This window comes from Mesorhizobium sp. C432A, from assembly GCF_030323145.1.
GTDB lineage: Bacteria > Pseudomonadota > Alphaproteobacteria > Rhizobiales > Rhizobiaceae > Mesorhizobium.
The window spans coordinates 1-57,671 of sequence record NZ_CP100470.1; the positions used below are offsets into that span (position 1 = coordinate 1).

Annotated in this window: 47 protein-coding genes and 6 pseudogenes (1 of these 53 running past the window's edge); 21 read left to right on the plus strand and 32 right to left on the minus strand. The window is 60.3% G+C overall.

Annotated features, from left to right (window positions below; translation table 11 throughout):
* Nucleotides 1-106: 106 nt before the first annotated feature.
* Together NLY33_RS00005 and NLY33_RS00010 are read left to right on the plus strand one after the other, a co-directional pair.
* Nucleotides 107-445 carry a hypothetical protein gene (locus tag NLY33_RS00005; protein ID WP_286439443.1) on the plus strand — a complete coding sequence of 113 codons (339 nt, stop codon included), beginning with the start codon at nt 107-109 and terminating at the stop codon, nt 443-445.
* 320 nt (nt 446-765) lie between these two features.
* The gene (locus NLY33_RS00010; protein WP_286439444.1) at nt 766-1,080 is read left to right on the plus strand and encodes a hypothetical protein; all 315 of its coding nucleotides are present in this window, start codon (nt 766-768) and stop codon (nt 1,078-1,080) included.
* 164 nt (nt 1,081-1,244) lie between these two features.
* Here the strand turns inward: NLY33_RS00010 and NLY33_RS00015 are convergent, their stop codons facing one another.
* Entirely contained in the window at nt 1,245-1,412 is a 168-nt protein-coding gene (locus NLY33_RS00015) for a hypothetical protein (protein WP_286439445.1), read from the minus strand.
* 2 nt (nt 1,413-1,414) lie between these two features.
* Here NLY33_RS00015 and NLY33_RS00020 point away from each other — a divergent pair, with 2 nt between their 5' ends.
* From NLY33_RS00020 to NLY33_RS00085, 14 genes are all read left to right on the plus strand, one after another.
* A complete protein-coding gene (locus NLY33_RS00020) occupies nt 1,415-1,621 on the plus strand; it encodes a VCBS domain-containing protein (protein WP_286439446.1) in 207 nt (68 codons plus the stop codon).
* Nucleotides 1,567-2,088 carry a VCBS domain-containing protein gene (locus NLY33_RS00025; RefSeq protein WP_286439447.1) on the plus strand — a complete coding sequence of 174 codons (522 nt, stop codon included), beginning with the start codon at nt 1,567-1,569 and terminating at the stop codon, nt 2,086-2,088. Before NLY33_RS00020 ends, NLY33_RS00025 begins: the two co-directional genes overlap by 55 nt.
* On the plus strand, nt 2,085-6,701 hold the full coding sequence (locus NLY33_RS00030; RefSeq protein ID WP_286439860.1) for a beta strand repeat-containing protein: 4,617 nt from the start codon (nt 2,085-2,087) through the stop codon (nt 6,699-6,701). The genes NLY33_RS00025 and NLY33_RS00030 overlap by 4 nt, the downstream gene beginning before the upstream one ends.
* 68 nt (nt 6,702-6,769) lie before the next feature.
* Entirely contained in the window at nt 6,770-7,141 is a 372-nt protein-coding gene (locus tag NLY33_RS00035) for a hypothetical protein (protein WP_023704351.1), read from the plus strand.
* A 282-nt stretch (nt 7,142-7,423) separates the two neighbouring features.
* Nucleotides 7,424-7,933, plus strand: a complete 510-nt coding sequence (locus NLY33_RS00040) for a transglycosylase SLT domain-containing protein (protein ID WP_502882074.1) — start codon at nt 7,424-7,426, stop codon at nt 7,931-7,933.
* 98 nt (nt 7,934-8,031) lie between these two features.
* A complete protein-coding gene (locus tag NLY33_RS00045) occupies nt 8,032-9,231 on the plus strand; it encodes an ABC transporter substrate-binding protein (RefSeq protein WP_023708369.1) in 1,200 nt (399 codons plus the stop codon).
* Between the two features lie 13 nt (nt 9,232-9,244).
* Entirely contained in the window at nt 9,245-9,958 is a 714-nt protein-coding gene (locus NLY33_RS00050) for a thermonuclease family protein (protein ID WP_245261124.1), read from the plus strand.
* 164 nt (nt 9,959-10,122) lie between these two features.
* Complete coding sequence (locus NLY33_RS00055) at nt 10,123-10,875, plus strand: GGDEF domain-containing protein (RefSeq protein WP_023704353.1); 753 nt, start codon at nt 10,123-10,125, stop codon at nt 10,873-10,875.
* Nucleotides 10,876-11,825: 950 nt separating this feature from the next.
* Nucleotides 11,826-12,905 (plus strand): substrate-binding domain-containing protein, encoded by a 1,080-nt coding sequence (locus NLY33_RS00060; RefSeq protein WP_023686867.1) that lies wholly within the window; start codon nt 11,826-11,828, stop codon nt 12,903-12,905.
* Nucleotides 12,906-13,268: 363 nt separating this feature from the next.
* Nucleotides 13,269-14,261, plus strand: coding sequence for a substrate-binding domain-containing protein (locus NLY33_RS00065; protein ID WP_023708370.1), 993 nt, complete (start codon nt 13,269-13,271; stop codon nt 14,259-14,261).
* An 80-nt stretch (nt 14,262-14,341) separates the two neighbouring features.
* Nucleotides 14,342-15,856 carry a sugar ABC transporter ATP-binding protein gene (locus NLY33_RS00070; RefSeq protein WP_023704356.1) on the plus strand — a complete coding sequence of 505 codons (1,515 nt, stop codon included), beginning with the start codon at nt 14,342-14,344 and terminating at the stop codon, nt 15,854-15,856.
* A complete protein-coding gene (locus NLY33_RS00075; RefSeq protein WP_023708371.1) occupies nt 15,849-16,856 on the plus strand; it encodes an ABC transporter permease in 1,008 nt (335 codons plus the stop codon). Before NLY33_RS00070 ends, NLY33_RS00075 begins: the two co-directional genes overlap by 8 nt.
* Entirely contained in the window at nt 16,853-17,878 is a 1,026-nt protein-coding gene (locus tag NLY33_RS00080; protein ID WP_023667740.1) for an ABC transporter permease, read from the plus strand. The genes NLY33_RS00075 and NLY33_RS00080 overlap by 4 nt, the downstream gene beginning before the upstream one ends.
* On the plus strand, nt 17,875-18,726 hold the full coding sequence (locus NLY33_RS00085; protein ID WP_023704358.1) for a sugar phosphate isomerase/epimerase family protein: 852 nt from the start codon (nt 17,875-17,877) through the stop codon (nt 18,724-18,726). The genes NLY33_RS00080 and NLY33_RS00085 overlap by 4 nt, the downstream gene beginning before the upstream one ends.
* Nucleotides 18,727-18,930: 204 nt before the next feature.
* Here the strand turns inward: NLY33_RS00085 and NLY33_RS00090 are convergent.
* Nucleotides 18,931-19,568: pseudogene (locus tag NLY33_RS00090) on the minus strand (ABC transporter permease); the annotation flags it as partial.
* A gap of 16 nt (nt 19,569-19,584) precedes the next feature.
* Between NLY33_RS00090 and NLY33_RS00095 the strand changes: the two are divergent.
* Nucleotides 19,585-19,914, plus strand: coding sequence for a GMC oxidoreductase (locus NLY33_RS00095; RefSeq protein ID WP_023692322.1), 330 nt, complete (start codon nt 19,585-19,587; stop codon nt 19,912-19,914).
* Between the two features lie 10 nt (nt 19,915-19,924).
* Here NLY33_RS00095 and NLY33_RS29580 read toward each other — a convergent pair.
* Nucleotides 19,925-20,049: pseudogene (locus NLY33_RS29580) on the minus strand (aldehyde dehydrogenase family protein); the annotation flags it as partial.
* 16 nt (nt 20,050-20,065) lie between these two features.
* The gene (locus NLY33_RS00100; RefSeq protein WP_023704359.1) at nt 20,066-20,230 is read right to left on the minus strand and encodes a hypothetical protein; all 165 of its coding nucleotides are present in this window, start codon (nt 20,228-20,230) and stop codon (nt 20,066-20,068) included.
* Here NLY33_RS00100 and NLY33_RS00105 point away from each other — a divergent pair.
* Nucleotides 20,190-20,443: pseudogene (locus NLY33_RS00105) on the plus strand (MBL fold metallo-hydrolase); the annotation flags it as partial. The gene NLY33_RS00100 and the pseudogene NLY33_RS00105 overlap by 41 nt on opposite strands.
* A gap of 23 nt (nt 20,444-20,466) precedes the next feature.
* Here the strand turns inward: NLY33_RS00105 and NLY33_RS00110 are convergent.
* The 7 genes from NLY33_RS00110 to NLY33_RS00140 form a co-directional block, all read right to left on the minus strand.
* The gene (locus NLY33_RS00110; protein WP_023708373.1) at nt 20,467-21,210 is read right to left on the minus strand and encodes an ATP-binding cassette domain-containing protein; all 744 of its coding nucleotides are present in this window, start codon (nt 21,208-21,210) and stop codon (nt 20,467-20,469) included.
* Between the two features lie 9 nt (nt 21,211-21,219).
* Nucleotides 21,220-22,419 carry an alanine racemase gene (locus NLY33_RS00115; protein ID WP_023708374.1) on the minus strand — a complete coding sequence of 400 codons (1,200 nt, stop codon included), beginning with the start codon at nt 22,417-22,419 and terminating at the stop codon, nt 21,220-21,222.
* 12 nt (nt 22,420-22,431) lie between these two features.
* Nucleotides 22,432-23,400 (minus strand): ABC transporter permease, encoded by a 969-nt coding sequence (locus NLY33_RS00120; RefSeq protein WP_023686847.1) that lies wholly within the window; start codon nt 23,398-23,400, stop codon nt 22,432-22,434.
* Between the two features lie 35 nt (nt 23,401-23,435).
* A complete protein-coding gene (locus tag NLY33_RS00125; RefSeq protein WP_023681811.1) occupies nt 23,436-24,497 on the minus strand; it encodes a substrate-binding domain-containing protein in 1,062 nt (353 codons plus the stop codon).
* Nucleotides 24,498-24,565: 68 nt separating this feature from the next.
* Complete coding sequence (locus tag NLY33_RS00130; RefSeq protein ID WP_023667731.1) at nt 24,566-25,627, minus strand: substrate-binding domain-containing protein; 1,062 nt, start codon at nt 25,625-25,627, stop codon at nt 24,566-24,568.
* 31 nt (nt 25,628-25,658) lie between these two features.
* The gene (locus NLY33_RS00135) at nt 25,659-26,912 is read right to left on the minus strand and encodes a M20 family metallopeptidase (RefSeq protein ID WP_023667730.1); all 1,254 of its coding nucleotides are present in this window, start codon (nt 26,910-26,912) and stop codon (nt 25,659-25,661) included.
* Nucleotides 26,909-28,123, minus strand: coding sequence for an ROK family transcriptional regulator (locus tag NLY33_RS00140; RefSeq protein ID WP_023681814.1), 1,215 nt, complete (start codon nt 28,121-28,123; stop codon nt 26,909-26,911). Before NLY33_RS00140 ends, NLY33_RS00135 begins: the two co-directional genes overlap by 4 nt.
* 919 nt (nt 28,124-29,042) lie before the next feature.
* Here NLY33_RS00140 and NLY33_RS00145 point away from each other — a divergent pair.
* Both NLY33_RS00145 and NLY33_RS00150 read left to right on the plus strand, forming a co-directional pair.
* On the plus strand, nt 29,043-30,389 hold the full coding sequence (locus NLY33_RS00145; protein ID WP_023667728.1) for a family 1 glycosylhydrolase: 1,347 nt from the start codon (nt 29,043-29,045) through the stop codon (nt 30,387-30,389).
* 424 nt (nt 30,390-30,813) lie between these two features.
* On the plus strand, nt 30,814-30,969 hold the full coding sequence (locus tag NLY33_RS00150) for a MucR family transcriptional regulator (protein ID WP_488362152.1): 156 nt from the start codon (nt 30,814-30,816) through the stop codon (nt 30,967-30,969).
* A gap of 172 nt (nt 30,970-31,141) precedes the next feature.
* On the opposite strand, the gene NLY33_RS00155 is transcribed toward NLY33_RS00150, so the two are convergent.
* The 16 genes and pseudogenes from NLY33_RS00155 to NLY33_RS29585 all read right to left on the minus strand — a co-directional run.
* Entirely contained in the window at nt 31,142-31,690 is a 549-nt protein-coding gene (locus NLY33_RS00155) for a hypothetical protein (protein ID WP_023667727.1), read from the minus strand.
* A gap of 234 nt (nt 31,691-31,924) precedes the next feature.
* Nucleotides 31,925-32,149, minus strand: a pseudogene (locus NLY33_RS00160) (Arm DNA-binding domain-containing protein); the annotation flags it as partial.
* A 1,848-nt stretch (nt 32,150-33,997) separates the two neighbouring features.
* Nucleotides 33,998-34,243: pseudogene (locus NLY33_RS00165) on the minus strand (cold-shock protein); the annotation flags it as partial.
* Nucleotides 34,244-36,288: 2,045 nt separating this feature from the next.
* Entirely contained in the window at nt 36,289-38,184 is a 1,896-nt protein-coding gene (locus NLY33_RS00170) for a serine protease (RefSeq protein ID WP_023708378.1), read from the minus strand.
* Nucleotides 38,181-40,610, minus strand: coding sequence for a S8 family serine peptidase (locus NLY33_RS00175; protein WP_353620304.1), 2,430 nt, complete (start codon nt 40,608-40,610; stop codon nt 38,181-38,183). Before NLY33_RS00175 ends, NLY33_RS00170 begins: the two co-directional genes overlap by 4 nt.
* Nucleotides 40,611-40,687: 77 nt before the next feature.
* The gene (locus tag NLY33_RS00180) at nt 40,688-41,005 is read right to left on the minus strand and encodes a hypothetical protein (protein ID WP_286439451.1); all 318 of its coding nucleotides are present in this window, start codon (nt 41,003-41,005) and stop codon (nt 40,688-40,690) included.
* Nucleotides 41,006-41,571: 566 nt separating this feature from the next.
* Nucleotides 41,572-41,877, minus strand: a complete 306-nt coding sequence (locus NLY33_RS00185) for a hypothetical protein (protein ID WP_286439452.1) — start codon at nt 41,875-41,877, stop codon at nt 41,572-41,574.
* Between the two features lie 14 nt (nt 41,878-41,891).
* Nucleotides 41,892-45,638, minus strand: coding sequence for a CHAT domain-containing protein (locus NLY33_RS00190; RefSeq protein WP_084565903.1), 3,747 nt, complete (start codon nt 45,636-45,638; stop codon nt 41,892-41,894).
* A gap of 22 nt (nt 45,639-45,660) precedes the next feature.
* The gene (locus tag NLY33_RS00195) at nt 45,661-45,876 is read right to left on the minus strand and encodes a hypothetical protein (RefSeq protein ID WP_023708382.1); all 216 of its coding nucleotides are present in this window, start codon (nt 45,874-45,876) and stop codon (nt 45,661-45,663) included.
* The gene (locus NLY33_RS00200) at nt 45,873-46,499 is read right to left on the minus strand and encodes a copper chaperone (protein WP_023709468.1); all 627 of its coding nucleotides are present in this window, start codon (nt 46,497-46,499) and stop codon (nt 45,873-45,875) included. Before NLY33_RS00200 ends, NLY33_RS00195 begins: the two co-directional genes overlap by 4 nt.
* A gap of 142 nt (nt 46,500-46,641) precedes the next feature.
* Nucleotides 46,642-48,237, minus strand: coding sequence for a DUF7868 domain-containing protein (locus NLY33_RS00205; RefSeq protein ID WP_023708384.1), 1,596 nt, complete (start codon nt 48,235-48,237; stop codon nt 46,642-46,644).
* A gap of 119 nt (nt 48,238-48,356) precedes the next feature.
* Nucleotides 48,357-48,725, minus strand: a complete 369-nt coding sequence (locus NLY33_RS00210) for a hypothetical protein (RefSeq protein ID WP_023708385.1) — start codon at nt 48,723-48,725, stop codon at nt 48,357-48,359.
* Nucleotides 48,726-48,761: 36 nt separating this feature from the next.
* Nucleotides 48,762-50,177, minus strand: coding sequence for a hypothetical protein (locus tag NLY33_RS00215; protein ID WP_023709469.1), 1,416 nt, complete (start codon nt 50,175-50,177; stop codon nt 48,762-48,764).
* A gap of 107 nt (nt 50,178-50,284) precedes the next feature.
* Nucleotides 50,285-50,701 carry a hypothetical protein gene (locus tag NLY33_RS00220; RefSeq protein ID WP_023708387.1) on the minus strand — a complete coding sequence of 139 codons (417 nt, stop codon included), beginning with the start codon at nt 50,699-50,701 and terminating at the stop codon, nt 50,285-50,287.
* Nucleotides 50,702-50,745: 44 nt separating this feature from the next.
* Entirely contained in the window at nt 50,746-51,402 is a 657-nt protein-coding gene (locus NLY33_RS00225; protein ID WP_286439453.1) for an acyl-homoserine-lactone synthase, read from the minus strand.
* Nucleotides 51,403-51,486: 84 nt separating this feature from the next.
* Nucleotides 51,487-51,579: pseudogene (locus NLY33_RS29585) on the minus strand (autoinducer-binding protein); the annotation flags it as partial.
* A gap of 30 nt (nt 51,580-51,609) precedes the next feature.
* Between NLY33_RS29585 and NLY33_RS29590 the strand changes: the two are divergent.
* Entirely contained in the window at nt 51,610-51,930 is a 321-nt protein-coding gene (locus NLY33_RS29590; RefSeq protein WP_198020378.1) for a hypothetical protein, read from the plus strand.
* Here the strand turns inward: NLY33_RS29590 and NLY33_RS00235 are convergent.
* The 5 genes from NLY33_RS00235 to NLY33_RS00255 all read right to left on the minus strand — a co-directional run.
* Nucleotides 51,919-53,412, minus strand: coding sequence for a S8 family serine peptidase (locus NLY33_RS00235; RefSeq protein ID WP_023709036.1), 1,494 nt, complete (start codon nt 53,410-53,412; stop codon nt 51,919-51,921). The two genes, NLY33_RS29590 and NLY33_RS00235, sit on opposite strands and share 12 nt — an antisense overlap.
* 17 nt (nt 53,413-53,429) lie before the next feature.
* Complete coding sequence (locus NLY33_RS00240; protein WP_023709472.1) at nt 53,430-53,696, minus strand: hypothetical protein; 267 nt, start codon at nt 53,694-53,696, stop codon at nt 53,430-53,432.
* A 186-nt stretch (nt 53,697-53,882) separates the two neighbouring features.
* Nucleotides 53,883-54,974 (minus strand): NAD(P)/FAD-dependent oxidoreductase, encoded by a 1,092-nt coding sequence (locus NLY33_RS00245; RefSeq protein WP_156932636.1) that lies wholly within the window; start codon nt 54,972-54,974, stop codon nt 53,883-53,885.
* Nucleotides 54,971-56,449 (minus strand): LodA/GoxA family CTQ-dependent oxidase, encoded by a 1,479-nt coding sequence (locus NLY33_RS00250; RefSeq protein ID WP_023709039.1) that lies wholly within the window; start codon nt 56,447-56,449, stop codon nt 54,971-54,973. Before NLY33_RS00250 ends, NLY33_RS00245 begins: the two co-directional genes overlap by 4 nt.
* 26 nt (nt 56,450-56,475) lie before the next feature.
* On the minus strand, nt 56,476-57,671 hold the 3' portion of the coding sequence (locus tag NLY33_RS00255) for a ferritin-like domain-containing protein (protein WP_023709040.1). The gene runs 259 nt beyond the window's last position; 1,196 of the gene's 1,455 nt are visible here — the last part of the coding sequence; its start codon lies off the right edge, out of view; the stop codon is at nt 56,476-56,478.

Below are 57,671 nucleotides of genomic sequence, written 5' to 3' on the forward strand. Positions count from 1 at the left end.
TCGGCACCGACATTGCCGGCCTGCACGGCACTTTGCATCTCAACGCCGACGGCTCCTACACCTACCAGTCGACGGCCAACAACATCGCCGCCGCGACACCACGGACGTGTTCGTCTACACGCTCAAGGACGGTGACGGCGACCTGTCGACGACGACGTTGACCATCAACCTGGCCGATGCCGGGCTTGTTGCACCGGCCGACAACGACGTGACGGTCAACGAAGCCGCACTCGACACCACCACGAGCGGCGCCGACCTTGCGCACGGCTCGGTGACCGGCTCGCTGCCGGCCCTGGCCACCGAGACCGATGCCTCCAACCAGCTCAACGCCACTGGCGGCTTCGCACCGCTGACCTATCAGCTGCTGAGCGGCGGCAATGCCGCCACGCAGGCACCTACGGCACCATCCAGGTCAATACCGACGGCACCTATGTCTACACGCTGACCTCACCGTGCATGGACCGGCGACCGCCGTACCGACACCGTCAACGCCGCAGAGAGCTTCACCTACAAGGTCACCGACGCCAACGGCAACACCACCACCGGCACCATCAACGTCGCCATCGTCGACGACGTGCCGACGGCCACCGCCGACAGCGGCAATGTCAATGAAGGCGCCCTGCTGACGGTCGCCGCGACCGGCGTGCTGGCAACGACGTGGCCGCGCCGACGGCGCCACCATCGATGGCGTGCGCGCCGCCGGCGGCAACACCACGACGGCCGTATCGGGCGGTGTCGCACCGACATTGCCGGCCTGCACGCACTTTGCATCTCAACGCCGACGGCTCCTACACCTACCAGTCGACGGCCAACAACATCGCCGCCGACACCACGGACGTTCGTCTACACGCTCAAGGACGTGACGGCGACCTGTCGACGACGACGTTGACCATCAACCTGGCCGATGCCGGGCTTGTTGCACCGGCCGACAACGACGTGAACGGTCAACGAAGCCGCACTCGACACCACACGAGCGGCGCCGACCTTGCGCACGGCTCGGTGACCGGCTCGCTGCCGGCCCTGGCCACCGAGACCGATGCCTCCAACCAGCTCAACGCCACTGGCGCTTCGCACCGCTGACTATCAGCTGCTGAGCGGCGGCAATGCCGCCACCGCAGGCACCTACGGCACCATCCAGGTCAATACCGACGGCACCTATGTCTACACGCTGACCTCACCGGTGCATGGACCGGCGACGCCGGTACCGGACACCGTCAACGCCGCAGAGAGCTTCACCTACAAGGTCACGACGCCAACGGCAACACCACCACCGGCACCATCAACGTCGCCATCGTCGACGACGTGCCGACGGCCACCGCCGACAGCGCAATGTCAATGAAGGCGCCCTGCTGACGGTCGCCGCGACCGGCGTGCTGGGCAACGACGTGGCCGGCGCCGACCGGCGCCACCATCGATGGCGTGCGCGCCGCCGGCGCAACACCACGACGGCCGTATCGGGCGTGTCGGCACCGACATTGCCGGCCTGCACGGCACTTTGCATCTCAACGCCGACGGCTCCTACACCTACCAGTCGACGGCCAACAACATCGCCGCCACACCACGGACGTGTTCGTCTACACGCTCAAGGACGGTGACGGCGACCTGTCGACGACGACGCTGACCATCAACCTGGCCGATGCCGGGCTTGTTGCACCGGCCGACAACGACGTGACGGTCAACGAAGCCGCACTCGACACCACCACGAGCGGCGCCGACCTTGCGCACGGCTCGGTGACCGGCTCGCTGCCGGCCCTGGCCACCGAGACCGATGCCTCCAACCAGCTCAACGCCACTGGCGGCTTCGCACCGCTGACCTATCAGCTGCTGAGCGGCGGCAATGCCGCCACCGCAGGCACCTACGGCACCATCCAGGTCAATACCGACGGCACCTATGTCTACACGCTGACCTCACCGGTGCATGGACCGGCGACCGCCGGTACCGACACCGTCAACGCCGCAGAGAGCTTCACCTACAAGGTCACCGACGCCAACGGCAACACCACCACCGGCACCATCAACGTCGCCATCGTCGACGACGTGCGACGGCCACCGCCGACAGCGGCAATGTCAATGAAGGCGCCCTGCTGACGGTCGCCGCGACCGGCGTGCTGGGCAACGACGTGGCCGGCGCCGACGGCGCCACCATCGATGGCGTGCGCGCCGCCGGCGGCAACACCACGACGGCCGTATCGGGCGGTGTCGGCACCGACATTGCCGGCCTGCACGGCACTTTGCATCTCAACGCCGACGGCTCCTACACCTACCAGTCGACGGCCAACAACATCGCCGCCGACACCACGGACGTGTTCGTCTACACGCTCAAGGACGGTGACGGCGACCTGTCGACGACGACGTTGACCATCAACCTGGCCGATGCCGGGCTTGTTGCACCGGCCGACAACGACGTGACGGTCAACGAAGCCGCACTCGACACCACCACGAGCGGCGCCGACCTTGCGCACGGCTCGGTGACCGGCTCGCTGCCGGCCCTGGCCACCGAGACCGATGCCTCCAACCAGCTCAACGCCACTGGCGGCTTCGCACCGCTGACCTATCAGCTGCTGAGCGGCGGCAATGCCGCCACCGCAGGCACCTACGGCACCATCCAGGTCAATACCGACGGCACCTATGTCTACACGCTGACCTCACCGGTGCATGGACCGGCGACCGCCGGTACCGACACCGTCAACGCCGCAGAGAGCTTCACCTACAAGGTCACCGACGCCAACGGCAACACCACCACCGGCACCATCAACGTCGCCATCGTCGACGACGTGCCGACGGCCACCGCCGACAGCGGCAATGTCAATGAAGGCGCCCTGCTGACGGTCGCCGCGACCGGCGTGCTGGGCAACGACGTGGCCGGCGCCGACGGCGCCACCATCGATGGCGTGCGCGCCGCCGGCGGCAACACCACGACGGCCGTATCGGGCGGTGTCGGCACCGACATTGCCGGCCTGCACGGCACTTTGCATCTCAACGCCGACGGCTCCTACACCTACCAGTCGACGGCCAACAACATCGCCGCCGACACCACGGACGTGTTCGTCTACACGCTCAAGGACGGTGACGGCGACCTGTCGACGACGACGTTGACCATCAACCTGGCCGATGCCGGGCTTGTTGCACCGGCCGACAACGACGTGACGGTCAACGAAGCCGCACTCGACACCACCACGAGCGGCGCCGACCTTGCGCACGGCTCGGTGACCGGCTCGCTGCCGGCCCTGGCCACCGAGACCGATGCCTCCAACCAGCTCAACGCCACTGGCGGCTTCGCACCGCTGACCTATCAGCTGCTGAGCGGCGGCAATGCCGCCACCGCAGGCACCTACGGCACCATCCAGGTCAATACCGACGGCACCTATGTCTACACGCTGACCTCACCGGTGCATGGACCGGCGACCGCCGGTACCGACACCGTCAACGCCGCAGAGAGCTTCACCTACAAGGTCACCGACGCCAACGGCAACACCACCACCGGCACCATCAACGTCGCCATCGTCGACGACGTGCCGACGGCCACCGCCGACAGCGGCAATGTCAATGAAGGCGCCCTGCTGACGGTCGCCGCGACCGGCGTGCTGGGCAACGACGTGGCCGGCGCCGACGGCGCCACCATCGATGGCGTGCGCGCCGCCGGCGGCAACACCACGACGGCCGTATCGGGCGGTGTCGGCACCGACATTGCCGGCCTGCACGGCACTTTGCATCTCAACGCCGACGGCTCCTACACCTACCAGTCGACGGCCAACAACATCGCCGCCAACACCACGGACGTGTTCGTCTACACGCTCAAGGACGGTGACGGCGACCTGTCGACGACGACGCTGACCATCAACCTGGCCGATGCCGGGCTTGTTGCACCGGCCGACAACGACGTGACGGTCAACGAAGCCGCACTCGACACCACCACGAGCGGCGCCGACCTTGCGCACGGCTCGGTGACCGGCTCGCTGCCGGCCCTGGCCACCGAGACCGATGCCTCCAACCAGCTCAACGCCACTGGCGGCTTCGCACCGCTGACCTATCAGCTGCTGAGCGGCGGCAATGCCGCCACCGCAGGCACCTACGGCACCATCCAGGTCAATACCGACGGCACCTATGTCTACACGCTGACCTCACCGGTGCATGGACCGGCGACCGCCGGTACCGACACCGTCAACGCCGCAGAGAGCTTCACCTACAAGGTCACCGACGCCAACGGCAACACCACCACCGGCACCATCAACGTCGCCATCGTCGACGACGTGCCGACGGCCACGAACGACACCTGGGCTCCGACCATCACAGGTGCAACGGTTCTCACTGGTCTCTTGGACAACGACAAATTCGGCGCCGATGGCGTCGACACCGACAACAATCCGGTCAGCGGCCAGGTGACCGCCACCAACGGTGCTCACGGCACCGTCACCTACAACAACGATGGAACGTTCACCTACACGCCGACGGGCATCTATATCGGCTCGGACTCTTTCACATACACGATCAAGGACGGTGACGGCGACACTTCGACGGCCACGGTGACCCTGAATGTGCAGACCAACACCGTTCCATCGGGTGGCGGGACAGCGTCGTTGACATTGAACGAAGCCGCGCTCGACACTACGCTCGATGCCTCGGCGCCCGCGGATCTCCAAGCTGGGGCCGTGACCGGCACCAATCCGAGCAGTCGCGGCGAGACGGCGCAAGCAATCAGCGGCATCACCTTCACCACGACCGGCGAAGCCATTAATGTTGCATTCGCCAACCCGACCGGCGATCCAAACTGGGTGGCGCCGACTGTTTCTGGCCTAGCCTCTGGATACACAATCAGCTGGGCGCTCGTCGGCAACCAACTCGTCGGCAGTCTGATACAAACGGCCGGCAGCGTGAACCTCGGCGCATTCGTCTATCTGGCGCTGTCAAACACAAGCGCCGGCGCCAACAGTTCGTTGACACCCGTCGTTACCGCGACACTGACCGACCAGCTCCAGCATCTTGCCGGCTCGGGCAACGTCACCATCAACGGGCTTCAGGTGGTGGCAACCGACACCAGCGGTGATCATGTTTCCGGATCGGTCAATCTGACGGTCCTGGACGACGTTCCGCTGCCATTCAAGCCGGATGGCATCTTCGTGGAAAACACCACGCATACGGTGCTGACGGAGAGCATCAATTTTGCCGCGAGCGCCGGTGCTGACGGCGTTGGCAATGTCGTGTTCAACGTGACCGAAGGCGCGGCCGTCACATCAGGCAGCACAAACATATTCCTGAATGGCGAGCAGGTCTTCTTCCACGTCGTCGATACGCATACTGTGGAGGGACGGACCTCGGCCGCGAACGGCAGCGACCTCGCTTTCACGGCGACCCTGAACCCGGCGACAGATACTTGGACATACACCCAGGCCGCGACGATGTTTGCCGGCAACCAGTTCAATACGGCGAACTTCTCGCCAAGCGGTGGCAACAACCAAGCGATTGTCCTGGACTCCATCGGCTCAACCAGCGACCTGCTCGCAACCGCCAACAGCCCCAATTCCGTGAACACCAGCACGGGCAGTTGGGGCGTCGATGGCGGAAACAGCATCAGCCCTGGTGAGAAGATCCGCTTCGATTTCGTCAGCAATGCAACCACCGACGGCACCATCGCCGGAACCCCCGCGGGCATCGGGGCGGGAACCCACTATACGGATCACTACGAGGTGGCTAGCTATACACAGGGGATTGGCAATGTCTCGGGACCTGGCCTGGTTTCTATAACGATCCGCCCGGTCAACGCCGACTATGATAACACCTACATAGGTGATGTTACCGGCGAAAGCACGGCCCTCGGCGCCTTGGTCACTGTCGTCAACGGCTCCGGCGGAGCTACTCCGACCGCAACGAACAATGGGGACGGAACGTGGACGATCACCGGTCTTGCGCAAGGCGACACCTTTACCGTGGTTGCAAATTCAGACCCGTTCAGCGCAATCGAAATTTCGGCCAATGTTGGCTCGAATGACTTCAAACTGGGCCCGGTCACCTACACGACCGCCAACGCCGTCACACCGTTCGACATCTCGATCCCGGTCACGGCAACCGACGGTGACGGCGACCCAATTGCCGGGTCAGTGACGGCACACCTTTCGCCCGACCTCAGCACCTGGCAAGGAACTTCGGGCGTGGACACTCACACCACGACCGCGACAGAAACCACGCTGCTCGGCGAGGACGGCAACGACACCCTCAATGGACTCAATCTCCAGGCTGATATCCTCTCCGGCGGACGCGGCGATGATACCTTGTCGGGCAACTCCGGTAACGACACGCTTTACGGCGGCTCGGGAGCGGACATACTGTTCGGCGGCGACGGCAACGACCTGCTGATCGGCGGTTCCGGTCAGGACACGCTCACCGGTGGTATAGGCGTCGATACGTTCAAGCTCGAGCACCTCGACATCAAAGATCTTATCGCTGACTACAGCGGTGTCGGCGGCCATGGCGACATCATCGACCTTACCTCACTGTTCGATACAGCCGCCGGAGGGGCCAATGTCGGCGACTTCGTGAACTACAATGCGGGAACGAACACTGTCAGCGTCGACGCCGACGGTTTGGCCAACGGCGCCAATTTCGTGGACGTGGCCACCTTGACGAACGCACCCGTCGCCAACACGATCACCCTGCTCTACGATGACGGAGTGACGCAGCATACGACAACGGCAAACGTGGTCTAGGAGCATGGTGCGGGGCCACGCGACTATGCTATGTATTAGAGATTAGGAATACAGAGGGGGATCTCATCATGAAACGTTCCGTAAGACTGTTGGTTTCCGCTGCGACGCTGTTTCTGGCAGTCGGATCGACGGGCTATGCCGCCGACATCATCGACGGGCCGGTGGCCGACTATTGCCGGACCGTCGGCACATCGAACCTGGTGTTGAACGACAACATCGTCGATCTCAAGGTCCAGGTGGTCAAGCTGATGGACGAGTCGGTGGCCGTCGCCAACAGCTCGGAATGGATCAATTCGTCCCGCCCCGCCTTCGTCTGGGCGTCGGAAGCCAAGGTCGCCTGCGGCATGGCCTATGGCTACCTCAAGACGAACTACAAGGACGAGGACACGCTCAACAAGTGCGAGTGCTTCCACGACCGCATGGTCGAGTACATGAACTGACCGAAAGGGATCCGGCAGTGCCGGTTGGCTGACCCGATGGTCGGCGGACGATTGACGAGGGCGATCGCCGGAGCGATCGCATTGACCGGTTTTGGCCAGCTTGCCACTCAAGCCTGCGCCAACTGGCTGGAACGACCTAGCCTGGAGAGACCAGCACCGTTCGGCTTGAGGCGGCCGGTTCGCTGCGACACCGCCTCCGAATGGACGCGCGCGACATTCAAGGCGTTTGCGACATGCCAGGCATCGCTCTACGGCCTGGAGCCGGTGCTGGCGCACGCGGTGATGGAGATCGAAAGCGGATTCGATCCCGATGTGCACGGCGCCGATGGTGAGGTCGGGTTGATGCAGGTAATGCCCGCGACGGCCCGAATGCTGGGCTTTCGTGGCTCGCTCGACGAGCTTGGCGCGCCGGCGACCAACATCGCGCTCGGCGTCAGATATCTGGCGCAGGCAAACAGCCTTGCCGCAGGCGATCTCTGCACCACCGTCATGAAGTATCGTGCCGGGCACGGTGAAACCCGGTTCTCCGAACTTTCGGTCCGCTACTGCCGGCGTGCGCGTGCAATCCTGGCGAGAGAAGGTTTTGCGGTGGCCGGGCCATTGCCGGTGGCGACGTTCGGATTCTCCGCATTCCCGACAGCAGGAGACGATGGTGCCCCTGCCCCGGCGAGGCGGATTTGTGTGCGCCGCCTGTTCGTGCCGGGCCCACGATACATGAAATGCGCGGACTATCGAAGCGCCGGGCAAGCCAGAATGATCAAGGCGCTCCGGGCAAGACTTTTCGACGGCTGAGCCATAATCCAGCAATTGCAAAGACGGCGAGGCAAGTCTGCCGTAAGATGAACGGATGAGACCGGGACAAATACCCGGCGGGATATGAGGGAGGCATCATGGATTCTGGCCGGCAGCGACACGGTTCGTGGACGTGGGCGATCGTCTTTGCGTTAGCGGGCATAGTGTCGGGCTGCCAGTCGAAAGGCAGCGTCTCGGACGCGCTCGACCAGGCGGCGATCGCCGCACCCGGAGCGCCGGCCGCCGGCACCGCTGCCAGCCCGGCCCAAGCCACGCGATCGCTCGGCACCGGGTCGACGAAGGTCACGATGCTGCTGCCTTTGTCGGCCCCGGGAGTCGCCGGCGAAAACGGCCGGAAGATGCTCGATGCGACCAAGCTGGCAATGGCCGACCTTGGCAGCGCACTGCTCACGGTTACGGTCGAGGACACCAAGGGCGACAGCGCGCACGCCAGCGAATTGGCTGTGAAGGCGATCACCACTGGAACCAAGATCGTCATCGGCCCGGTCGAACTCGCGGCCGCGCAGCACATAGCCAAGCTGTCGGGATCGAAGCGGCCGCCGGTGCTGGCGTTGGCCGACAATTTCGCCGGCGGCCCAGGCGTCTATGCGGTGCGCCTCAACGAGGCCGACAGCGCGGCCGCGGGCGCAGCCGGCCTGGCGGCCAAAGGCAGCAAGAAGTTCGTGTTGCTCGTTGCGGCGGGCCCGAATGCCAGCGTGGTGGAAAAGCGGGTCGCCAACAGTCTCAGCATCTATGGCGCGACGCTCGCCGTCACCATTCCGTATCCGGCCGGCGACGGCGGCACCAAAGTGGTCGATGATGTGGGCTCGCTGGTCGAGGCTCCCGACGCCATCATCATCGCCAGCGGCGACGACAATCCGGCGCAGATCCTTGCGGCGCTCAAAACGAAAGGCATTCCTGGAAAAGCAATTGCCGTCGTTGGAACCAACCGCTGGCTGGAACATCCGATGGAGCCGCTGTTTGAGAGCTCCTACATCGCCACGCTCGACCCAACCGAAACCGGCCCGATCGCCGACCGCTTCAAGACGACCTACAATTATCCAGCCGACGCCAATGTCGCCTACGCCTATGATATGGTCGCCCTGACAGCAGGAATTGCAAGTTCGGCCGGGCCTGACGGCTTCAGCAAGCAGGTGCTCGAAAATCGGAGCGGATTTCGCGGATCGACCGGCCTGTTCCGGTTTCGGGCGGATGGCTCCAGTGAGCGATCCATGCCCTTCTACCAGGTTCGAAAAGGCGCACTCAAGCTGGTCGCCAAATCGACATCGGGGTATTGAGGGGCAAGGAACCTTGCTTGAGTTGATGGGCTGGCTGAGGCACAATCGCTTGATAGCGCTCGGAAGCCTGCTCCTCCTGGCCGGGGTCTTGTTGATCATGCGGGCCGCCGATCTGCTTCCCATCGATCGGCCGATACCAGCGTCGCGTCAATCCATCGACGATAGCCAGCCACTGCGACCAATTGCGACCGTCGCCAATACGCCATGGCGAGGACGGGCACGCAAGATTGCTCAGGACCTTATCGCGCCGCCACAGCTTGATTCGGCGCAAATCGAACGGGTCGAGCCGCGCCTGCCGCTCAGCGACCTTGGTCTGGCTTCGCCTGCAGGGATGCGGATGCCAAAGGATTGGAAAGAGGTCCTGCTGTACCAACCGGTTGCCACCTCGTCGGCAACCTTCGAATCGATGGGGCGCAAGGTAGCCATCAGCGGGATCCAAGGCATTGACCTGGATGAGACCTGTTCCTTTCGTGGCATCGCCTGGCCTTGCGGCCAGCGTGCGCGCGCGACGTTCAATTCCTGGCTGCGCGGCCGGGCGCTGAAATGCGTCGTGCCGCCGGAAGTCGATCGTTTTGCCATTGCGGCACCGTGCAGCTTGGGCAAGCAGGATGTCGGCGCGTGGCTTGTTTCCAATGGCTGGGCGACGGCCCTGGCGAGTGGCATCTATGGCAAGGCGGAGGCAGTGGCCAGAGACGCGCAGATGGGGATATTCGGCCCGCCGCAATAGCCGATAATTCGGTGTCGTTGCTTTTGCCGCGTAGCCTTGCTTTTGAAGGGCTGATTTCGGGCCGATGGTAGGTGATTGCGCCATTACTAAAATTGTATGTTTCCTCGAAACTGAAAGTGCAGCACCTTGGCCTTATGACAGCCGATCAGGCGGGAGATTGGCTAATGATGACACCAATGGCGAATAGCTCGCCCCGGCAATGGAAAGATATCGCATGGCTGACTGCCCTGGGATCGGCGGGAATTCTGCTCCTCTCGGTTGGCCTAAATTATCTGCTTCTGTTCTCGGAAGCCTTGACGCCCTTCGGCCGCAGCATGGTCACAGCGATCCTGTTGCCGGTCATCGTCGGTGGCCCGCTTTTCCTGTTCATTGGACTGCAGCGGACCGAGCTCGTCCGTTATCGAAGAGAACTCAACAAGTCGGCGACCTTTGACAGCCTGACAGGCTGCCTCAACCGGACAGTCTTCACGTCGATGGTCGAAAGGAGAGCAACCAGGCCGGAATCGTCTGGTCCAAGATCTGGCGCCTTCCTGGTCATTCATCCCGAACACATCAGGTCCATCAATCTGCGCTTCGGCCTTGGCTGGGGTGACGAAGCCTTGCGGCTCATAGCCTCGACCATCCAGTCATCGGTACGCAAGGAAGATCTGGTGGGCCGGATCGGAACCTCCATGTTCGGGGTCTTTCTGCCCGGTGCGACAGAAGACGACGCCAGGGAGATCGGCGAGCGTATCCGGGCGCGCGTGGCCCAAGCCTATTTCGCGCCAAAAGGAACCGCGGACACGCTGACCATCAGCGTCGGCGGCGTGGTGTTTGAAAACGAGTTGGAATTCGAGGACATGTTCCGATCGGCGGAATCGCTGTTATCCGGCGTCGAACGCCAGCCTGGATTTCAATTGTCGCACCTCCACAACTAGAGCGTTCACCGTTTCACGGAAGCGGCGAACCGCTATGTCTTTGTTTTTACGCAAATTCCGGACGGAAAACCGCACGCACTTTTCCTGGAGTTGCTCTTGGCAGTCAGAACATTGATCAGCACCTGACGGGTATTTGGAATGAGAAAATACAACGCTACGGCGGCCTTGCTCCCCGCAAGCGTAAGGCTGATCCGCAAAATCCGGGACTTTGCGGGCTTCAGCCGCGATCTAACCACCGCTGCAGCAGAGACAGTTGGTCCCGCGTTCACGGTAGCATTGTCTTGTAGAATCTAGTCGGCTCGGACGGCCGTATCAAGGCTTTCGCTGGAACATGCTAAAGTGCCGTTCACGCGCATACATCACTCGAAAAGCGAGTTCCGTATATATTCCAAAACGTTGCTCTTCAAAAAGTACCGCAGGCCGAGAAAGCTGTTGACGGTACTTTTCTCGAACGTTGCAGTCGAAGACTCCAGTTGCTGATCTGGGTCGATTTTGAATGAGATGAACCGCAAATCGTTGTTTTCCGCGCAACCTACGCTTGGGCACTCCAGACTGGCTAACCCCTACTCCCACTCGTCCAAACAGCATATTGAAATCGGAGGGACTCGATCGTGACGCGTGCGCCCGACCATCGCCAACGGTGGGCTCCAAACTGATCGAAACTTCTCGTCGACCTTTGCAAGGTGATTGATCATCGGGGAGACCAAAGCCGAAACACTGGGGTTGGTGTCTCCAGTGACGCTGAACGAAGCTTCAGGGAAAATCCCAAATCTGCCGATTTCCCTGGCGCTGTCATTGCAACGATCGAGACAATCAGGGAGACCGGACCGGAGGCACGAGACGCCGCGTCCTTCCGTGGGGTCGCTCCTCCAAACCGTTTGACGCAATTTAGAGATGTTGCCTTGACCCCGCACTAGCGTCTACTGCATCTCCCAGCGGGAGCGTCACCAATGGCGAGAAAGTCTGTCCGACGCAAGTCAACGATTTATGATATCGCGGTGGCGGCAAAGTCGTCCCCGACAGCGGTTAGTCTCGTCCTCAATGGCTCGTGGCAACAGCACCGGATCAAGGCGGAAACCGCAGCGACCATCCTCGATTGGGCTGAGCGGCTTGGCTATGCTGTCAACCTCAAGGCACGAGGATTGCGGCTTTCCCGATCCGGACTCGCTGGAATGATCTTGCCACATTACCGCAATCGCTTCTTCGCCGGATTGGCCGAAGCCTTTGAAGCGGAATCCCGCGTCCACCGCTTGTGCCCGATCGTCGTCAGCACCCATCGCAATCCTGATAACGAGTTGAGTGTGACGGAAACCCTGCTGGCTCAGCAGGTGGAATTTCTCTTCCTTGCGGGCGTTCGTGACCCCGATCCGCTGAATGATCTGTGCCGGGCAGCGGGCGTCCGGTGCATCAACATCGATCTGCCAGGCCGCCGGGCTCCCTCAGTTGTTTCTGACAACTACGGGGGCGCCAAGGCGCTCACAGAGATCATTGTTAAGAAATTGAAAGAACGAGGGGGCTCCACCGAAGATCTCTTCTTCTTTGGCGGGGTCAGCGATGATGACGCAACACGTAGCCGTTTGCTGGGTTTTCACGATGCGCTGGCAGCGCATGGGATTGTTACGGGCCCGGGCACGATTGACTGCTGCGGATACGCACCGACCAACGCTGCTCGGTCTCTCGCTGCACGATACGCTCAGCTTGGGCATCTGCCCTCAGGTATGTTCGTCAACGGCGTGACCGCTCTTGAAGGAACATTGCGGTTCACTTCGACACTAGCCTCAAGTGAGCTTGGACGGGTTGTTGTCGGAAGCTTCGACTGGGATCCATTCGCGGCGCATTTGCCCTTCGATGTGACCATGGTCCGACAGAATGTCGAGGTGATGATTGCTGAAGGATTTTCGCTTCTCGAGAATTATTCGATAGACCACTTTCCGCTGGTGACCGTACCGACCAGCTTTGGGCGAACCGGAGAGCATGACGGCGCCCAAGAAGATTGGGATTCGGCATCCAAATCGAGCATCGACCACTAGCAATTCTTTGTCACGAGACATCGTTGCAGAAGTTCAACTCCGTTCATCAGCACCTCGGATCTGGGTAGCACCGCCTCCACCCAAGGCTCGCGGGCGATCGCATGTCGTTCTACGGGTGCAGCCTGAGTGCGAAGGGCGGATCGTTTACATCAATCGAGAAATGTTTTTAGACGCTGGTGGCGTGACCGCCTTGCTAAATCTATTTAGCACCTTGACCGGCCGGCATTCAAAGTCTTTTATGGCGCGTTCTGGGAGGAATGCGGCGCCGAGTGCGTCAATGCCGTCGGGCACAAAGGGGTGGGCCAAACAAAGCCGACATGGGCAATAGGCAACTGAAAAACTCGTCAATCAGGGAGGAATTAAATGTTAGCAAAAACTATACTCGCGGCAGCGTTCGGCGCAGCCCTTTCGGTCGCCACAATGAATGCTGCGCTGGCAAAGGACGTCAAGGTTGGAGTCGTCGTGAAGATCGGCGGCATTCCCTGGTTCAATGCCATGGAAACGGGAATAAAGGAAAAGTCGAAAGAGCTTGGCGACGACGGCTTCATGGTCGGGCCGACCAGCGCCGACCCGGCACTTCAGGTCCGCGCGATCGAAGACCTGATAGCTCAGGGCGTCAGCGTAATTGGCGTCGTGCCGAATGATGCAAACGTTCTCGAGCCGGTTCTAAAAAAGGCGCGCGACACGGGCATCAAGGTCATAACCCATGAATCGCCAGACCAGGTGAACGCTGATTGGGACTTCGAAATGGTCTCGGCCGTTGGTTTCGGTGAGGCCCATGCCAAGCTATTTGCCGAGAAAATGGGCGGCAAAGGCAAGTACGTTGTGTACGTAGGTTCTCTTACTGTGCCCGCACACAATGCCTGGGCCGATGCTGCAATCGCCTACCTGAAGAAGAACTTTCCCGACATGCAGATGGTTGGCGACAGATATGGCGTCGCCGAGAGCGCCGATGACAGCCGAAAGACGGCTCTGGATGTGCTTGCCGCCAATCCTGACCTCGGCGGCTTCCTGACGTTCGGCAGTCAGGGACCGATCGGCGCCGGACGCGCGATCGAGGAGCAGAAGCTTGGTGACAAGGTGGTTCTTGTCGGTTCATTCTCGCCTAGCCAAGGCAGCGCAATGCTCAAATCCGGCATTATTGACGGCGGCTATATGTGGAATCCTCTGGAAGCGGGCAAAGTATTCGTAACGATGGCTGATTTTCTGGCGGGCGGCGGTGAAATTACCGACGGCATGACGATCGAAGGTCTGGGTGTCGTTCACCCTGACTTCAAAACCAGCACCATCATCGTGGACGCTGTGCAGCCTATCACGGTCGAAACGGTCGATGGTCTTGCAGCCCTAGGGCTTTAGATGGCGGACCATGGCTGGCGTGCCGGGGTGGCAAATCAATCCCGGCACGCCCCATCCTTGTCATTTCAGAAGGGCCCGCCGTGAACCTCGTCGCGTCTACGACGCAGGACCTCCCATCGGTTCTGTCGTTTAGCAACATAAGCGTCACATTTGGTGGCGTTAGAGCCCTCCAGGATGTCGCCTTCGAGGTTCTCCCGGGTGAAGTGCAATGCATCGCCGGTGAGAACGGCAGCGGCAAGAGCACCCTGATCAAGGTAATCACCGGCGTTTGTCAGCCGCTAGCCGGCGCAAACATGTCGATCGCCGGAAAGTCTGTCGACATCATGTCGCCGGCTGCGGCGCGCAGCGCCGGGGTGGAAGTCATCTGGCAGGACCTCGCACTGTTTCCTGAAATGACAGTCGCGGAAAATATCGGGATCAGAACTGTCCTCGGCAACATGCCTCGGCTCGTCGATCATTCGCGCATTCGCGAGGTGGCGCGAGGGCTGTTGGCGCGGCTTGGCGCCGACCTCGATGTCGACGCGCCTCTGCGTAGCTTTGCAATCGCCCAACGTCAGATCGTCGCCATCGCCCGGGCGCTCGCCGGCGATGCGAAGGTTATTTTCATGGACGAGCCCACATCGTCGCTTACTCAATCGGAAACAGACCGGTTGCTCGCGATCGTTCGAACACTCTCGAATGAAGGCATGGCCATCGTCTTCGTCAGCCATCGCCTTGCGGAAGTTCTGGAGATCTCAAGTCGCGTCACCGTTCTGCGCGACGGTAAGGTCGTTGGGGTGTTCCCGACCGCCGGAATGACCCAATCACGCCTCACCGAACTGATGACCGGCAAGACGTTCGACCAAACCGTGAGCACGAGAAACCTTAGTGGATCACCCGTCGTGTTGAAGATCGATCGATTGACCCGCGCAGGCGACTATGACGACGTTTCGCTGACAATACGGCGCGGTGAAACGCTTGGCCTGACCGGGCTACTCGGCGCCGGTCGCACAGAACTCGCGCTTTCTATTTTCGGCATGCTGCGCCCAGACCGCGGCAGCATCGCACTCAACGGGACGGTTCTTCATCTGAACTCCAACCGCGACGCAATCCGCGCGGGTATTGGATATCTCTCCGAAGACCGCTTGTCCCTTGGTCTCATACAAGCTCAGTCCATCGCCGACAACGCCGTTATCCCGGTGCTCGACAAGATCCTTGATCGAGGGCTGATCTCCTCGGAGAAGAAGGACGCGCTCGTCAATCATTGGATCGAGGAATTGGCGATAAAAGTCGGGCGGCAGACTGATGCGATTTCCACGCTCTCGGGCGGCAACCAGCAAAGGGTGGCCATCGCCAAATGGCTGGCGGTCGGCCTGAAACTGATCATTCTTGATTCGCCAACCGTGGGGGTGGACGTTGGCGCGCGGGCCGGCATCTTCGAGATTGTCGCCAAGCTCGCTGCCGAAGGCCTGGCGATTCTGCTGATATCCGATGAAGTGCCGGAGGTCTATTTCAACGCCGATCGTATCCTTCATATGGCTGCGGGCAAGATAGTCGCCGAATACGATCCGCACGCCATCCCGCTCGGCGACCTGGAAGCTGCCGTCTATGCGTAACCGCGGCAAGCTCTTCCGGGCTCATCCCACCGAGACATGGCTCGTTGTGGTTCTTCTCATCATGAGCGCAGGTCTCTCCGTTGCGAGCGACAAATTCTTCACCATTGCCAATCTCTTCAATCTGCTCAACACAAGCTCGACAAATCTGATCTTCGCGGTTGGGCTGCTGGTGGTGTTGATCGCTGGGGGCATCGACATCTCCTTCGCTGTGGCCGCGTCAGTGGTTCAATACGTTGTGGCGCTGGCTCTAGCCCAAATGGGAGGTGGTGATTGGTTCATCGGCCTCACCTTGGCGGCAATTGTCGGGCTCGCCCTGGGTGCGGTGAACGCCGGCCTCATCTACTATTTCCAGATCATTTCAATCGTTGTCACCATCGCCACCTTCAATATTTTTTTCGGCCTGCTGATGTTCTTCACGCACGGTGTATCGATCTACAATCTGCCTGCATGGTGGACGCATCGCACTGTGCTTTTCGAGGTCCAACAGGCGAATGGCAATTGGGCCGAGCTAACACTGCCGGTTGCGATCATGGCGGTCTGCGTCGCCGCCACCTGGGGGCTTATCCGGTATACCACCACGGGACGGCAGCTATACGCTTTTGGCGATAACCCGGAGGGCGCCCGTCGCCTCGGTATCAACATCGCGGCGATGCACTTCATTGCCTTCGGCTGGCTTGGTTTGATGGCCGGGATCGCGGGACTTGTGCAGGTGCACTATTCCCAGGAAGTCGTGCCCAACGCATTGGTGGGGCGCGAGCTGGACGTGCTGGCAGCTGTTGTCCTTGGCGGTGCCAGGCTGGGTGGCGGGCGCGGCACCGTGCTCGGTTGCATCCTTGGCGTGTTTCTTGTGTCGGTGACGCAAAACGGGCTGAACCTCCTCGGCATCTCTCCCTATGCTTTCAAGATGATCGTCGGGGCGATCATCTTGATTGCCATCACGCTGTCCAACGCGCCGCTCGGGCATATCCTCGCGGGCTTGCGGCAGAGGATGGGTACATGACGCAGCGCGTGCTCGAAACTGGAGCGCTACGGCACGGATTCTTGCGCCGTCTTGCCGGCACGTTGGGCGCCGAGAATATCGGACTTTTGCTGGCATTGATTTTGGTGATTGCATTCTTCGGATCTCTCTCGCCGCGATTCCTGTCCAAAGCTACCTTTGAATCGGTGGCCTTCCAGTTGCCTGAACTTGGACTGCTTACGCTCGCGATGTTGATGCCGATCATCTCGGGCGGCATCAATCTCGCCGTAACGTTCACGGCCAATCTCTGTGGCCTCACGCTCGCCTGGGTTCTTCAGGCCAACGGAGGACCGGACGCAAGCATCTATGCCTTTCTACTCGGTTCCGTTCTTGCGGTCGGCGTTGGCACGGCAAGCGGCTTGGTCATGGGCCCGGTGATAGCCTATACCGGCGCGCACCCCATCCTCGTTTCGCTCTCGGTGATGATTTTCCTGCGCGGCCTTGGCGAGTTTCTGACCCGCGGCGCCGATATTTCGGGCTTTCCCGAATTCATCCAGCCCCTGGGTCACGGCAGCATCGTCGGCATTCCTGTCCCGCTGCTGATACTGCTCGGCGCAGTCATCGTCTGGCATGTCTTGATGACCCGAACCAGGCTTGGCTTTTCAAACTATATGGTCGGCTCCAACATCGAGGCGACGCGCTATTCCGGCATCTCGACGCGACGCGTGATCATTCTGATCTACGCGCTGTCTGGCGCCATGTGTGCGTTGGCCGGCATTATCATGATGGCACGATTCAATTCCGTCCGTGTCGGCCATGGCGAGTCCTATGTGCTGATTACGGTGCTTGCCTGCTTCTTGGGCGGGGTGAATCCGTTTGGCGGCTTCGGCAAGGTCGTTTCGGTCTTCCTAGCCCTCATCGTTTTGCAGTTGCTTTCTTCGGGACTGAATCTCTTGGGCGCCAGCCAGCACCTGGCCACAGCCATTTGGGGCATCATGCTGATCGGCGTCATGATCTTGCGGTGGGCTGCCGGGCAGCTCAATTTCATGAGGATAACACGATGAAGGGTTTTGGCGTTCATACGAGCATGTGGACGAGTGGTTGGTCCGTAGAGGGCGCCGAGCACACTGTAGCGGCGGTAAAAAAATACGATCTCGATTTCATTGAAATTTCGCTGGCCGATCCATTTTCTTGCGATGCCGATCACACCCGCAAGCTGCTGGCGGCAAATGGCATGCAGGCGGTGTGCTCGCTAGGGTTGCCCGAATATGCGTGGGCATCGCGCCACCCACAGGAGGCGATTGACTTTCTCAAGGTGGCTATCGACAAGACGGCCGACATCGGAGCCCAGGCGCTATGCGGCGTAATCTATGGCGGCATCGGCGAGCGTACTGGCGTGCCACCTACGCAGGACGAACTTGATAACATTGCGAAAGTGATGACGTCCGCCGCCGCGCAAGCCAAGTCTCGCGGCATCGAACTCGGTGTTGAAGCCGTGAACCGCTACGAGAACCACATCATCAACACCGCGGCTCAGGCGGTGGCACTAATCGAGAGAGTCGGCGCCGACAATATGTTCGTGCACCTTGATACCTATCACATGAACATAGAGGAGAAAGGTATGGGCAACGGTATTATCGTCGCCCGCGATTACCTCAAATATATCCACCTCTCCGAGTCTGATCGCGGCACCCCAGGCGAGGGCAATTGCAATTGGGATGAGACGTTCGCAACGCTGGCCGCGATCGGCTTCAAGGGCGGGCTCGCGATGGAGAGCTTCATCAACATGGATCCGCGTCTGGCGTTTGGCCTCAGCGTGTGGCGTCCGGTGGCCGAGAGTGAAGCGGTTGTAATGGGCAACGGTCTGCCGTTCTTGCGCAACAAGGCACGGCAGTACGGGCTGATCGCATAAGTTACATCGCCATGCGAGATCGAAACTCGGCACATCATGAGCCGACTGCATCGACATTGCGGCGACTGCCTTCGAAGCAGGAGCCGCTCGAGAGGCAATATTGCGGCGTTTTAGATCCCGGCCTTCGGCTGTCCCCCGGGCGCAAGCAGCCAACCGGTCGGCGATCGCAACTGCCGTGAACAATCTATTTCACCGGCTCGGGCATCACAGCCTACCTTCGGCGGTTGCGAGCCGGCCCCGCATCAATTCGCGGCGCTTTCGAAACTCTGTGTATTCCTGGTCGGCCAGTACCCCGATCAGGATCACCGATCCACTCACGGCAAAGTTGAGTGAGGAGGGAATGCCTAAATTTAGAAGATTGACAAGATTCTGAAGCACCTGCAGCAAGATCGTTCCGAGCACCACACCAATGATTGAGCCTTCCCCGCCCCGCAACGAGAACCCTCCAAGGACGGCGGCAGCGATCGCGTAGAGCTCGTAGAAATTGCCGTGCGAGCTTGGCAGGATCGAGCGTGTGTACATTGCGAGAAAGATGGATGACAGCGCCGTCAGCCCGGCGCAGATCACATAGGCGCAGATGATAACCCGGCCGGTGCGGATTCCGGAAAACCGCGCGGCCTCTTCATTTTTGCCGACGGCGTAGAGATATCGTCCGAAGGCAGTACGGTGCAGAACGACCCACATCACCGCCGCCAGCATGAGCAGAAAGACAAAAGAATGAGGAATGGGAATGGAGGTGTAGGCATTGTTGGTAAGACCGAAACCAGATCGGTGCGACCGGTGGTGAGATATTCCAGATCCTCGAAGCGGGTTTCGTAGGGAAAGCCTGCCGGCGATCTTGCCCTGCTGCTCGCCGGCATGAAGATCGCCCGCACCATCCTGCGTCAGCCGGCCCTGCAGGCGGTGATCGCCGAGGAGCTGTCGCCGGGCGGGGCCGCCGACCTTTCCGATCAATCCATAACAGACCACATCCTCGAACATGCCAAGACGGTCTATCACCCCTGCGGCACCTGCCGGATGGGCACCGATGACCAGGCGGTGGTCGACCCGCAATTGCGCGTGCGCGGCGTGCCGCGCCTACGCATCTGCGACGCCTCGATCATGCCGCGTCTCATCAGCGGCAACACCAACGCGCCGGTGATCATGATCGCCGACCGCTGCGCCGATTTCATCCTCGGCAGCGCTTAGCGAGAAACGGTCAGCCGAGAGAAATCCAGGCTGTTTTGAGAGGGTGTATCTGTCCAGCGCATGCAGCGACTTGTCGCGACCGAAGCCGGACAGCTTGACGCCGCCGGGCGGCACGGTGATGTCGGCGCCGCCATACATTGCATAGGTCCTATCAAATCGAGACTGGGATAGCGGTGCCAACGCGCTGCTGTTGGCCGCCAGAAAGCTGGTGCGGATACGCCTGGAGAAATTCAGGCGATGCAGGCAACTTCACCAGACGCAGCAGCTCCAGCAGCATCCATGACGGCGCCGAAGTCGCGCCCGGCTTCCAGATCATCGCTGCGCCGGCCACACGCCCGGCCACTCGGTCTACCTCGCAAACTCCGGCAAGGAACAGCGCATGATTTCGGCCGACACGATGTATGTGCCAGCGCTGCTGGCGCCGCATCCGGAGTGGCAAGGCAGCTACGACCAGGACGGGCCGATGGCGATCACCACGCGGCACAAGCTGATCGATCGCGTGATCGCCGACAACATCCGGATCTCGGGCGGGGGCTCTCAGAGAGGTTCCTGCTATTGCTGCTGCAGGCCGGTGATCATGGCAATGATCTCGTTCTTATCGGTCTTCGCGGTCTCGCGAATTCCAATCTGCTTGCCACGCCTGAGAACACAGATGCGGTCGGAGAGCTTGAAGACCTGGTCGAGGCTGTGGCTGATGATCAGGATGCCGACATTGCGCTGCTTCAGCGACTGGACGATAGCCTCCACCCGGGCGGTTTCGGCAACGCCCAGCGCCGCCGTCGGCTCATCCAGCAGGATCAGCTTGCTTGCCCAATGCGTGGCGCGCGCGATCGCAACGCCCTGGCGCTGGCCGCCGGAGAGATCGCGGATAGTGGCGTGCGCGGAGGGGATGCGCACGTCCAGTTCCTTCACCAGTTTCTCGGTCTCGTCGATCATGCGGCGGCGGTCGAGCAAACCGAGGCGGTTCAGCGGCTCGCGGCCGATGAACATGTTCATGTAGACCGTCTGCTGGTCGGCCAGCGCCAGGTCCTGGTAGACGACCTCGATGCCGTGCGCGCGCCCCATGGTGGCATTCGACATCGTCACCGGTTTTCCTTCGATGACGATGGTGCCGGACGAGGGCGGGTGGACGCCCGAGACGATCTTGACCAGCGTCGACTTTCCGGCGCCGTTGTCGCCGACGAGTGCAACGATCTCGCCCGGGAAAACCTCGAGCGAAAAACTCTCGATCGCGGTGATGCCGCCGAAATTCTTGCGAATGTCGTGCAGCTGAAGGATGGGCGCGCTCACCGTCATGTGTTTCTCCTAGACTGGCCAGGCATAGGGTTCACCGAAGCCGTTCTCGATGGTTTCCACTTTCGGATTGTCCGTCGAAATGCCCGACACGCCGACAATATGGGCGCGGGTGACGAAGGCCTGGCCACGGAAGCCGAACACGGCGCTGTCGCCAGGCTTCGGCGCGTTCGCGCCGGCGGCATCGATCATGGCGTAATAGTCGATCGCAGAGGGCGGCGGCACCTCGACGCTGCGCAGTGCCGAGCCTGCCGTCGTCGGTTCAGCCGAGACGATCGCCTTGACGTCGTAGTCGGGGAAGATCGGATCGATGTAGAAGCCGCCGCCAAGGCAATAGGCCTTGCCGCCGGAGAGATGCGAGACCTCGGTGAGATAGAGCACCGCCGGCAGCTCCGGCAAATCTTCCATGACATGCAGCGCGGTGGTGCCATGCAGTCCATTGCCGGGCTCGCACTGCGTCGCGCCGGCCTCGGCGAGTGCCGCCAGCATAACGCTCGACGTGGTGCCCGGCGCGTTGATCTCAATGTCCTTGCGTCCTGCCTTAGCCAGCGCTTCCGCAGCTTTCGCGAGCGTCGCCAGATTGGGGGTCGGCAGCACTTTTCGCGAAGCATGGTCGAACAGCAGAGCAGGGAAAGTGGTGATGCCGGCGAAACGGCCGCCTTCGACGGCATCCAGCCGGTCGGCGACATCGATAATGTCGGCGGCATTGAAACCGCCTTCATGGCCGCGATAGAAGATATCGCCTTCGGCGGCGATGCGGGCCAGCAGGTCCTGCACATAGCCGGCCGCCTTGGCGCCTGTTGCCGCTTCCCCAGCCTTGGTATCGTTGAACACGGTCCAGTAGTCCGGCTTGAAGGTTTTCGCCGCAGCCGCCGCTTCGAATTTTGCGACCTGCTGGAGATGGCCGAGATGGCCAAGCTTCATGCCTGCCTTGTGGGTGGCGCGGGCGCAAGCCATGTCGACGGCGACCGCGCGGTCAATGCCGCCGCGCATCACGGCCCGGCAGAACGACGAGGAGCGGCCGACCTGCTTGGTCATGGCGAAGATCTTCAGGCCGTTGCGGCTGGCTTCGCTCTTGAGAACCCGCGCATTGGCCTCAACCGTGTCGAGATCGAGCACATAAGCATTGGCCGGCAACTTACCTTGCTGGTGCAACCGGATAGCTGATTCGATGAAGGCGGGGTTGCGGCGGCGCAGAATCTCGAGAAACATGGATGGCTTCCTTCAGCGGTTCTTTTCGCGCAGCGACACGGCGACTGCGGTCAGGATGATGAGGCCACGCACGATCATCTGGTCGGAGACCGACAGGCCCATCAGGATCAGGCCGTTGTTGAGCATGCCCATCATCAACGAGCCGACCAGCGCGCCGACCACGGAGCCCTTGCCGCCATTGAGCAGCGTGCCGCCGACGATGACGGCGGCGATGACCGTCATCAAGTCGGTTTCGCCGAGAGTATATTTCGCCGCCTGCAGGCGACCGGCATAGAGCAAGCCGGCAAGACCGGCGAGCCCGCCGCTGATGGTCAGCACGGCGAGCCTGATCCTGGGCACGCTGATGCCCGATACGCTTGCGGCGCGGGCATTGTCGCCGGTCGCCAGCACATGCGCGCCGAAACGGGTTTCGCGGAACACCAGGTGGCCGATGGCCACGGCAATCACCGACCACCAGACGAGTGAGGGGACACCGAGCAGCGAGCCGGAACCGAAGAAGCCGGTGAACGCTTCGTTGGTCACCGAGATCGAGCGAAGGTCTGTCATCGAACGCGAAACGCCGGCGAACAGGCCGAGCGTCGCCAGCGTCACCAGGAAGGAGGGCAGCCTGACATACGCCACCAGCACGCCGTTGATGACGCCGATCAGCAGGCCGGCGCCGAGGCCGGCGACTATCCCTGCCGGCATGCCGTACGCGTTGATGGTGACGGCGGCTGCAAGGGCCGCCACCGCCACGATCGAGCCGATCGACAAATCTATTTCGCCGGCCGACATGACGAAGACCAGGCCGATGGCCATGATCGTCACCGGCGTCGTCTGCAACACGATGTTCGATAAGTTCCGGACGGTGAGGAAGCCGCTGTCCCTCAGCACAATGGCGAAGAACAGAAAGATCGCCAGGAAACCGAGGTAGACGACATATTGCTGCAGATTGAAGCGGCTTGCGAAGCTGCTACCGGCGCTGGTGTTGGCACTGGACATTTTATCCCTCCGGTGGTGAGCGCTTCGCCTCGAGCCTATTTCACCGCGTCCGCGATGGCCGCCGGTACGTCCCTGTTGAGGGACTTCCTCCAACCGTCCTTCACCGTGTCCTTGGTGACGGCGATGGAATCTACGGCATAGAATGGTTCGGCCTTCTTGCCGACCAGCGAACCTGCCGAGGCGCGCGCCAGCGTCACGCCAATGCTGTAGGCCTCGTCGGCGACGAGGGCCGCGATGTTGCCGCCCTTGACCATGTCGAGCGCGGCAGGCTCGTTGAGGTCGAGCGTGACAATCTTGGTGTGTGTGTTGCCGGCACCGCGCAAGGCCGAAAGCACGCTCAGCGCCGGTTCGGCCCAGGTGACATAGATGCCGTCCAGGTCCGGATGCTGGGTGATCATCGCCTGGGCGATGTCTTCGCTGCGCGCCGGGTCGGCCATGCCGGCCTCGGCCTCGATCTTCATATCGGGATAGTCCTGCTCGATGGTCTTCTTGAAGGCCTGGTCGCGCTGGTTGGTGACGTAGAAGTCGGCATCGTGGAAGATGTAGCCGACCTTGCCTTTCTTGCCGAGCGCCTCGGCCATGGCGATGCCGGCCTTGTTGCCCATCTGAAAGAGATCGTCGGAGACGATGGTGACATAGTCCCTGCCCTGCTTGTAGCCGGCCGGGGAATTGTCGACGAAGCCGAGCTTGACGCCGGCCTGGCGTGCCGGATCGTAGACCGAAGCTGCGGTCGCCGGATCGACGGGAAGCGACAGGATGATCGACGGCTTTTTGGCCATCACCGTCTCGATATCGGCCTTCTGTCGCGCGGCGTCGAAACCGGCATCGGTCTGCGCCACCACCTCGATGCCGAGGCGCTTGAATTCGTCATGGGCGCCGGCGTTGACGGCGTTGGTGTATTCGCTCATCTCGTGCCAGACGAGGGCGGCGGTGAACTTGCCGTCCTTGATCTGCTGCTCTTCGGCTGGCGTCAGCGTAAGACTGCTCGCCGGCACCGGCTTTTCACCATTCGGTCCTGTGGTGACGCCTTCAGCGGCGAAGGCGTGCATGGCTAGCAGGCTCGCCACTGTCGTTATGATTACAGATGCTTTGCGCATATCCCGGTTCCCTTTTTGTTGTGTCGAAGAAAAGCTCCGGTGCGGCGGGCCGCGCCCGAGCGAGAGCCTTACTTGGCCGCGTCGAGCACCGGCTGCGGCGCGTCGCGGTTGAGCGAGTCCTTCCAGCCCTGCGCGACATTCTCCTTGGTGACGGTCAGGGCCGGGGCGACGACGAAGGCCGGTGTCGGCTGGCCAAGCAGCGACTTCATGCCGGAAGCAGCCATGGCGCGGCCGAGTTCATAGGCCTTGTCGGCGACGAGGGCTGCGACATTGCCGCCCTTGACCATGTCGAGCGCGACCGGCTCGGCGAGGTCGAGCGTGACGATCTTGGTCCTGGCGTTGCCGGCGCCGCGTAGCGCCGACAGCACGCCGTCGGCCGGCTCGGCCCAGGTCACGTAGATGCCGTCGAGATCGGGATGCTGCAAAAGCATCGCGTTGGCCAGTTCCTCGGCGCGGGCCGGGTCGGATATGCCCTGTTCGGCGACGATCTTGATGTCGGGATACACCTTCTCGATGGTGGTCTTGAAGGCTTGGTCGCGCTGGTTGGTGACGTAGTAGGCAGCGTCGTGGAAAATGTAGCCGACCTTGCCCTTGCCGCCAATCGCCTTGGCCATCGCGTCCGCAGCCTGCTTGCCCATCTGGAATAGATCGTCAGTCACGATCGAAGCGTAATCGGTGCCCTGCTTGTAGCCCTTGGGCAAGTTGGACAGGAACACCAACTTGGTGCCGTCCTTGACCGCCTGGCGGAAGGCTTCTGCCGAGGTGACCGGGTCGAGCGGCAGCGCCAAGATGACGTTGGGCTTGGCGGCCAACGCCGTCTCGATGTCGCTGCGCTGGCGGGCGGAGTCGAACTGGGCATCCGTTTTGACCGCAATGGTGATGCCGGCGCGGGCGAATTCGTCGGTGGCGCCGGCGGTTACCGCATTGGTGAAATCGGACGAGGTGTGCCAGAGCAACGCAGCCTTGTAGCCCTTGTCCTTGAGCGCGGCGATGTCGGCATCGCTTAGGATCACGTCGGCGCTCGGCGTGGCGCTCTCGCCCTGCGGGCCGACCGTCTGTGCGAAAGCTGGGTTGGCGGCAAGCATCAATCCGCCGGCAAAGGCGGCGGCGATCAGTGTCTTCATCGGCATGTCAGTTCTCCCATTTTGCTTCGTTGGTGGTTCAGTCGGCCACGCCGCAATAGCGGGCCATGAAGGCGGCGAAGCCGACTATGCCGGCGAAATATTCCTCGACATCCACGTGCTCCTCGAATGTGTGGCAATTCCTGATGTCGCCGGGCGCGCAATAGACGGCAGGAATACCGAGCTGATTGATGATGAAGGGGGACTCCGACCAGAACGGTGCGCCCTCGATGACGCCGCGTCCGCTCATTGCGCCAGCCATCGCGTCGGACAGCATGGCGACTTCTGCCCGCGTTTCGCCGATCTCGGCAGCGGTGCCGCCCAGCCTGTGGTCGCGGCCGGCGGGGTAGGCGAACTCTACCGAAATATCCGGATCGGTGATCGCGCCGCGCACGGCAGCCTCGATCTCGGCGGCGGCGGTGTCGAGGTCTTCGCCAGGCAACAGCTTACGGATCAGCGAGAGCGTGCAGCGCTCGGGAACGGCAATGTAGCCGCCGCCGGCAAGCCCGGTGATAAGCAGGAAGCCGCGCCCGACCAGTTTGTGCTCGGCGCGCGCGGCGACCTCATCCGAATGCTTCCAAAGCGCCGTCATCGCGGCATGGCTTGCACGGAGCGCATCCTTGCCGAGTTCTGGCACACCGAAATAGGCGGATTTGCCGGTAATCGAGATATCGGTGATGAAGAAGCCGATCTGCGCCGCATAAACGGCCAGGCGGGTCGGCTCGACATAGACGCTGAAATCGGGTGCTGTGACCTCGCCGGTCTCGATGCGTCCGACGAAGTGCTTGATCCCGGCGGAAATGCCGGTGCCGGGCTGGCCGCTCTCCTCGTCGCCGATGAAAGCGAAGGCGACGTCGCCCTTGAGGCGAACGCCTGCCTTGTCGAGTAGCGCGAGTGCCGCCAGCGAAGCAGTGATGCCGGCCTTGAGGTCGCCTGAGCCGCGGCCCCAGACAGCACCATCAATGATCGGGGCGGCGAACGGATCCTCACGCTCGGTGCCTGCCCAATGCTCGCGCCAGCCGTCGACATGGACGGTGTCGGTATGGCCCATGAACAGCAGGCGCTTTCCCTGGTCGGCCCCCTTGCGCTCGCCCCAGATGTTGGGCCGCCCGGGAAGAAATTCCGTCCTGGTCAGGCCGCTGAGGTCAAGGTCGCGCATCCTGGCTTCTAGGAAGTCGACGAAGTTGGCTTCGTTGCCGGTGATGCTCTCTCGGCCGATGGCGCGGCGAAACAGCGTTAGTGCGTCGTCGCGGTCGAGCGCTGCCTGCAGGCGGGCGGTAATATCGTGAGTCATATCGCGGCCTCCTTCAGGGCGGCGGCCTGGGCAGGCGGCAGCGAAATCCGGCCATCAGGCGCGTCGACGCCGAACAGCGTGTTGTGCAACTGGCCAAGGCCGATTGCCGCCGCGCCAATGAGGGCTGCGCGTGCGCCGAGTTCGCTCGCCTCGACCCTGACCGGATAGGGGAAGCATAGCGGCAGAAGCGCCTGCACCCTGGACAGGATTTCGGGCCGCAACCCAATCGAGCCGCCGAGGATAAACTTTTCTGGATTGGCGATTGCCGCGATTGCCGCAACGCCTTGCGCCAGATGGCGGGCAGTTTCGTCGAGCACGGTGAGCGCGTCCTTGTCGCCAAGCGCGGCATTCTCGAATATTGCCGGCACCGAGACCTGCCTGCCGGTGAGAGCGTGGTAGCGATCGGTCATGGCGTGGGTGGCCACCGCGCGTTCGAATGCGCCGGTGCGCAGTGATTCCTCGGTGAAGGGATCGGCCCCGATCGGCATGAAACCGATCTCGCCGGCGGCGTGCCCAGCACCCCGCACCAGATGGCCGCCCAGCATCAGCCCGCTGCCGATGCCGGTGCCGAGCGCGATGTAGGCGAGATTGTCGATGCCCTGGCCTTGGCCGAGCCAGTTCTCGCCAAGCACCGCGAGATTGACGTCGTTCTCGATCATCACCGCGACGCCGAGCGCTTCTTCGAAGGCATCCAGCACATTCATTGTGTCGAAGCCGGCAATGTTCGGCGCCATTAAAATGCGGCCGGTGGCCGGGTCAGGAGCGCCAGGCGCGCCGATGACGGCCAGGCGTATCTTCTTGCGCGCGACGTGCTGTCTGGCCGCGGCATCGAAGGCCAGCGCTGCAATCTGATCGACGACGAACTGGCCGCCGCGCGGGTCGGTCGGTGTGGCGGCTTCGGCAAAGATCTGGCAGGCAAGGTCCGTCAGCGCGACCCGCACCTTGGTGCCGCCAAGGTCGACGGCGATGATATAGGCTGCGTCGTGGACCAGTTCGTAGGTGACGGCGGTGCGCCCGACATGGCCGCTGGTGCGGCCGGTTTCCTGGACCCAGCCCTCCTGCTCGAGCCCGCGCATGATTTCGGAGATGGTCTGCTTCGACAGGCCCGTCAGCTTGGCGATCGAGGCGCGGGAGATCGGCCCGCCCTGGACGATCGCTTCCATCACGGAGCGCTGTGAGAACTGACGGGATATGCGCGGCAGGTCAGTCACATTGAACTCCCGTTAATTCGTTCTATGAGCGAACTTATTATTCGGAACTGGACCTGTCAATGTATGTTCGCGAGCGGCCGTTTTTGCGCACGCGAACATTGATCCGGAGGCAGGATTCAGGCGCGGTGCTGCCGTTCGGCAGAAGATAAATGCGGTCAGGGAGTGGCTGGATCAGCTTCTTGAATCAATTGGGCGAACAGCTTCGCAGCGCATTGACAAATAACGATCATGCTAGTCTCTGAGGGGCACTGTTTTCTACAGGAGATCAATACAGCGGATGGTTCGCCGGTCCATATCTCTCGTATTCTCTCGTATGGGTCTGTCGAACCATGGGACGATGAACGAGACCAACTATTGGCTTCGAGAATATCGGTGATGTACCGCGGGTCTGCGTCCCAGTGAATGGCTCAAATGGGGCCGGCAGCGGAACGTCCGTTTGCAGTTTGCAAACGTGGATAACTACCATACCGCCTTAACTCGCAAAGACCCGTTTGACGCCAACTGGGCTGGCCCGAAGCCGACCTCTCCGTCCAGCATAGTCCGATCATATTCGGCGCAAGCTGCTCGCTTGAACCGTGGGATAGAATTCCGCCAATCTCGACCCGCCTATGCCTGGGTGGCCCCTGCTCACAATCACGAGCGTAGCGCCATCTTTCCGAATGGCCGGGTGAGGCTGGAGAAATCGCCGCTGAACCTTCTCGACCAGCCATTCTCCGGCTTTGGCAAAAAGCCGGTTCGAAGGCTTTTCCGCCATGTGCCGTTGCCTTTCGCAACGAACGGTCAACCGACTGTGAATAGCACTTGCAGGCACGTGGTTGTCAGGCGCCCACCGAACTTGACAAGCAGTCTTGCAGGAACTGCGTCGAGCACTGAACGTTTGACCAAGCGCGGGCATCTCCGCCTTGGCTAAGGACCATCAATGTTCACGTTCATGTTTGCCACCGGCATCGAGAACAGCACCCCCACCATTCGACAAGGCCGGGAGCGCGTCGACGAAATGGAAAAATGCCGCTTCTACGAACGATGGCGCACCGACTTCGAACTGGTCCAGGATCTCGGGGTGCATTTCCTCCGCTACGGACCTCCCATCCACAAAACATGGCTGGGTGACGGACGTTATGATTGGGCATTCGCCGATGAGACCTTCGCGGACCTGAAGGCGAAAGACATTCTTCCGATCGTCGACCTTTGCCATTTTGGCGTGCCGGACTGGATTGGCAACTTCCAGAACCCGGACTTTCCGACACTATTCGAGCACTACGCCAGGGATTTCGCGATGCGCTATCCGTGGATCCAGCTCTTCACCCCAATAAATGAGATGTTCATCTGCGCCACCTTTTCGGCCCGCTGGGGATGGTGGAACGAACAACTGAGCAGCGACACTGCTTTCGTCACCGCCCTCAAGCACATCGTGAAGGCGAACGTGCTTGCCATGCGGGCGATTCTCGAGGTGCGGCCGGACGCCATCTTCATTCAGAGCGAATCCTCGGAATACTTCCACGCCGATTCTCCCGAGGCGGTCGGCAGAGCGGAACGGTTCAACAGCGAGCGTTTCCTGTCGCTTGACCTCAACTACGGTCATGACGTCGACGCGCACACCTATCGCTATCTTCTCGAAAACGGGATGACGGCCGAAGAATACAGTTTCTTCCTGGAAAGCCATCTGCGCAGGCATTGCGTGATGGGCACCGACTATTACCAGACCAACGAACATCGGGTTTGGGCAGACGGAACGACGTCCGGGTCCGGCGAGGTGTTTGGCTATGACGAGATCACGCGGCAGTACTTCAACCGCTACCGGCTTCCCGTAATGCATACGGAGACCAACATCAGCGAAGGCCCCAATGGAGACGAGGCCGTCTATTGGCTGTGGAAAGAGTGGGCCAACGTGCTGCGGATCCGCAACGATGGCATCCCCATCGTAGGCTTCACCTGGTACTCGCTGACGGATCAGGTGGACTGGGACAGTGCGCTTCGGGAGAACAACGGACGGATCAATCCGCTCGGCCTCTATGACCTCGACCGAAATCCGAGGGCGGTGGGGCGCGCTTTCAAGGCGCTGATCGCGAACTGGAACAAGCTGTTGGCCACACAAAGTGTCTGCCTTGCTTTGCCGGTCTTTCTTCCCTCACAGCAAGACGATGCCATTGTTCGCGCGCAACAGGATTATGCGCGCAGCCTGCTGAGCGTGGATCGGGTCGCTGAAGGCTGGACTGAACCACTTGCTGCTCCCCAGAAAGAGGTCGAACCCGATGCGCCTGGATAACAAGACTGCATTGTAACCGGTGCTGCAAGCGGCATTGGACTGGCCATCGCCATGCGGTTGGGCACCGAAGGTGCACGGGTGAGCCGACGTGGGTGGAGGCAAGGTCGAGAAGGCGCGCATCGGTTCGACAAGGGGCGCGCCGGGGAGGCCGCTATCACGGTGCTGTCGACTTGCGCTCACGCGTTCGGCAGGTTGGTAATAATCGTCAACAACGCGCCGGCCTGATAATCTTTAACCATTGAGGCATTCACTAGAGCGGGCTGGCTGAAGGTGCTGAGCGTCGACCTGCTGGGAGCAATTTATTTCGCCGGAAAGGCATTCGCTCATATGACATCTGGGGGGCGTCATCGTAAAACATATTGAGTGTGCGCGGTCGAGACGAGCTCCGCATGTCGAGCTATACGCCGCGGCAAAGGCCACCCTCCTGTCTCTAACCGAGACCCGACGCAGTTCGCACCTTGGCCGACTGGGCATGAATCCGGACGATTACCGAACCAAATGGAACCTGCCTCGCAATTACCCGATGGTGGCACCCAACTATTCGGGAAGCGTTCCGCATATCGCCTCTAACACCCAGTAGCGGACAGCTCTCGCCTGAGGCGTCAGTCGTCGTTGAAGCGCTCCGGCATCGCATTCGAGGCCAAGGCTGGTGCACAAGGATCATGACATCGAATTCCACTCTTTACAGGAACAAGTGCCTTTCCTCGGGATTAGGATTCGACGCCGCAACGGCGTCGAACCCCAAAGGAGACTCACATGAAACGTAAGATTTTGACAGCTACAGCGATCTCTCTCTGTCTCGCCACCGCGGCCTTGGCGCAGTCGTCGGGAACATCCAGCGGCACGAACGGAACGTCCGGCTCATCGGCCGGGTCCAGTATGAGCTCTACGTCCGGCTCCGGCCAAAGCGGTATCCCGAGCGGCTGGGACAGCAAGCTCTCCGGCTCATTCTTCAGCGACGCCAATTCGGGAAGACTTCTGTCGCAGGATGAGATCCGCAAGAACTGGTCGTCCCTGAGCTCTGAACAGCAGGCACAGGTTCGCTCCGACTGCTCGAGGATGACGGCCAGTAACGGCACTGGCTCTGGCACAATGACCGGCACGTCAGGTAGCTCGGCTTCGACCGGCAGTGATACAACGGCGAGTATCGGCACCGGCTCTGGCACAGCCACCGGCACTTCAGGCAGCTCTGGTTCGACCGGCAGTAACACCACGGCCAGCAACAGCACTGGTTCGGGTACAACCACCGGCACGTCGGGATCCTCGAATACAGCTGGCGATACGACCGCCAGCACCAGCACGGGTTCGGGCGCGAACTCGGCTGCTCAAATGGCTTCGATGCGGCAACTCTGCACTCAGGTTCAAGGGATGTGAGTGAATGCGGCGCTCCGGGCCGGCTTGGCCGGAATAAGAAGAGGCCTTGGAGGCCCGGGCATCGCTTTGGTTTGGTAGCCATTTCGGCGCTGAAGTCGGCCGGAGACCGGGGTGACAACTCGGCGCTTGTCGCGCTGCTTTTCTATCGCCGGCGACCGTCACTCGCCAATAGCGCGCTTCGCGTCGAGACACTTCTCCCGGCTGAGGCAAGCGAGATTCCGTCCCGTCCATACCTGCCAAGATAGACCGTCTCGCGGCCTCCGTTGAGCCTGTAATCCAGCCGAAAGGAGATCGCGCCACTGGGCATGACGCGAACATACATGCCGTCGCAATCTTGTAGATGTTCTCTTTTGGTTCAGGGCTTTAAGGGCGACGTCCGTCAGCATTCCCCGCTACCTCCTGAAAAGTACCGTCAGTACAATTTCGAGGCTCTTCGGCAGAAATTTTGTTTTATCTTCAATTCCTTAAGGCATAAAAAAATACCGTCAGAGCCTCATTGGATCTGACGGTACTTCGAAAAATCTGAGCTACCAATATGCGGAAGGTCCCTCAGCCGGTCCGTCAATCCAATCTCTGCGCACCGATTGTCGCCGAATGGGTTTATATGTGTTGTCAAATAGTTATGGCGTACAATGGCGTGTTTTCGGCGGCGTTTGAGTGGGCCTGAATCACTCCCACTCGATTGTTTCAACCCAGGATAACCGGTTGATTTTGAAAGGCAATTTATTTTCGTTCGATACAGATACCGTCGAACATACCGTCAAGAATTGGGGCTTTTGATTTCATTGACGAATTTCCGCTGATGTGGAATTCCTTGCTTTCGGGGACTATTGATAGGACCAGTCGATTTTTTTCTTTCGTAGACTGGCGTGATCCCCTTGGCGCTCTGCAAAAATACCGTCATTTGATTGAATAGGCAGTAATGCCCGGATAGCGCGAATGCACCCGGTTATCGGGGTGACGCACCAAGCCGCGGAGGTGCCGCACGCCATGGTCGCCGTTTGTGTAGGTCCACATCACGGAACGGCGACCAACGCTTGCGACATCCGCCCGAACCATGCCACTCGTGATCAGGGAGAGACCTGTAATGCCTCTATGAGAGGACGAGGATGCTTGGCCCAGACCGAGCACAAGGTCTCGTAAAGACGTAGCACGCCCCCCGCCTTGGACTGGGGCGCCAGCCGCGCCGCCGCCTCCAAGAGTTTGCCAAAGCGGCCGCAACGGTCTGCGATGTCCACCAGGCTAGCCACCACGCGGGGAGCGCTTTGTTTCGATGTCAGGAGGTAGTTGCCGGGGCTGACTTCCTCCGGCCAAAACGAAATTTCTTCCCACATCAGCTTGAAGAGACTGGTCATAGTATCCGTATCCGATATCGACAACAGTGCGTTGCGTGCCGCTGCGTAAAGCTCCGGGACCCGCCCTGCCGCGACAAGCGGCCATTCGTCCATCTGGTTGCTTACAAGGGGAATCACCACCGATGCCTGCAGCGCCAGGTCATCGATGCGGTTCAAGGCTGCGATATCCAGCCGGCGTCCGCTCGACGCGCTTTCGGCCAATTCGCCCAGCGCCTCGAGCAATGGCCCGTGATCCGAACTGAGGCCGAGGCGCAGCGACGTCTCGTCCAGCCTCTCGCCTGCCGACGTGACTAGGCGAGCGGCAAGCGGCGGATGCAGGATGGGCAGCATCGACGCCTTCACCTCGATGGGTGAGCGGCGCAAATGGCGCAGCGCCATCTCGACGCGAAAGGCAACGGGTGTGTTCGCCGGGCGTGGAAACGGCAAATCCTCAGGTGATTTGGCGCCGAGTAGAGGCCAGGGGTCGAAACCAGCCGTGCGGACAGCCAGGATCACCGGAACCAGTGGGCCTTCGGCATCGACCGCTGCCTGCAGTTCGCGCAACGCCGCCGAACGCAGCCGCGTCATTATCGGGTTACTCGTGGTGGGGCCCGCAAGCAGAGTGTTCGCGAAGGTCCCAAACAGGGCGCTGGGGGAAACGTCCTCGTTGAGCAGGGCGGCGACCGCGGTCAGATAGGCAGGATGGTTGAGCTTTAATTCCTCGCGCCGGCCACTTTGCATCAGCGCATTGGCAGCGGCATCGAATGCGACCCCGGCCATGCTTGCGACATGCGCGAAATCGCCGGTATTGAAACGTGCCTCGATAATTTCCGGCGAAGCGAGCTCAATTTGCTGCTGATCCAGCTCTGATTGGACGGTCTCCCGCGTCGGACCATCCCCAGCTGCGTGCAAGTGGATGGCGGCTGACTTGCCGCTGCGACGATCCGACTCCATCTCGTAGCTGACCTTCTGGCCTTCGACCAAGGACGACAACCCAGCCCGCTCGACCGCGCTTATGTGAACGAAGATGTCCTCGGCGCCCTCATCAGGTGTAATGAACCCGAAGCCCTTGGCGGCATTGAAAAACTTGACGGTGCCTTTTGACGTCGACGATGTCGCGGGTGTCGCTCCTGTGCCGGCTTGAATTGGCAAGCCTTCAAGCACAGCAGACTCCAGTCCCTCCGAGACAAGAGCCCGTCGCCGCCGTCTCCGGAACTTCTCTCTTTCGGCAGCTGGCAGGGCGTCCACTTCCGCCTCGCTCAATCGCTGATTGCCGGCTGCGTTCTTGACGCGCGCCCGCACCGCCAGTGGCAGATCCTGCACGTCGGCTCCAAGATGGAGGGACAGCCCACGCAGGAGGAGAGATCCAACATCGTCGATGGGCTCGCCGGCCAGCGCCCGATAGTAGAGGCTTTCGAACCGCCCAGCCTCGTCTGTTGTATGCGTCGCGTACCAGCCGCCCGCCGCCGCCGCGATTTCCTTCGATCCAGGCTGGCGCAGAATCTGCGGCAGCATCAGACGTCGCAGATCGCGCCGGTGCACGGCCTCATCGGCACCGACCGCATCAACAAGCCAGATCTGGCGGACCAGCTTGTCGAGGATGGCACGAGCCTCGACCTCTGAAAGGTTATCGCCCAGCGAGCATGGCCCGGCCAGAACGTCGCGGATCAGGGCCACCGTTACCCGCCGCAGGATCAAGCCGGGACTTGCCAATGCCTTCACTTGTTTGTCTGCGATGCGGTCGAGGATCCGGCTATATAGGAAACGCTGGCCAAACTCGGCCTGCAGTCCTGTGGATGCCTCCTTCTCCCCCGATTCGATGAGCTTTATCACCTGGCGCCGCCGTTTGCCGGCGCAGTACCGTGCCAGTATCTCCAGCACCAGTGGATTGGACCCGAATGCACCGACCGCGCGCGGCACCAGGTCCATGTAGCGCAGACCATGGCGACGGAAAACGTCGCGTAGCTTGGCCTCGCCAGCCCTACGCCCAAGGTCACCGAGATCGGTCCTCGCCACGATACTAACCTGGCCATATGGGCTGGCCTTGACCGAATCGATCGCACGGCCCGACAGAATGATCCGGATCTCAGGGAATGGGACCTGTTGGCGAAGCTGCCCCAGCCAGTCCGAAAGTAGATCAAACCTACCCGCACCAGCCGCCAGAAGTTCCTCGAACGTGTCCAGCACAAATACCAGGGGGTGAGCGAGCCGCGGTTTGTTTGCCAGAAGCTTGCCCACCGTTGCGAAGAACTCGATCAGCTCGGTCGATGACTTCTCCACCTGGCCGCTAGGCCCGGCGTTCGCAATACGCGAGCGGAAGATATCCCGGCTTTCGGCAAGCTCCTCATCGATGCCGGGCTCGATCAGCCCAAGCTGACGCGAGAAGTCGAGTGAAAGAGCGGCGATGTCGCCAAACCGCAGTTGCGGCTGGTCGAAGTCGAAGACGATCAGGGTTAGATCGCGTCTCGTCGCCAATGCCTTGCGCACGACGCCGAGCAGCGCCGACTTGCCGGCGCCGCCGACACCACCCAACGCGATCGCGGAAAAAGACCGGAGCGGTTCAACCGTGTCAACCAGCCATAGCGAATCGAACGGCTTTGCACGCGCCGCCTCGATCGCCGACATGCCTTTGATAGCGTAGCCCATGAGGAGCCGCCGTTCGCGTACCCTGCCTCTAAACGCCTCCGGCAGCAGCGCCTTGCCCGCCTCCTCGCGGCTCGTCAGCGTGATCGCTCGGCGCAACTGCGACATGGTCGCTTCGTTCACCCAGCTAGGCCTTGCGATGCCTGTCTCGATCACGAGCTGGACGGCCTGGAGCAAGGCCACCTGTTCCTCTGCCTCGGCCAGCCGCGCCTCGATCGAACCTGCCCCTGCTGAACGGCTCCTAGTGGGCCGCCGCGACTGGGCCAATGCGACCTGAAGCATGCGGCCGAACAGATCGTCGGGGTCGGGGTTATTTGCGTCGAGGAATTGCCGCAACGCACCGCGGCTCGCCGGAAGACCTTGCAGACCGTCCCTCCGCGCTGCCGGCGTCAACATCCACAGCCAGCGCCCGTTGACGTTTTTTTCGCTGGCGCGCCGGGCAAGGAAGGCGAGGCCGTTCTGGTCGGCTCCGCCGCCGAGCAGCACCAACGGATCGAAGGTCCCGCGAACTGACGCACGGGTAAGCAGGGCTGCCCTGTCTGGCTCGGCTAGCGGTTTTGTGTCCATCGTTCCCACACTGGAGTGACAATCTGGCCAAGCACGGCAGCCACCTTCAGCAGCAGCGGCCGTTCGTCGCCACGCAGATCCTTCGCTGTCGCCAACGTCAACTCGGCCAGGCGGTCGATCTCGTCGGTTTGGGTGGCAATGCGCAGATCGGCGAACATGCACTGGAGGTAAGTGAGGATTTCCTGCTTCGACGGCTCCCGCGGATCGGGCAGGTTCTCCGCTTCGACCTTGGCCGGATCGACGGCCGGGACATTGCCCTTCAGCCCGATCAGCACGAAGCGAATTTCTGGCAGGGCGGCCTGGAACAATGCGTGGAGAAAGTTCATGGCGTCGCTCGGTGTGGCGGTCTCTTCGGTAAGCCGATCGATGACTAGCCAGACCAGCGAAGACCGGCCTTGTTCGTCCTTTGGAAGAGCTTCGCGAAGGCGGTTACTGAAGACGCTCATGAACTCGCCGGCATACCAGGCAATCGTGGTGGTGCCGGAGCCGACTGGGGCCGGCAGGTCACCCGCCAGCGCGCTGCCCGCCTGATTGAGGATCGTCTGCGCCAGTTCCCGACCGGTCACCGGGAGCTTGTCGCCATCGAAGTTGACCAGGATCCTGCTGCGATACTCCAGCCGGTGTTCAAGCAAGTCCCGCGTGAAGGTCTTGCCCGATTGGGGCGCCCCCCGGATGAGCAGAAACGGCTTGGGTGTACCGGCCGCATTCATCGCCGATACTGTGTCCAGCGTGCGGGAACGGCCTATGACCGCCGAAGTGTTCGCGAGCCTCCAGACCACGTCATATGCTGGCAATACATCGGCCGCATTCGGGGCTCGGCTGGAAATCGCCACAGCGGAAATCGCGATATTGGTAATGAACTTCTTCGTCTTCGCGTTAACGACTTCGCCCTGGTGCAGACCCACGAGATTGAAGGCCGCATCAAGACAAAGCCCTCCCGATGAGCCCGGCAGGGTTGGAGCCTTATGCTGGATCTGATAGTTGCCCCCAGGTTTCACGACGGCCCCGGCGGCAACGGCGATGTGCTGGGTGAGCCTTTGTGGATGCTGTATGACGAAGAACGGTCGCGCATTCGCCTGTTGGTTGCCAGGCGCCACGATCGGGATGGCAGCTGCCTGCTTGAGATCGTACCAAGATCGCAGGCGCCCGGGCGCGCCAGCAACCCGGATGACACAGAAGTCCAGCGGCGTGCCCGGTTTGAGTTTCGTCATGTCGGGATAGCGCGACTGCTCGGCCGTCACCGCCATCGGGCTCCATTCGACCAACCAAGGCTCGACCGCGGCGTGCCGGGTCTCGCGATGGGCACCAACAAGGTCAAAGCTGCAAGCCAGTCTAGACGCACTGTTGGGCAGCGCCTGCCCGGTGGCCGGGTCGATCAGCGTGTGCACAACATGCCAGTTGGTCAGTACGGTCTGCGGTCCAACCAGAAAACCGGTTCCGTTGCCGACGCCGTCTATCTCGACCATGCAAACGCGTCGGGTCGCTTCGAGCAGACCGCGCACCATCGTCGCGATGTCGATCAACTTGAGCATTTCTGGCGTGATGCCCTGTGGCTTGAAAAGATACGCGCTACCGTCTTGCGGCCTCAGAACGAGGGCTCCTGCGCCGGCGGGCATGCCGGCAGCGTCGACGAGCCCTGAGAGATTGAGATACCGCAACGCTGTCAGATGGGCGACCAAACCGCCGAGAAAACCGGCCTCTTCCGCCTGCGTGAAGGCGGCGGCAAAGGCCGCCCGATTGTCTGCGGTACCGAGCGCCGCCATCTTGAAGTCGAGATAGTTTGCCGTCGAATTGGCGGCCACGGCATCGAAGGCCTGCGCGAATGCTTCGCGGCTGACTGTCACTTCATTTGCGTAAGCGGCGGCGGTCGCCTTCATGCCTTCCTCTTCATTGCGATGAGCTTCGCAAGTTGGGGTTGTTCGGCCAACACCTCGCTCAGAATATGCGCATGGTTGGCGCGCAGCCAGTCACCGGCAAAATGCAGGCCAATCGCCTCCAGCCGCCTGCCAAGCTCGCCGGTCAACGAGCCGGAATTGCCGCCAAGCGTCGTGGCGTCATGGTCGAGCACCCATCTGTGACTGCGTTGCTGCACCACGCCAGGACTGAAATACTTGCGATGGTAATCGAGGCCGAACAATTCGCGCAGCCGCTCGACCACGTCGCGACGGATCCTGCCCTGATCATCCCGGGGCAAGGTGGTGGGTGGCGCGGGATAGCCGACCACGAACAGGTTCGTCGCCGCAACCGGCAGAGCGCCGCCCGCTACCGGAATGGCCGCTGGCAAGGCGGTTTTTGCGGTATTGGTGGTGGCGACCCTGAGCAGGGCAAGGTCGAGCTTTGCATAGTCGATCGGATAACGCAGGATCGGCTGCGGGCCGCAGAACATTACCTCTTCAATTGCAAACCGGCTCACCGGGTCCTCCCCTGACGGCGAGAAATCGATCGTGGCCGGTGCATTCAGAAGCCAGCGTTCGGGATCGACGGCCCGAGGCAGCGGTGAGGCCAGGCTCTCCAGCACGTGTCGATTGGTGACGACCAGCCCGTCGCCGATGACGAACCCGGTGCCGATGTGTATGCCATCGCTGTCGATGCGACCGACACTACCGAACCGACTGGCTTCGAGTGTATCGAGCGCGAGACTGACGAGGCCGGAAAAATTACCCAGGCCAGGGTCGGAAGCATCGACCGTCTGGATCGTACGGTCACCCTCCTCACGCGTCGTGACAGGCAATGCCGGCCGATCTGTGAGCGAAACCAGCGCCTCGAGGCGAACCGCCGCAGCCTCCGGCAAACGCGCGGATGGGCCTTCGCGATGAAGCTTGTCCAGGCTTGCCTCGATATCAGCGACGTCGTGGGCCAAACCAGACCGCCCCGACTTTTCAAGCCTCTTCACCAGCGGTTGGACGATCTTGCGCCGGCCTTTCTTGTCGAGGCTGGCTTGCGCGTCCGCAAGGTCCATGGCACCGGCCCCCTCCGGGCTGATCGTGCCGCCGCTGCTGGAGGCGGCCAGTCCCTTGATGATGCCTGCAAGGCGAGCCTGATCGACGGTTTCGCTCGTCACCAGCGCCGGCGCGGCAAGTCCGGTTCTCAGCACCAATTGAGCAAGGCGAGCATCTCTCGCTAGCCCGGCCGCATTGGACAGCCCGCGCGACACGCGCTGGAAGGCGCGGGCCTCGACCGCCTCTCCAGACGGCGCACGTCCAACCTTCGCGTCGGCGAGCAGAAGCGCCGACGTTTCGGCCGCATGCGCCGACCAGTCGAACCGGGAATCGAACTGTCCAGGCCCGAGCACGGTCTCCAGCGCGCTTTCCAGGCCCCCGGCGTCTCCCAGCGTACGCGCAGCTCCACTCAGGTCGATGTCGCGTAGCGACAATGCAACCAGCGCACCGGCGTCGACGACACCGGTTCCCATCCCATGGCCCCATTGAGCCGGGCGGCGTGCCGTCTGTCGGGCAGCGGCCCGGAAAAGCTCCTGCACGTTAGTGCTGCGCCGGCGCGCCTCGCGCAGGATGGCGTCACGCCCGAATTGGGCGAGCCAGAGTGCCGCGATGCCGGCGGTGAGGGCCACGGCAAAAGATGTGCCTTGCCCGGCGCTGACCTTGTCCTTCGGGTCGCCGGCTTGTTGGCGGTCAGCGCGCCAGACGAATTCGGCGGGCGCGCAGAAGTCGATCTTCGCACCGGAGGATGACCCCTGCCAGAGCTTGTCTTGGATGTTAGTGCCGCCGACCGCGATGACGTCATCGAAGGCGGCGGGCCAGACAACCAGGCCCACACAGTTGCCGGCAGCGGCCAAGACGATCATGTCGCGGTCGACCGCTTTGCGGATCGCCTGCCGCAACGACCGGCTCCAGATGCCACCAAGGCTCATGGTGATGACGTGGGCACCGATCTTGACGGCGTGGTCCACCGCCTTGGCGACCGGACTTCCGTCGAAGATCTTCACATCCTCGGTGCAGCGGATGGGAACAAGCGTCGCCCGCGGCGCCGAACCCGCTATCTGTCCTGTCTCAGCCGAGGCGGCGACACTGCCGGTGGCGGTGCCATGCCCCGGATTGGCCGTTCCCGGCCTGAGCGGATCTTTCGGGTTCTTGCCACCCTCGAGAAGGTTGAGAGATCGGCTGAGGTCGAGCGCTGCATCCGCGATCTCGGGGTGATCGGTGACCCCGGTGTCGGGCTGCGCGATGACGACACCGGCGCCCTTGGCGGGCGAGGCCTGCCATGCTCGCAGCACGCCGGTCTTATCCAGGGCCCAGCGCTTGTCCGGGGGCGGCGCTCCCGGCGCCCAGCAATAGGAATCAACCACAGCCGATTCAACGCCGGCCGGCAAGGCTTCCTCGGGATCGACGAAGACGTCAGCGCCGATGTCGGGCTCGCATGAGATCAGGCCGAGCGCACGTCGAAGGTCGGCGGCGATGGCATAGAGCTGTTCCGGGGCAGCGTGCGGTCGATGCCGCGCAACGCCATCACGAAAAACTGCACCCCGTTCGCCTCAGCGTCGTCGAACAACGGCTGCAGATCAAAAGTGCTGGCCCCTATCAGCCCCGACACATCCGTTGAGAGCGCGGCCGCGGCCTTCGCCGGCGTGGCGCCTGGCCGGAGCGCCTCCAGCACAAAGCGGAGGCGATTGGGCGCAAAGATCGGCCTTTTGTCTTCGCGAGCCGATTTGGCAAGATCCCGCAAGAAAGCGATTCCAGACATTGCCTTGTCTCCTCGAATTGCGAACGCGCACCGGCGCTCCGATCACGTTGCGTACTGTGAGATCTTTCCGTTCAAACTTGATAATGACAGCATTTCAAGTAGATGTCTTCTTGTACGTAGTAAGGTAAGCAGAATGGTCCACCTTTGCTCCACGAACTTTTGAAGCATATGGTCAAGGAATATAATTATGAGTTCCAGAGAGTTGAGGCGCTATTCTTGGACGCATCGGCTTGCCAGTTTTCAATTAGATCGAAGGCTAAGTGGTCGAGGTGCGTGCGCCGCCACTCACTTTGGAGGGCCCGCATCTTTCTCAACTCTTTGCAACGCGTCAAACAGGTCTTTGGCTATCGAACGCAATTCATCGATTGTCGATGCCGCAATAACACGAACACGGAATGCCATGGGAATGAGCTGGAGCGTGGCCCTGTCATTTGCAATGGCCATGATCCGTTGCACTGGTGAATACAGGAGATACAACAAACCTCCCACAGAAAGCCCAGAAAATAATGTTGTCAGCCAATTCTTCGCCTCACTGTTCGTAAATTGAAGGACAATCGAGGCGACAATTAACAGAACCAAAAAATGCCTATGAATAATATCCAGCGCTTGGCCTCTGTTTCATCCGACTTGCGCTCCGCAAGAACCGCGTCCACCCGCTTTTCGAGATTGTCCAAGGCTGTATAGACCTCTGCTTTCATGCCGGCGATATCGGCAGCCGGCGCCGACGCTGCCTCGGTCATTGCTCCTTCGCGACTGAAGCCGCTGATCCGCGCGACGAGGCTGGGGCCGAAAATCGGTTTGCTTCGATTGAGCAAAGCGAGGCTCCCTTTTGTGGCAGGGCTAAGTCCATCGAAAAGCTGGCCGTCTGTCATTTGATCCTCCGAGACTATTCGAGCGCAAGACGTGCAGTTACATCGCCAAACAAGACATACGCTGACCAGGTCGGATCGGTGCTTGGACTGTCAGCAAAAAGTTTCATGCGAGCGTTCATGACGGCTTCGGCAACTGAAAGCCCCGCCAGAGGCTGACGGCGCAGCCATTTCCATAACAGACTATTGGGCGGCGGGAGTGCGCCAGCATAGAAATACTGTGCAAAACTGGTCGCGAATTGCGACTGAACCGGCCACTGAGTGCCGAGGACCACGGCGCCTTGAACAATAAAGGGCGTGGCGAGCCCGGCAAGCGCAGCGCCTCCCTGATCCGATCGTTCTTCCAACGTGCCGCAGGCGTTCAGGATGATGACACTGGGCTTGCGTGGGGAGCGCTGAAGTGTTTCTGCAATCTCATCACTCGAAACACGATCTCGATCGTTCAGGACAAGTCTCGCGGTCCCTTGTTGGTCAAGCTCGCCATGCCCTACGAAGTGAACCAGATCAGCAGCCGCGAGTTGTTCCAGGAATTCCTGTTTCGACATGCCGACGTGCCCGACTATGACGGTGCTGATACCAACACGTCTCATTGTGAGCGCAATTTCATCGCGCTCGGTCTCCCATCCTGGCGGAATCGTCTGACCTGCGGGCGCGGCGTAAACAAAGGCGCGGAGGGCTCCATCGATGCGAGGAGCTTGCGGAATGACGTCGGCCACGATAACCCGCGACACTGAACATTGGACATTGACCGGCAACTCATTTGGACCTGTGAGAAGGTCCCAAGGCAAATCACCGAGGGTCCGATCGACTACAAGCTGAAGACTTGAAGGCTCCTGCGTCCGCAGACTGAAGCCAATACGCTCAGTGGACAAAGCGTCGATGGACCCACGCATTTGAATAAGCTGCTTGGAGAACGAGCGCAGTTGCTCGGGCGAATTGGTTGTTGTGACGTGATCGCTCATTTCTCGTATACGGCCACGAAGACCTTGCAACTCCGGTGAAAGGTTGCCAAGCCAGCGAGCCGCGAGTTTCAAGCTCGCGCCTCGCTTCCCAAGCTCCGACATCAGCCCGTTGTCAGTCACAGAAATTTCTAGCGTCCGGTCAGGAAACGCGGTGGCCAGTCGCCACTTTCGGCCAGAAAGGCGCCGTAAGATGAACTCCGTTGGACCTCGCCGGCTTATGACCAGGACGACTAGGAGAATAGCTGCAATGCCAATAGCCGCGGCGACCCAGGGATTTTCGTAGAGCGGCATGGCATATCGAAAATGCGATGACAATGGCTCGCTGGCATTGCCGGCGACATCGAAAAGTCGCGCCGTCGCAGTGTAATTCTGCCTGTCTTGAAGGTCGGCCAACGTTACCGGCGACGGCGGGATTTGGTCGAAGACGGAGTGCTCCTGCTGGCCGTCAACTGATGGTGTAATCTCGATTTGCAGATGGCTCGCTAGGCGCGGCCCTACTGGCACTTGTGCGTCGAAATCGAGACGGATAGAGGCGTGAGGCAAAGGATCGGTGATTGTGGTTCTTAGTGCCAAGGTGGGAGGTATGTTCGGAATGACCACCCGAAACAATGTTGAGCCCACGGCAATGTATTGAATGGGAACCGGCGATGTGCCGGCAGAAGCAATGTAGGCTTTGGCAGACAGCTGCAAGTGCTCGTCAAGGAGTCCGAAGCGTTTAAGGCCTCGATTATCGGCCAGAAGCAGCCCCAGGTCGGACAGGACTATCTGCCGGCCGTCGGGGAGGCGTTGGGCCTTGTAAAAAATATAGGGATCGGCACCCGAAACTTTGATCGGCTCCGACGACACAAGGTGCCCGGCTTCAAGGCGAAGCTCAACGGGAGCGCCCCAAGATCCCCAAGCTGTGACCGTGTCATTGGTCTCATCGATGGCCAAGGCACCAAACAGGTTGATCTTCCCGCCGTTGCGAATGGGGATTTCATCTGAGTCAATCCAGGTACCATCGCTGAGCCGAAGGGAGACTGATGTGACGCCGATAGCCCAAAGACGGTTGTTACGATCACATTTGAGGTCGGCGACCGCATTGCCTCCGACATAGACAGGCAAGCCGTGGATGGATCGCCAACGCCCCTCGACGAGCATGAGAACATCGGAAGTCCAGGATTGGCCGGCAAATATCGCGCCATTGGGGCAAATGGCGAACGAACTCGGTGCCCTCGAAGAATCGCTGGGGAGGGGTGGGCCTGCCTGCGCAACAGCAGTTCCAAGATCTCGAAACAGACCAGCGTTGGTGAGGGTCCAGACAGCTCCTTTGGAATCCTCTGCAAACAGCGGTCCCGCATCGTATGCACTGCCAGGCTCGCCCTGCCTGCCGGCAAGCAACGGGACAGTGGCCCCGTCCTTGAAGCTTAGCACACTGCCATTCTGCAAGCCGACATAGACACCGCCGTCCGGCCCTGCTGCGAGTGAATCTATGGTCTCGGTGACGGCAACGTCATCGACGACCAAGGGCACATCTTCTACAAAATCATAGTGTCGCCAGAGACCGAGGTTCGTTGACACCCAGAGGTTTCTGGCGTCGTCAAACGCGAACTTTGACGCTTGCCCAATTCCACTCGCGTCGTTGCGATAAACCGACTGCCAAGCCAGCCCGTTGAAACGATAGATGCCCGTATCGATCGATGCCCATATCTGCTTTCCATAAGGCTGCAACAGAGCGAAGCAATTTCCTGCATAGAAGCGCTCCGGCTTCGACGGCGATACGGGGTTGAGTCTAAAACAGCCACCGTTCTCACCTTCGCCGACGCCAGCCACGAGGAGTTGGCCATCCGGGGTCGGCTGTACGTCCTTCAGAAACTGAATAGGGACGTTCGCGAGCGGCTTGGTTGCCCCGGTATCAGGGTCAACGGTCAGCACGGCGCCGCCCTCGGTCGCTGCAAAAAGATGCCCTCCACTGACGACGAGACGGTCGACCCCTCTGACGACTGTTGGTTTTGCCGCGACAAGCTTTTCCAACTCGGTCAGCAGCGTCAGCTCGCCTTCAGGATCGCCCCGATACTCGGTGGTGCCCAACACGAGCCGTCCGTCAGGCAGTTTCGCGAAGCTATAGGTACCTCTGCTGCGTTCGCATGCGGGCGTGAGCTTTGTCAGATTGGACCCTGCTGCCAGAAAAACTTCTTGCCATTCGCTCGACACGAGGATGCGCCCTTCATCCAATGCGATCGCATCGTGGGACATAATGGCCGAGGAAATTTGCAACCCCGCTTGCTCCGCGCACGTGGTCGAGGGGTCTGGAAGCGCAAGCGGTCGCACCCGTTGTTGATCAACCAGACTCATTATACGGCCATTGGTCGCAAGCCATACCAGTCCGGGCCGAACGGCGACGATGGCGGCCGCTTCGCGATCGGGACTTTCGACAGGAAGGTAATCCCATTGCCCGAGGTAAGGTCCGGAAAGAGGCGTGCCTATAGCAGGTAGACCCTGCGATTGGACACCTGCAGATGTGAAGCACACCAGGGCAAGAACTGACCCCAAGCGTTTCACAACATCAGCGCTCATGGCGAAGAAGCGCTGCCAGCCATGCGTCATACGTGACGTGAAGCGCGAAGTTCGGCCATTGGCTTCAATGCCAGCCCGCTGGTGCGCGCCATCACCGGTCAAGTCACCAGCGACTTCCAAGCGCTCGATCTGTCCTGCAGAGAGCATTCGCTCTGCGCTTGGCGAATGGCGGAGTCGTTGCGGCTTTTCACGCCTGAAGGCTCGGTCCTTCGCACGCTTGCTCGGTTTGTTGTCATGCGTCGCCATGCGTGCGCCATGTCTTCGTCGATCACTTGGCGAGAATTGGGGCGATATTGTCTAGCCGTACAGATGGGGCCGAGTCGGGCTCCTCGTAGATCTTGACGAGCGCGTCGGGATCGACAGGCCTAAGATCCGCTATCTTCCTTTTACCTTCGACATCCGGATCCATCCATTTGAGCACCTCGCAAGCAGCGGTAACGTCTATGCGATCGACAGTCGGATAGACGGGGATGCCAACCATCATGCTGAGATCCTATTCAGGGCTGATGTAGCAGGCTGAGCGAAACCAGGCCACGCCGCGCCCCAGCGCGGAGCTCTCGGCACACCAGCTCGCTCGACGATTGTCATCAGCGTCACGGCAACCATAATGAACCAGTGCAATGGGTGGTCCGCCGCGAGCGGCAGCAACATCAGGGCCCAGCATTCGATGACGCACCAAACGCTGTAGCTCGCGCCATATCGAGCCGCGTCTGTTTCGGCACGAAAACCGTACGCAGCGAGCGGCGGCTGGCGGTGGCAGCGGTTAAGACTTAGCTGCTTGAGAGGCACGACCTGCCAAAGCAGTGCCAGGAGAGAGGCGGCTGCGATGGGCGGTACGCCGACGACCGAAGCGACATTTTCCAGCACAAGCGATCCGCTGACCAGAAAAATGCCCGCTGCGAGCCAGACAATAGCGTAGCCGAGAACGAATAGGGCAACTGCGCGGACGCGCCGTCGACTAAAGCTCCGCTGCCACACATGCAGCAGGGGGGTGGCAAGCAGCGGCGGCATCATTGCCAGGATCATTGCCAACCATGTCAGGACTTGCGCCGACGGCGCGCTGACTGCCAGGACCGCCGCGAGGCGATGCATCGTCACTTCAGCCATCCCAGTTGCGCTCAGACAAAGCGCAGGCAACGATGGAAAAGCGTCTTGGACAGCGAGCAGCGTCCACCCCGAAAAGCTCGCTACGAGTAGCGGCAAAGGTAGCCGCGCCAATACACACCACACTACTATCGCGGGTCGCACATTACTGCCCCTGACGATAGACGCTGATCCGGCCGATGGATAAGTCATCACTGGTCGCGCCTGGCACAGCCGATATTAGCTTTACCGACAACTCGCCGCTTAGCGAGTTTTCGGTGTGCATCCTGTCGACGATAGATGTTATGTCGAGCGAAGTGGTGACACCGTCCCCGCCAGTGGGGCCTAGCGGCGTGCTAGCTTTGCTAACGCCGAACATCGAAAGCGTCCCAGCGAAGTGATCGGGGTATTTCTCCGGATCGGCGCCTTGCGGAAGATTGACATAGACATAAAAAAGCGCCGCGTCGCTCGGGCTCTTGATGTTTTCGAGATTGAGGTAGATGCGATCGGGTTCCCGGGCAGCAGCGGCACTGAATGTCTTCGCGTTCAGCGCTCTGGTCAATTTCTGCAGCTCTTTGCCATCAAGGCGTACGCGGCTCTCTACAACATCGCCGTTGAGACGAACAAGGCTGGTGTTGGACCCGATAAGTTCTGCGGCCTTGGGCGGTGTCATGGTCACAGCTCCTGCTAACTCAATGGCGAGTGACGGAGATGCGCCGAGCTTTTCGAAGCGCACCGCGAGTTGGTCTCCTGGCGCGACCGGTGCGGCGTCATCATCATAGATATAGTCGAGCATCGGCACCTTAGTGTCGAGCACATCGCGCGCCGTGAACTTATAGGTCGTGCCGTCAAGGCGCGGCATAGCGAAGTCTCGATCGCGTGGACCATCAAGCCAGTCGGCGTCTGCGGGATTCTTAAAGACATCGGCCTCGTCGCCCAACCGCTGCTTCTGCCTTAGCCAGACGTTCCATAGGCGGTCGATATTGGCGTGATGGAGCCAAAAGATCGGATCGAGCGCAGCGGTGTCTGGATTCGTCATAAGTCCCCATTCGAGGGGATCGGAGCTGAGGCCGCGACCTTTGAATCCGCCGCCGACCCAGACGTGGACGCCACCATGGGGCTGGCTTTCCAGTGCGCCGAATTTGCCCTTTTCGCCATGATTGAATGGCGTCTTGATTCCACCAAAACCGCTTAGACCGCCATCTCCCGTGCCTTCGAAAAACCTCTCCAGGAGAGTTTTGTCGACCGTGACCACACGGCTGTCGAGAACGATCGGCGATTGCACGTTTGGTATCTGCGCAGCGCCGTAGCGCTGGGCCACGTGCAAGAAGTTCCGGCCGCCGCCAGGCAATTTCGCCTTCGCGAAGGCACGCGGCAATTCACGAGCCTTGGGGTCGTCCGAATAATTCCAGTATGGCAACGCCCAATCAGCGGGACCACCGAGCTTTGTTACAGCATCCCGGACGACTGTTTCAAAAGCAGCAAGATAGCCGCGGTGCCACGGCAGAAAGTACCAGGATAAATGCTGGCACTGACCCCAAAGCTTCTTCTGCACGCCGGGCGGCGGAAATTTGGTGTCGTCAGCGATAAAGCTGAAGCCCTTCCAGATTCCCTTATCGATGCCGTGCATCGCACCAAATGACCACCAACTCGTGATGTCCGTGATCGGGCGCTTCTGAAGTGCCTCGACTGCCTTGCCATACCATTCCAGCGTCGTATCGCCGACTGGAAGCTTCCAGACATCTCGACGGACATGCGCCATGATCCAACTCCAAGTCTTTCAGTGCATATTTCCGATGCCGGCGGCACCTTACCCTCGATTGCGTAATCACCGAGGTTGCAGATCGCGCCCATCTCGACAGATAGACGAAGGCCCCGTAGTCAGACTATCGCAGCGCCCTCGGGACAACCTCGCAAAATCCAATCTTTGATCGCGTCGATTTCGCCCTGGTTGAAGTAATCCGAGTCGTCGCCAGAAGTGCTCAAGGGCATTCTTCCGTACATCCCACCCTTTGAGAAAGCTGGCGTATCGCCTTGTAAGGCGTGAATAAGTATGGAGTTGTTCGGATCCCCGACAGCAACGATCCGTTCGCCTTTGACGGTGCCGTCCGTGACAAACTTCTGATACGTCATGGTTCGCCACCACCGTCCGTGACCAGAAAAATCCGGATCTGCACCAACTCTGGCGCAGCAATCGTCCAGGAATTTCTGGAATTCGACCCAACTGTTGATCACATTGGCCATCATCATGCCCTTCCTCTTGAAAGTCCCAGCTGGGTGCTCTTGCTAATTCTGCGTCATAAAATCGACGAGAGCGCGCACCGTTGGATCGTCATCTAGGGCTGTCCTTGGCGCCTTACTTGTTGTGTTAAAGGTCGTGATGGCCGACACCGCCACCCTTGCGACAGCCTGCTGGGGGGGATCTGAGGCGTCCAACGCCATGAACGCCACAAAATCGAGGCCTTTTGAATTAGAAATGGCGTTGTGGCATTCCATACAACTGTGCTTGTTCCGCTGGTTGTAAGTTTCCATCGTCGTATTTGCCAAGGTCGATCCAATGCCGGTGGGGAATGGCGCTCCTGCGTTTGCCGGAGACTCAGGGCTTGGCATGGTCGGCCATTGGGTCATCACAAGCATATAGTTTGCCCAGACGGTTCCCTTGATCCCCGGCAATGCCCAATAGGCACGGTTTAGCGCCATGGTTTCGGGCTGAATACCTTGCTTTCGGACCACCTGCATCGGATCCGGATCGGGGGAAGGCAAATTGTTGACGCTGATAGCCTCAGGAGGCGTCGACGGCTTCAGATCTGAAGGTGGCTGGCCAGAATTATATGAGTACGGCACGTGAGACGTCACGGCATCGGGCTCGCTGTCGTGGGGAGGCACATTGTCGATATGCTCGAACGAGCTCCAAATCCATTGCGGGCGCAGCTTGGTCTTGATGACTATATGAAAGCCTACCAAGGCAACGGCTTGCTCCTTGCAAATAACGCTTCCGGCCTGAGCTGTGGCTTCTGGGTCGAACACAAATGCTGTCGATATGTAGAACCGATCCCGGATGCCATCATCAGCTGCGGTTAGGACGCGCCAGGCAGCCTTGATTTCGATGGAACCATCTTTGAATGAGCCAGGCGCGTCAAGCGTGGGCTGTTTGCCTTTTATGTACCATTCGTTTTGGAAGATCGTATCGAATTCATCGCGATTGAAACGAACTTCGTAACGCGTGTAGGTCTTGTTTTGCGCTATCAGCGGATTGGCAAAATCGGAAAGGCTCTGGGCGGCTTGATTGAAATCGGCGAAATGTGAAAACGCACTAAGCGTCTTTTTGTCGTTGCTGACAGCCCCGCCGCAAGGGTTGCTGCCGTCGAAACTATTCCATTCAGCGGGCTTCGCCGCACCGGGAGCAAAGACCTCATAGCGCGCCTTGAATGTTTCCCAGACCCGTGGGCCAGGATCAGCAAGCGTCTTGGCGGTATCAGGCTCGCCGCGATGCGATACGTCGGTCAATGCCGGCCAGTTCAACGCGATAAAGGCGCGCCAACTGAAATTATCGAACCGCGGAAACGGGCTTCCTGAACCGTCCGCTACATCGTCAATGCGTATGGGCGAGACCTTAGGGTCCACGTCATCGGCAGCAAGGCACCGGAACGAAGTCAGTGCAATCGCTATGACTATACTTAATCCAACGGTGCTGCGGCGCAAATCTATCTCCCCCGTTACCGAAGTTTTAAAAGATGGCGCTGGAGGTACACGTGATCCAGCGACCTTTCTAACATGTCACTAAGTTTGCCACTCCTCGTTCAAGTGAGCTACCGTCGGACGCTCTTCGGTACCCACCAAGGGAATGGCCAGGGAACCGGCAAGCCTTCTCCACTCATCGAGGCTTTGGTCGGCACACTGGCGCCTTCGATCTTGGCCTCTATCTCGTTCGTCGAACTATGAACCCGGACACCAACTACCCACGCGGGAACGGGGAACGCCTTGGCGACACCAATGGTGGTAATGACTTCGAGCACCAAGCCCATCGGCTGGCTCGCCACAAGATCGAGATCAAGAATACCGTCCATTGGGGGAGTTATGTATATCCATGGCGCGAGATCGGGATGCGTCCATCCAGTCATAGGAACCGATCCTCTGGCCGATACTGCAATGGCTGGCGGATTATCGGGAATTGCGATTAAGCTTTCAATGTGTACGTCCTCGACAGAGTAGACACGCGACTGCATAGATTCCTCCCCATCAAAAGCACGATCTGTTCCCACTCATTGACCTAGCGTAGAACAAACTCCGTCTTTCCATTGTCTATAAAGGGCAATTGCCTGCCGCGACGAACCAGCAGCGAATGGTCGATGCCGAGGATCTTGCGGACACTCGCCAGCGCCGCCTCATTCACGTCGATGTAGGCGACGATGTACCATTCGCCGTTTTCTTCGCGCGCCATGCCCATCGGCTCGGCCCGCCATTTGAGCGCGCCGTGGTGGGGCATGAAGTAGGTTTCCTGGATGCCGCCGACAGCGCCGAGACCCTCGTCGAGCGCGTATTCCATCACCGCGCAGCAGAGCTGCGTCAGCGTGCCCCGCAGCCCGGTCGAGCGTTTGTCGGGCACGACAAAAGTGCGTGTCCATTCGGCCCAATCGGGACGCCTGGGCACGCCTGATTTTTCGCACATGTGAGAAAAGATCTCCGAGACCATGTGCGGCTCGCTCGTTGGGATCAACCGAGCCGAGGTCACCACGCGACCGTCTTCGATACCCAGCAGATAGGTTGCCGCTTCCGTATCGAACTGGTCCAGCTCGCGACCATCCGGGCTCGCAGGGCGCCAATGTTTCTGGTGCACGAAAAAGTCGTGCCGCCGGCGCAAAAACTCATCGAATTCGTTTTCGTAGAGATGCTTGTTATGCGCGTTGACGACATGGGCAGCTATCATTGCGCGATCCCCCGATCGTTCTTCGGGGGAATAGTTGCAGTCTCGCTAAAGTACGTCACCTGTCCGATCGGACAGTTGACACGTTCAGGGATGGATCAGACGCCTGCGCACTGCTTCGACAACGGCTTGCGTGGTCGAAGCGACGCCAAAAGCCTCACGAGCCCGCGTAGCGTGCCATCCGTCGCATCAATCCGGCTGAGCGCGCCAATGCCGTTTGTCGATCCCGCTGGCATCTTGATCATTGGCGCCCGCGAGAAGCCCGATCGGGGCAATCCCGGCGCTTCGGTGGATTCGGACGGTTCGCGCTACGAGCTGAACCTGCAGAAAGAAGCAACAAAGCCGTTCCATGGCGACATCGAGCAACCCTTCTGGACAAGAGATTTCCTCGGGTCCGCAAGAATGCAGGCAGTATTCATACAACGCCCGACTTATGGGCAGCGAACTCCTGCTCCATGGCTTGATTGCTACGCGTTGATTTGCCTCGCGAGCAATGAATTCTGCACAATCCTAACGTCCCTAGAATTTTGAGAGCGCGTACTGCAAGGCAGCGTCAACATTGACCAGACCCGCTCCCGTTGCCAAATCGGTACCTGGTCCGGCCGTGCTGTTGAAGCGCTGGGGAAAACTGCGCCCGACGACGACATCGACTGCGGTCTCCGTCAGCGCTTCAATCACTTGAGCGGGGACCATCGCGGGCTTGGCGCCGAGCAGCACCGCTGCGGCGCCCGCCAACTGAGGGGCGGCCGCCGACGTACCAGAGAACAATGCCCATCCGTCATCGGCCAAAGTTCCGTCAGTAGAAGGGTCGTCATCGTTGGGCGCGGCTTCGTCAAGATCGATTGCACAGCCCGGCGGGATGGGCAACATTAGATATTGGGCCCGCGGCTGCATGCCTACCAAACCACACACTGTCGGCACGATGTGTTGGTCAAACCAGCTGCTCTGGTAGCCACTTGCATAGTCAGAAGCACGCAAATTGCCGTTCTTGTCCATGTTGACGCCTCCCGCAGCCAGCACACCTTGCACCTGAGGCTCCACCGAAAACTGGCCGTTGCCTGCCGAGAAAACCACCAGAGTATTATGCTCAATCGCGTCCTGAATTTCGGCTGCCAACGCCATGTCAGCCTCGTCGGGAAGTCCAGAGGGCGGATATGTGCCGTCTCCTCCCCAAGAGCACGTTATAATCCTTGCGCCTATTTCTTTCGCCTTCAAGAATCCTGCTACAGCGCCTACCAGATCACCGCTGTCATTACTTGCTCGTATCGGCTGAAGATCGCATTCTGGTGCCAATGCAAAGATGTTTGCAGACTCGCCAGTACCGTGACCCTGGGGGTCCTTGCTGCGGTTTGCGCCTTCCACTACGGCTACGGGCGTTCTGATTTTGTAGCCGTTGGCCGTAAAGAAGGGGTGCCGATACCATCCTGAGTCCGGCATCGCGACCAGAACATCCTTGCCCTTAAATCCCTTGTTGTGAGCGGCGATCGCGTTCAGCGTGAGAGCGACGTCACTCGGAACGCGCAGGTGGTACTTGGGCGAGTTCGGAGGGATCGGAGAGGGAAAAACGGCATGATAGATCCGCGGTTTTTCAAGGACGATGCCATCGATCTTCAGGCTCTTCGACTTCACCATCCCAACGCCTAGGGCCATTGGTTGCTTGTCACCGACAATATCAAGATGCGTGACGTACTGACTGTAGCCGCCGGCAGAATAAACGAACCGCTCCTTTGCATGCAGCTTGGCACCCGTGATGCTTTCGTAAGCGCCGCCAGGTGCGGCAACCGAAAACCCGAGCAGACTTTCAGAAATGATTGAAAACCCACCCTTCTCAAGTTCGCGGCGCACGGTATCGCGATCGTCCTTGGTAGCGCGATAGGCTTGGGAAGTGCTTTTGAGTTTTTTGTGATCCTCCTTGAATACCGATTCTTTTCCTCGCACGGACACATAGCCCATCACCATTCCTGGGATCGGGTTGTCAGATACGGTTTCGATCGGGAGGCCAAAGCGAGTCATCGTGCTCTCCAAATGTCTCAGCTATGATAAGAACGCGGCTTAAAGAATGTAACGCTTTCGACGTGGCTGCGCAGCTCCAAGGGTAGAGCCAAGGTGCCAGTAGGCGCGATTTCATTCAGTGAAATGGAAAACGCTTGCTCGATTTTCGATTGGGTTCCTGCGAGCAACGCGCCAACCTTCATTGGAGTCACCGAAAGTCCGTGCTGCTCAAACCACCGATGAGCAACCTGAGTGTCCGCGAGTGGAGTAAACTTCACGAAAAGTTCGATGTTTTGGTCCGTCATTATTTTGGATGATCTACGTTGTATTTCGATGAGAAGCATATCGTAATAAGATCACTGTGGGAAGCCGACTTACAAAAAAGTGCCGATCCATCCGAGTAGACACTACAGAACGGTCTTGTTGTTCCTGACCGTCAAAAGCCATGGCCGCAATCTTGGAGTGATGGCAAACGTTTGGCATGACGCAGATCAGGTTCCGTTACATGATAGGCCTGAGCGACTCATCCAGAATGGATGACCCCTCCAGCGCCGTTCCATCCGGTAGATCGCACGCCTCTTTAGCAACGCTTTCTGGAACGCCGCCGCGCGCTGCCTGGCATACACCCGCAGGGCCGTGTCTGCGCCATCGTCTGCACATGTGGCGATGGCTTGTGCGACTGCCACCCCATCCGCAACAGCGCGTTCGATTCCCGTACCAGAAACGGGGTCAAGGGATAGAGCGGCGTCTCCTACGGGAATCCACCGCCCTCGCCACAGCAAGGTGCGCGCAGATGTTCTTGCGCTCGAAACCTTTATGACAGTGTCACAATCCCATGGGGCTCGTGCCCTGATGAATTTTGTCATCGAAAGTTGCTCACGCACGAATTGGTCACGGCGAACGCCAGACACCAGACTGGCGTCCGTGAACAGGCAGACAATTTGGCAATCGAGGCTAGTCTGGCAGGCATACCACCACCCAACGGAACAGGATTCCACGAGTGCTCCTTCGTTTTGGAGATTGGCACAATTTGCCTCGAAGGAAAGACAAACCTGATCGTCGAAAAAGAGCCGTGCAACGTCTGTGTAGACAATCGACTTGGTTCTTGGTCCGACCGCCTCGACAACGAAATCGGCATCAAGCTCGAATTCCTCGTCCCCGCATACTCCGCTTAGACGCCACCGATGCCCGTCCCATCCACAAGCAGATGCTCTGTAGCCCTCCAGCACGTCCACGCCGATCGATTTCGCTGCATCAAGCAGGACGCGCTCAAACGCGGACCGGATCAGAACAATAGCTGGTCCAGCCGACCAGAACTTGTACGAATGTCCTGCCAGCTCCGGCGTCCCCCAGCACGAATGGAAATGGGACAGCGGGTATGCAGCCTCTGAAGGCAGGGCGATGCCGAACGTGCTGGAGATATATTGAACAAGCTTCGGCCCGCACACTTCCCCTGCCCGCCACACTGCTGGACGCTCGCTGTTCAGCAGTGTCACGGCAAATCCAAGGCGACCCAGGGCAAGTGCACAAGAGCATCCTGCCGGTCCGGCCCCGACGATCACGATACGGCCGCCTCTGTTCATGGCGTATTTGGCATCGCGGGATCTCTCTCGGCTTCCAGAAACACCTCGTTTGCACCGTCCTGCACTATGAAGCCTAGCCGGGGAAATCGCTCTACCAGCAAACTGTGCTTACTGGCCCCGCGGACCCAGTTTTTGTAATTATCGTGATCCTGGAAAGCGGTATCTGGCCTCTGGCTTGGCCACCAGTTGGTATTGCATTTGAGAAAATCCGCCTGCCAGGGCTGGGCCATCAGGGCCGTCAGATCACCGGCTGCCACCGTCGATTGGTCGATGCGGAAGTCAAAGGGGGAAGTGTACAGCGTGGTATCGAGGACTATGATTCCGGCTTCGATGCCTGGGCAGAAACCCTGTCCGACCGCCCCCTCGAGTGCGGCTCTTGTCAATCCGTTCGCGGTTGGCGTTGGACCATGTGAGGTTGGCGTATCGTCAAAATTCCCTGCTACCCACGCCGCGAGATTCGATTCCTGCGCTTGCCTGATTTCAAACTTTGGCCCTGCCGGATCGGTATGACCTTCAAGCAGTTTCTCTGCTTTCAGGATCAGCGCTTGCACCGTGGCACGTAGTGGCTGATCCGAGATGGACCTGCTTCGCAGCTTCGGATCTTCAAACGACGGGTCCTGCCACGTCGCTTCATCCTGCACCCAGCGATAACGGCGTGCTCGCTGGATCAACGGCAGGATGTCGAGATCAAATGATGGGACCGCAGCCGGAGGCGCCAGTCCCAGCTGGTCGATCCCGACTTGCCGGATGACATCATAGAGCGTGACGATCCCGCCAATGCCCGGAGCGTAGTCCGGAGGCGCCACGACGACCCAAGCGCCGCCCTCGGCATATACGGGAGCGTCGCCGGCACCGATGCTGATTTTCGCCGTAACCGGTCCGTCAGAAACATCGTCATACCATTTGGGATTTCGATAGTAGCTGCCTCCGATCGGGGTGCCAGGCGGTGCGCCCGATATTCCATTCCCCCCAAGCACAATGAGCATGCCGTTGGCGTCAGTGCGAAGACTGCCAAGCTCGACCGGGACTTCAAATGCGGAACCGTTGGCGGTTGTCTTGAACATCCCATCCAGTGTCGGGCCGATCGCACTGGCGCCCGCGACGGACTTCGTGCCTCCCTTGATGTGCATTCCCGCTGCTGCTGCGTCGAGAGCGGGCCGCGTGGACTTGATCGGCGGGTTGGGCGGTCGAACAATTGCAGACTTTTTATTCTCAAGGGTCACGGACCATTCCACCGTCGCTGACGGAGGCAGATTTGCCGGCGTCCAGGTAACCCCGTCCTCCGATTCGAACAGGTGAAACCGCGCACCTTGTTTGCGCAGTCTCGTCTTTCCGGCATTCTTGAATCTTGTCACAGGGGCGCCGGTTGCAGCCTCTGTCGGCCCGCCGCCGGGGATCTCTGGCCCCAGGAAAAAATCCTGGTCCTCGCCCAGCCGGGCAATACCGATCGCAGGAAAGATCTTGTACCGGGGCATCCGTTGGTCCTCTCCCAATTTAGGATTCAAGCAGTCGGAATGGGTTGATTTTCGAACAGCTGCCGACGCAGCTTGTCCATGTTTCGGAGATTGGCGACCTCGATGCGGTAGTCGGGATCTTTTCCGAACTCCGCACTGTTCTGAATCTCGATATAGAGCGGTTCGAGTTTGTCGAGCAGATCGATTTGGCGTGCGGGCAGACCGGCCGGATCCACCACAATCAGGTCTGCGGGGTCCAGGTCAAACGGCGGGCCGGCAACCTGTGCGCCCCCGTCCTCAAGTGGAAGGTTGGCCAGTATAGCCGATACAGCCTCGACAATCTTGCGCATGCCGCGCATTGCGAGGTCAGCGATTTCCTTTCGCAAGCCAGGGTCCTGCGACGTTCCGCGCGGAGTTCTGATGGCGTGCTGAATGGTCAGCACGATCAGTGTGTACTGCAGGCTAAAAACCTGACCCCAAAGCTTGGTGAATGATGACGTGATCAAGGTAGGTCGCTCTGCGCCATGACCCGTGCCCAGGTCGGGCGAGGTTGCTATGCTCTTCGTTCTCACCTTTCCGGCCTCAAACGCATCGAACATTTCGATGAACTCGTGAAAATGCGAGTCCTCGTTTCCTTCAAACCCTTCCCCCTGTTCCGCAATCAGTCTGATGGCTGCGACCGCCTCCTGCCTGCTGCGCGCCGGCTCGATAAGCAGGGACGGCCAATCCGCGGCACCATCCCATTCCTCCTTGTCGGCCTGGTAAGCAGCAATATCGGCGGGCGTTGAAAGGTCGGCATCCGTCAGGTGTGGGTATTTGCCCAGTTCGGGCGCAAGGGCTACAAGATTGAGAAAGCGGACGGCGTCTTTTTCATCCATGAACAACCATTCGAGCACCGTATAGATCGCGCCAACGCGATGTGGCTCGATACCCGAGTCCTGCTTGGCGAGCGCAACGAGCTTTTTCACTTGATCTGCAAGCTGAGCAGGCGGCTCCGCTGGCATTTCTGCAGCAACATATTTGGCGAGGACCGTGCGGGTGAGTGGTTCCAGTATGAACGGGATCGGATTTTTGTCGCTGTTCGCGCGATAGACATCGCGCTGAACGTAGACGGCGTCGGGCCCGCCTAGCAGTACCAGAAGGTTCTGCACCGTTGCAAAATGGCCCATTTCCTGGATGGCGATGTTCAAGATTTTCCGCTGGTAGTTCTCCTCTCCGCTGCTACCAACGACGATCGAATTGG

What these genes read in the sequence shown, in the direction of transcription:
- NLY33_RS00015 (WP_286439445.1), bottom strand. Translation starts at nt 1,412, where the DNA reads ATGGTGGCGCCGGTCGGCGCCGGCCACGTCGTTGCCCAGCACGCCGGT.
- NLY33_RS00020 (WP_286439446.1), top strand. Translation starts at nt 1,415, where the DNA reads ATGGCGTGCGCGCCGCCGGCGCAACACCACGACGGCCGTATCGGGCGT.
- NLY33_RS00035 (WP_023704351.1), top strand. Translation starts at nt 6,770, where the DNA reads ATGAAACGTTCCGTAAGACTGTTGGTTTCCGCTGCGACGCTGTTTCTG.
- NLY33_RS00040 (WP_502882074.1), top strand. Translation starts at nt 7,424, where the DNA reads ATGGAGATCGAAAGCGGATTCGATCCCGATGTGCACGGCGCCGATGGT.
- NLY33_RS00045 (WP_023708369.1), top strand. Translation starts at nt 8,032, where the DNA reads ATGGATTCTGGCCGGCAGCGACACGGTTCGTGGACGTGGGCGATCGTC.
- NLY33_RS00055 (WP_023704353.1), top strand. Translation starts at nt 10,123, where the DNA reads ATGATGACACCAATGGCGAATAGCTCGCCCCGGCAATGGAAAGATATC.
- NLY33_RS00060 (WP_023686867.1), top strand. Translation starts at nt 11,826, where the DNA reads ATGGCGAGAAAGTCTGTCCGACGCAAGTCAACGATTTATGATATCGCG.
- NLY33_RS00065 (WP_023708370.1), top strand. Translation starts at nt 13,269, where the DNA reads ATGTTAGCAAAAACTATACTCGCGGCAGCGTTCGGCGCAGCCCTTTCG.
- NLY33_RS00075 (WP_023708371.1), top strand. Translation starts at nt 15,849, where the DNA reads ATGCGTAACCGCGGCAAGCTCTTCCGGGCTCATCCCACCGAGACATGG.
- NLY33_RS00080 (WP_023667740.1), top strand. Translation starts at nt 16,853, where the DNA reads ATGACGCAGCGCGTGCTCGAAACTGGAGCGCTACGGCACGGATTCTTG.
- NLY33_RS00085 (WP_023704358.1), top strand. Translation starts at nt 17,875, where the DNA reads ATGAAGGGTTTTGGCGTTCATACGAGCATGTGGACGAGTGGTTGGTCC.
- NLY33_RS00095 (WP_023692322.1), top strand. Translation starts at nt 19,585, where the DNA reads ATGAAGATCGCCCGCACCATCCTGCGTCAGCCGGCCCTGCAGGCGGTG.
- NLY33_RS00100 (WP_023704359.1), bottom strand. Translation starts at nt 20,230, where the DNA reads ATGATCTGGAAGCCGGGCGCGACTTCGGCGCCGTCATGGATGCTGCTG.
- NLY33_RS00110 (WP_023708373.1), bottom strand. Translation starts at nt 21,210, where the DNA reads ATGACGGTGAGCGCGCCCATCCTTCAGCTGCACGACATTCGCAAGAAT.
- NLY33_RS00115 (WP_023708374.1), bottom strand. Translation starts at nt 22,419, where the DNA reads ATGTTTCTCGAGATTCTGCGCCGCCGCAACCCCGCCTTCATCGAATCA.
- NLY33_RS00120 (WP_023686847.1), bottom strand. Translation starts at nt 23,400, where the DNA reads ATGTCCAGTGCCAACACCAGCGCCGGTAGCAGCTTCGCAAGCCGCTTC.
- NLY33_RS00125 (WP_023681811.1), bottom strand. Translation starts at nt 24,497, where the DNA reads ATGCGCAAAGCATCTGTAATCATAACGACAGTGGCGAGCCTGCTAGCC.
- NLY33_RS00130 (WP_023667731.1), bottom strand. Translation starts at nt 25,627, where the DNA reads ATGCCGATGAAGACACTGATCGCCGCCGCCTTTGCCGGCGGATTGATG.
- NLY33_RS00135 (WP_023667730.1), bottom strand. Translation starts at nt 26,912, where the DNA reads ATGACTCACGATATTACCGCCCGCCTGCAGGCAGCGCTCGACCGCGAC.
- NLY33_RS00145 (WP_023667728.1), top strand. Translation starts at nt 29,043, where the DNA reads ATGTTCACGTTCATGTTTGCCACCGGCATCGAGAACAGCACCCCCACC.
- NLY33_RS00170 (WP_023708378.1), bottom strand. Translation starts at nt 38,184, where the DNA reads ATGAAGGCGACCGCCGCCGCTTACGCAAATGAAGTGACAGTCAGCCGC.
- NLY33_RS00180 (WP_286439451.1), bottom strand. Translation starts at nt 41,005, where the DNA reads ATGTCTGGAATCGCTTTCTTGCGGGATCTTGCCAAATCGGCTCGCGAA.
- NLY33_RS00185 (WP_286439452.1), bottom strand. Translation starts at nt 41,877, where the DNA reads ATGACAGACGGCCAGCTTTTCGATGGACTTAGCCCTGCCACAAAAGGG.
- NLY33_RS00190 (WP_084565903.1), bottom strand. Translation starts at nt 45,638, where the DNA reads ATGGCGACGCATGACAACAAACCGAGCAAGCGTGCGAAGGACCGAGCC.
- NLY33_RS00195 (WP_023708382.1), bottom strand. Translation starts at nt 45,876, where the DNA reads ATGATGGTTGGCATCCCCGTCTATCCGACTGTCGATCGCATAGACGTT.
- NLY33_RS00200 (WP_023709468.1), bottom strand. Translation starts at nt 46,499, where the DNA reads ATGGCTGAAGTGACGATGCATCGCCTCGCGGCGGTCCTGGCAGTCAGC.
- NLY33_RS00205 (WP_023708384.1), bottom strand. Translation starts at nt 48,237, where the DNA reads ATGGCGCATGTCCGTCGAGATGTCTGGAAGCTTCCAGTCGGCGATACG.
- NLY33_RS00210 (WP_023708385.1), bottom strand. Translation starts at nt 48,725, where the DNA reads ATGATGATGGCCAATGTGATCAACAGTTGGGTCGAATTCCAGAAATTC.
- NLY33_RS00220 (WP_023708387.1), bottom strand. Translation starts at nt 50,701, where the DNA reads ATGCAGTCGCGTGTCTACTCTGTCGAGGACGTACACATTGAAAGCTTA.
- NLY33_RS00225 (WP_286439453.1), bottom strand. Translation starts at nt 51,402, where the DNA reads ATGATAGCTGCCCATGTCGTCAACGCGCATAACAAGCATCTCTACGAA.
- NLY33_RS29590 (WP_198020378.1), top strand. Translation starts at nt 51,610, where the DNA reads ATGCCGTTTGTCGATCCCGCTGGCATCTTGATCATTGGCGCCCGCGAG.
- NLY33_RS00235 (WP_023709036.1), bottom strand. Translation starts at nt 53,412, where the DNA reads ATGACTCGCTTTGGCCTCCCGATCGAAACCGTATCTGACAACCCGATC.
- NLY33_RS00240 (WP_023709472.1), bottom strand. Translation starts at nt 53,696, where the DNA reads ATGACGGACCAAAACATCGAACTTTTCGTGAAGTTTACTCCACTCGCG.
- NLY33_RS00245 (WP_156932636.1), bottom strand. Translation starts at nt 54,974, where the DNA reads ATGAACAGAGGCGGCCGTATCGTGATCGTCGGGGCCGGACCGGCAGGA.
- NLY33_RS00250 (WP_023709039.1), bottom strand. Translation starts at nt 56,449, where the DNA reads ATGCCCCGGTACAAGATCTTTCCTGCGATCGGTATTGCCCGGCTGGGC.